This window comes from Acinetobacter sp. YH12068_T (genome assembly GCF_024606005.1).
GTDB lineage: Bacteria > Pseudomonadota > Gammaproteobacteria > Pseudomonadales > Moraxellaceae > Acinetobacter > Acinetobacter amyesii.
Genome location: NZ_CP094555.1, coordinates 1,092,809 through 1,150,479 on the forward strand (window position 1 = coordinate 1,092,809; position 57,671 = coordinate 1,150,479).

Annotated in this window: 53 protein-coding genes, 2 tRNA genes and 2 pseudogenes (2 of these 57 running past the window's edge); 33 read left to right on the forward strand and 24 right to left on the reverse strand. The window is 40.4% G+C overall.

From position 1 onward, the window contains the following. Both MST18_RS05375 and MST18_RS05380 read left to right on the forward strand, forming a co-directional pair. A protein-coding gene (locus MST18_RS05375; RefSeq protein WP_180132879.1) for a tRNA-(ms[2]io[6]A)-hydroxylase crosses the window boundary here: on the forward strand, positions 1-208 show its end. Its footprint begins 446 nt before the window's first position; 208 of the gene's 654 nt are visible here — the last part of the coding sequence; the start codon falls outside the window, past its left edge; it ends in the stop codon at positions 206-208. A 135-nt stretch (positions 209-343) separates the two neighbouring features. Continuing rightward, positions 344-1,168, forward strand: a complete 825-nt coding sequence (locus MST18_RS05380) for a DUF4198 domain-containing protein (protein WP_180132878.1) — start codon at positions 344-346, stop codon at positions 1,166-1,168. A 55-nt stretch (positions 1,169-1,223) separates the two neighbouring features. Here the strand turns inward: MST18_RS05380 and MST18_RS05385 are convergent, their stop codons facing one another. Together MST18_RS05385 and MST18_RS05390 are read right to left on the reverse strand one after the other, a co-directional pair. Beyond that, a complete protein-coding gene (locus tag MST18_RS05385; RefSeq protein WP_180132877.1) occupies positions 1,224-2,297 on the reverse strand; it encodes a hypothetical protein in 1,074 nt (357 codons plus the stop codon). An 87-nt stretch (positions 2,298-2,384) separates the two neighbouring features. Further along, positions 2,385-2,460: transfer RNA gene (locus MST18_RS05390), tRNA-Asn, on the reverse strand. Between the two features lie 251 nt (positions 2,461-2,711). On the opposite strand from MST18_RS05390, the gene MST18_RS05395 reads away from it, so the two are divergent. Continuing rightward, positions 2,712-3,170 (forward strand): hypothetical protein, encoded by a 459-nt coding sequence (locus MST18_RS05395; RefSeq protein ID WP_180132876.1) that lies wholly within the window; start codon positions 2,712-2,714, stop codon positions 3,168-3,170. Between the two features lie 50 nt (positions 3,171-3,220). Here MST18_RS05395 and MST18_RS05400 read toward each other — a convergent pair whose 3' ends face one another. The 3 genes from MST18_RS05400 to map form a co-directional block, all read right to left on the reverse strand. Beyond that, on the reverse strand, positions 3,221-3,655 hold the full coding sequence (locus MST18_RS05400; protein WP_180132875.1) for a PaaI family thioesterase: 435 nt from the start codon (positions 3,653-3,655) through the stop codon (positions 3,221-3,223). A gap of 325 nt (positions 3,656-3,980) precedes the next feature. After that, on the reverse strand, positions 3,981-5,207 hold the full coding sequence (locus MST18_RS05405) for a pyridoxal phosphate-dependent aminotransferase (protein ID WP_111883988.1): 1,227 nt from the start codon (positions 5,205-5,207) through the stop codon (positions 3,981-3,983). Positions 5,208-5,475: 268 nt separating this feature from the next. Further along, complete coding sequence (gene map / locus MST18_RS05410; RefSeq protein ID WP_180003232.1) at positions 5,476-6,303, reverse strand: type I methionyl aminopeptidase; 828 nt, start codon at positions 6,301-6,303, stop codon at positions 5,476-5,478. Between the two features lie 207 nt (positions 6,304-6,510). On the opposite strand from map, the gene rpsB reads away from it, so the two are divergent. From rpsB to MST18_RS05425, 3 genes are all read left to right on the forward strand, one after another. Beyond that, positions 6,511-7,257: a 30S ribosomal protein S2 gene (gene rpsB, locus MST18_RS05415; RefSeq protein ID WP_078190314.1), complete on the forward strand. Its 747-nt coding sequence runs from the start codon at positions 6,511-6,513 to the stop codon at positions 7,255-7,257. A 142-nt stretch (positions 7,258-7,399) separates the two neighbouring features. After that, positions 7,400-8,275, forward strand: coding sequence for a translation elongation factor Ts (gene tsf / locus MST18_RS05420; protein ID WP_180066391.1), 876 nt, complete (start codon positions 7,400-7,402; stop codon positions 8,273-8,275). Positions 8,276-8,449: 174 nt separating this feature from the next. Continuing rightward, entirely contained in the window at positions 8,450-8,959 is a 510-nt protein-coding gene (locus tag MST18_RS05425; RefSeq protein WP_180132874.1) for a DUF3465 domain-containing protein, read from the forward strand. A 253-nt stretch (positions 8,960-9,212) separates the two neighbouring features. Here MST18_RS05425 and MST18_RS05430 read toward each other — a convergent pair whose 3' ends face one another. The 7 genes from MST18_RS05430 to MST18_RS05460 all read right to left on the reverse strand — a co-directional run bounded on the left by MST18_RS05430 (position 9,213) and on the right by MST18_RS05460 (position 15,703). Further along, positions 9,213-9,668: a DUF962 domain-containing protein gene (locus MST18_RS05430; protein ID WP_180132873.1), complete on the reverse strand. Its 456-nt coding sequence runs from the start codon at positions 9,666-9,668 to the stop codon at positions 9,213-9,215. Between the two features lie 152 nt (positions 9,669-9,820). Continuing rightward, complete coding sequence (locus tag MST18_RS05435; protein WP_180007647.1) at positions 9,821-10,435, reverse strand: septal ring lytic transglycosylase RlpA family protein; 615 nt, start codon at positions 10,433-10,435, stop codon at positions 9,821-9,823. Positions 10,436-10,721: 286 nt separating this feature from the next. Beyond that, positions 10,722-11,723, reverse strand: coding sequence for a lytic murein transglycosylase B (mltB, locus tag MST18_RS05440; protein WP_078191987.1), 1,002 nt, complete (start codon positions 11,721-11,723; stop codon positions 10,722-10,724). 788 nt (positions 11,724-12,511) lie between these two features. Continuing rightward, positions 12,512-13,162, reverse strand: a complete 651-nt coding sequence (locus MST18_RS05445) for a hypothetical protein (RefSeq protein ID WP_180129348.1) — start codon at positions 13,160-13,162, stop codon at positions 12,512-12,514. Between the two features lie 17 nt (positions 13,163-13,179). Beyond that, positions 13,180-13,998 (reverse strand): NADPH-dependent 7-cyano-7-deazaguanine reductase QueF, encoded by an 819-nt coding sequence (queF, locus tag MST18_RS05450; protein ID WP_180132872.1) that lies wholly within the window; start codon positions 13,996-13,998, stop codon positions 13,180-13,182. Then, a complete protein-coding gene (locus tag MST18_RS05455) occupies positions 13,998-14,771 on the reverse strand; it encodes an ABC transporter permease (protein WP_111883995.1) in 774 nt (257 codons plus the stop codon). The genes queF and MST18_RS05455 overlap by 1 nt, the downstream gene beginning before the upstream one ends. Beyond that, positions 14,768-15,703, reverse strand: coding sequence for an ABC transporter ATP-binding protein (locus tag MST18_RS05460; RefSeq protein ID WP_180120765.1), 936 nt, complete (start codon positions 15,701-15,703; stop codon positions 14,768-14,770). The genes MST18_RS05455 and MST18_RS05460 overlap by 4 nt, the downstream gene beginning before the upstream one ends. Positions 15,704-15,891: 188 nt before the next feature. Here MST18_RS05460 and MST18_RS05465 point away from each other — a divergent pair. The 5 genes and pseudogenes from MST18_RS05465 to MST18_RS05485 all read left to right on the forward strand — a co-directional run. Next, positions 15,892-15,967 (forward strand) — tRNA-Arg (locus MST18_RS05465). 468 nt (positions 15,968-16,435) lie between these two features. Then, positions 16,436-18,250: an allophanate hydrolase gene (atzF, locus tag MST18_RS05470; protein ID WP_180132871.1), complete on the forward strand. Its 1,815-nt coding sequence runs from the start codon at positions 16,436-16,438 to the stop codon at positions 18,248-18,250. 19 nt (positions 18,251-18,269) lie between these two features. Continuing rightward, complete coding sequence (gene uca, locus MST18_RS05475; RefSeq protein WP_180132870.1) at positions 18,270-21,869, forward strand: urea carboxylase; 3,600 nt, start codon at positions 18,270-18,272, stop codon at positions 21,867-21,869. 2 nt (positions 21,870-21,871) lie between these two features. Next, the gene (locus tag MST18_RS05480; RefSeq protein ID WP_180076839.1) at positions 21,872-22,558 is read left to right on the forward strand and encodes a GntR family transcriptional regulator; all 687 of its coding nucleotides are present in this window, start codon (positions 21,872-21,874) and stop codon (positions 22,556-22,558) included. A gap of 159 nt (positions 22,559-22,717) precedes the next feature. Next, positions 22,718-23,128 (forward strand): annotated as a pseudogene (locus tag MST18_RS05485) (guanosine-3',5'-bis(diphosphate) 3'-pyrophosphohydrolase); the annotation flags it as partial. A 516-nt stretch (positions 23,129-23,644) separates the two neighbouring features. On the opposite strand, the gene MST18_RS05490 reads toward MST18_RS05485, so the two are convergent. Further along, positions 23,645-24,463 carry an IclR family transcriptional regulator gene (locus MST18_RS05490; RefSeq protein ID WP_180120835.1) on the reverse strand — a complete coding sequence of 273 codons (819 nt, stop codon included), beginning with the start codon at positions 24,461-24,463 and terminating at the stop codon, positions 23,645-23,647. A 261-nt stretch (positions 24,464-24,724) separates the two neighbouring features. Here MST18_RS05490 and MST18_RS05495 point away from each other — a divergent pair, with 261 nt between their 5' ends. The 16 genes from MST18_RS05495 (at position 24,725) to MST18_RS05570 (ending at position 40,806) form a co-directional block, all read left to right on the forward strand. Continuing rightward, positions 24,725-25,030 (forward strand): non-heme iron oxygenase ferredoxin subunit, encoded by a 306-nt coding sequence (locus MST18_RS05495; RefSeq protein ID WP_078190446.1) that lies wholly within the window; start codon positions 24,725-24,727, stop codon positions 25,028-25,030. A gap of 28 nt (positions 25,031-25,058) precedes the next feature. After that, positions 25,059-25,358 carry a recombinase-like helix-turn-helix domain-containing protein gene (locus MST18_RS05500; RefSeq protein ID WP_180076841.1) on the forward strand — a complete coding sequence of 100 codons (300 nt, stop codon included), beginning with the start codon at positions 25,059-25,061 and terminating at the stop codon, positions 25,356-25,358. 15 nt (positions 25,359-25,373) lie between these two features. Further along, complete coding sequence (locus MST18_RS05505) at positions 25,374-26,438, forward strand: aromatic ring-hydroxylating dioxygenase subunit alpha (RefSeq protein ID WP_180120837.1); 1,065 nt, start codon at positions 25,374-25,376, stop codon at positions 26,436-26,438. Continuing rightward, entirely contained in the window at positions 26,431-27,195 is a 765-nt protein-coding gene (locus MST18_RS05510; RefSeq protein WP_180076843.1) for an SDR family oxidoreductase, read from the forward strand. The genes MST18_RS05505 and MST18_RS05510 overlap by 8 nt, the downstream gene beginning before the upstream one ends. 10 nt (positions 27,196-27,205) lie before the next feature. Beyond that, positions 27,206-28,135, forward strand: coding sequence for a VOC family protein (locus MST18_RS05515; protein WP_180076844.1), 930 nt, complete (start codon positions 27,206-27,208; stop codon positions 28,133-28,135). A gap of 25 nt (positions 28,136-28,160) precedes the next feature. Next, entirely contained in the window at positions 28,161-29,369 is a 1,209-nt protein-coding gene (locus MST18_RS05520) for an NAD(P)/FAD-dependent oxidoreductase (protein ID WP_180101932.1), read from the forward strand. Between the two features lie 41 nt (positions 29,370-29,410). Next, positions 29,411-30,634 (forward strand): MFS transporter, encoded by a 1,224-nt coding sequence (locus tag MST18_RS05525; protein WP_180101931.1) that lies wholly within the window; start codon positions 29,411-29,413, stop codon positions 30,632-30,634. A 166-nt stretch (positions 30,635-30,800) separates the two neighbouring features. Beyond that, the gene (locus MST18_RS05530; protein ID WP_180076847.1) at positions 30,801-31,322 is read left to right on the forward strand and encodes a cupin domain-containing protein; all 522 of its coding nucleotides are present in this window, start codon (positions 30,801-30,803) and stop codon (positions 31,320-31,322) included. A 17-nt stretch (positions 31,323-31,339) separates the two neighbouring features. Beyond that, complete coding sequence (locus MST18_RS05535) at positions 31,340-32,188, forward strand: alpha/beta fold hydrolase (RefSeq protein ID WP_180083991.1); 849 nt, start codon at positions 31,340-31,342, stop codon at positions 32,186-32,188. A 9-nt stretch (positions 32,189-32,197) separates the two neighbouring features. Further along, complete coding sequence (locus MST18_RS05540) at positions 32,198-32,992, forward strand: SDR family oxidoreductase (protein ID WP_180076849.1); 795 nt, start codon at positions 32,198-32,200, stop codon at positions 32,990-32,992. A 9-nt stretch (positions 32,993-33,001) separates the two neighbouring features. Continuing rightward, positions 33,002-33,793 carry an aspartate dehydrogenase gene (locus MST18_RS05545; RefSeq protein WP_180076850.1) on the forward strand — a complete coding sequence of 264 codons (792 nt, stop codon included), beginning with the start codon at positions 33,002-33,004 and terminating at the stop codon, positions 33,791-33,793. A 19-nt stretch (positions 33,794-33,812) separates the two neighbouring features. Continuing rightward, entirely contained in the window at positions 33,813-35,279 is a 1,467-nt protein-coding gene (locus MST18_RS05550) for an aldehyde dehydrogenase (protein WP_180083993.1), read from the forward strand. 50 nt (positions 35,280-35,329) lie between these two features. Continuing rightward, positions 35,330-36,970 (forward strand): thiamine pyrophosphate-binding protein, encoded by a 1,641-nt coding sequence (locus MST18_RS05555; RefSeq protein WP_180083995.1) that lies wholly within the window; start codon positions 35,330-35,332, stop codon positions 36,968-36,970. Positions 36,971-37,153: 183 nt separating this feature from the next. Beyond that, positions 37,154-38,584 carry an aspartate ammonia-lyase gene (locus tag MST18_RS05560; protein ID WP_180132869.1) on the forward strand — a complete coding sequence of 477 codons (1,431 nt, stop codon included), beginning with the start codon at positions 37,154-37,156 and terminating at the stop codon, positions 38,582-38,584. A gap of 103 nt (positions 38,585-38,687) precedes the next feature. Then, the gene (locus MST18_RS05565) at positions 38,688-39,887 is read left to right on the forward strand and encodes a hypothetical protein (protein ID WP_218952690.1); all 1,200 of its coding nucleotides are present in this window, start codon (positions 38,688-38,690) and stop codon (positions 39,885-39,887) included. Between the two features lie 715 nt (positions 39,888-40,602). After that, positions 40,603-40,806, forward strand: coding sequence for a hypothetical protein (locus MST18_RS05570; RefSeq protein WP_180132868.1), 204 nt, complete (start codon positions 40,603-40,605; stop codon positions 40,804-40,806). Positions 40,807-40,834: 28 nt separating this feature from the next. Here the strand turns inward: MST18_RS05570 and MST18_RS05575 are convergent, their stop codons facing one another. Beyond that, complete coding sequence (locus MST18_RS05575; protein WP_180132867.1) at positions 40,835-41,530, reverse strand: pirin-like bicupin family protein; 696 nt, start codon at positions 41,528-41,530, stop codon at positions 40,835-40,837. Between the two features lie 191 nt (positions 41,531-41,721). Beyond that, positions 41,722-42,942, reverse strand: coding sequence for a L,D-transpeptidase (locus MST18_RS05580; protein ID WP_078191979.1), 1,221 nt, complete (start codon positions 42,940-42,942; stop codon positions 41,722-41,724). A gap of 205 nt (positions 42,943-43,147) precedes the next feature. Here MST18_RS05580 and hemE point away from each other — a divergent pair, with 205 nt between their 5' ends. The 5 genes from hemE to MST18_RS05605 all read left to right on the forward strand — a co-directional run bounded on the left by hemE (position 43,148) and on the right by MST18_RS05605 (position 49,154). Further along, on the forward strand, positions 43,148-44,218 hold the full coding sequence (gene hemE, locus MST18_RS05585) for a uroporphyrinogen decarboxylase (RefSeq protein ID WP_180132866.1): 1,071 nt from the start codon (positions 43,148-43,150) through the stop codon (positions 44,216-44,218). 40 nt (positions 44,219-44,258) lie between these two features. After that, positions 44,259-45,050 carry a DUF817 family protein gene (locus tag MST18_RS05590; protein ID WP_180132939.1) on the forward strand — a complete coding sequence of 264 codons (792 nt, stop codon included), beginning with the start codon at positions 44,259-44,261 and terminating at the stop codon, positions 45,048-45,050. 150 nt (positions 45,051-45,200) lie between these two features. Then, positions 45,201-45,671, forward strand: coding sequence for a DUF3015 family protein (locus MST18_RS05595; RefSeq protein ID WP_078190276.1), 471 nt, complete (start codon positions 45,201-45,203; stop codon positions 45,669-45,671). Positions 45,672-45,780: 109 nt separating this feature from the next. After that, positions 45,781-47,655 carry a DUF4105 domain-containing protein gene (locus tag MST18_RS05600; RefSeq protein WP_373684440.1) on the forward strand — a complete coding sequence of 625 codons (1,875 nt, stop codon included), beginning with the start codon at positions 45,781-45,783 and terminating at the stop codon, positions 47,653-47,655. A gap of 107 nt (positions 47,656-47,762) precedes the next feature. Beyond that, the gene (locus tag MST18_RS05605) at positions 47,763-49,154 is read left to right on the forward strand and encodes a diguanylate cyclase (RefSeq protein WP_180132864.1); all 1,392 of its coding nucleotides are present in this window, start codon (positions 47,763-47,765) and stop codon (positions 49,152-49,154) included. An 8-nt stretch (positions 49,155-49,162) separates the two neighbouring features. On the opposite strand, the pseudogene MST18_RS05610 reads toward MST18_RS05605, so the two are convergent. The 9 genes and pseudogenes from MST18_RS05610 to MST18_RS05650 all read right to left on the reverse strand — a co-directional run bounded on the left by MST18_RS05610 (position 49,163) and on the right by MST18_RS05650 (position 55,965). After that, positions 49,163-49,713, reverse strand: a pseudogene (locus MST18_RS05610) (DUF4385 domain-containing protein). A gap of 70 nt (positions 49,714-49,783) precedes the next feature. After that, on the reverse strand, positions 49,784-50,233 hold the full coding sequence (locus tag MST18_RS05615; protein ID WP_180132863.1) for a hypothetical protein: 450 nt from the start codon (positions 50,231-50,233) through the stop codon (positions 49,784-49,786). Positions 50,234-50,481: 248 nt separating this feature from the next. Then, positions 50,482-50,838 carry a cupin domain-containing protein gene (locus MST18_RS05620; protein WP_180035550.1) on the reverse strand — a complete coding sequence of 119 codons (357 nt, stop codon included), beginning with the start codon at positions 50,836-50,838 and terminating at the stop codon, positions 50,482-50,484. 119 nt (positions 50,839-50,957) lie between these two features. Next, positions 50,958-51,506, reverse strand: a complete 549-nt coding sequence (gene folE, locus MST18_RS05625) for a GTP cyclohydrolase I FolE (protein WP_180035634.1) — start codon at positions 51,504-51,506, stop codon at positions 50,958-50,960. A 95-nt stretch (positions 51,507-51,601) separates the two neighbouring features. Continuing rightward, the gene (locus tag MST18_RS05630) at positions 51,602-52,291 is read right to left on the reverse strand and encodes a Smr/MutS family protein (RefSeq protein WP_078191970.1); all 690 of its coding nucleotides are present in this window, start codon (positions 52,289-52,291) and stop codon (positions 51,602-51,604) included. 102 nt (positions 52,292-52,393) lie between these two features. Continuing rightward, positions 52,394-53,386 carry a hypothetical protein gene (locus MST18_RS05635; RefSeq protein ID WP_180132862.1) on the reverse strand — a complete coding sequence of 331 codons (993 nt, stop codon included), beginning with the start codon at positions 53,384-53,386 and terminating at the stop codon, positions 52,394-52,396. 106 nt (positions 53,387-53,492) lie between these two features. After that, entirely contained in the window at positions 53,493-54,299 is an 807-nt protein-coding gene (trpC, locus tag MST18_RS05640) for an indole-3-glycerol phosphate synthase TrpC (RefSeq protein WP_180132861.1), read from the reverse strand. A gap of 16 nt (positions 54,300-54,315) precedes the next feature. Further along, positions 54,316-55,362 carry an anthranilate phosphoribosyltransferase gene (gene trpD, locus MST18_RS05645; protein WP_168379163.1) on the reverse strand — a complete coding sequence of 349 codons (1,047 nt, stop codon included), beginning with the start codon at positions 55,360-55,362 and terminating at the stop codon, positions 54,316-54,318. Between the two features lie 18 nt (positions 55,363-55,380). After that, the gene (locus tag MST18_RS05650) at positions 55,381-55,965 is read right to left on the reverse strand and encodes an aminodeoxychorismate/anthranilate synthase component II (protein WP_218952689.1); all 585 of its coding nucleotides are present in this window, start codon (positions 55,963-55,965) and stop codon (positions 55,381-55,383) included. Positions 55,966-56,853: 888 nt separating this feature from the next. On the opposite strand from MST18_RS05650, the gene glnA reads away from it, so the two are divergent. Continuing rightward, positions 56,854-57,671, forward strand: the 5' portion of a protein-coding gene (gene glnA / locus MST18_RS05655) for a type I glutamate--ammonia ligase (protein WP_171319222.1). The gene runs 598 nt beyond the window's last position; the window shows 818 of its 1,416 coding nt (coding positions 1-818); its start codon is at positions 56,854-56,856; its stop codon lies beyond the right edge, outside the window.

The window sequence follows — 57,671 nt, forward strand, 5'->3', positions numbered from 1 at the left end:
CTACCGCTATTTGCTAAAGTCTGAATCACGCCATTATGAGGACTATTTAGCATTGGCCATGGATGTGGCGACGACCAATAAGCTAAAGAATCCGAAAGAAGATATTCAGATGCGTATTGAGCATATTCGTGAAGTTGAAAAAAATCTGATTAGCAGCCCAGATGATTTATTCCGCTTTCATAGTGGTGTGCCAGTCAAAGCAGCTTGATAAAAAATCCTCCAGAATGGGGGATTTTTTATGCACTTAAAATAAATGATAATAAGAATTATTTACATTTATCTCGATTGAATCTAAAATGAAACGATCTCTATGAATCAAACAATTTAAGCTCACTTATTTAATATGAAATTACAATTCACTTTACTCTTTATCGCTTTGTGTACGGTTGGTCAGGCTGAAGCGCATTATCCTTATGTGGCGCCATTAAACTATCAAACATTTAATAATCATAGTGCCATTCTTTCTGGTTTTTATGACAATCCGTTTGTTTCTGAAATAGCCATTAAAAACTTTAATTTCCATGTACATACACCATCAGGTGATAAGCTGCATTTAACAGATGCCGATTGGGTAAAAACGCAAACGGTCAGCAGTTATAGTTTAGAAAATAAGCAGGATGGCACGTATCGTATTCGTGGTGAAAAACAGGGAAGTACAGCGCGTTTTGCTTATGATCAAAAGCAGTGGAAAGCGTTAATTAATGGTGCGCGTGATCTTCAAAAAACTGTGAATGCAAATGTTATTTACACAGCGGAGTTGTCTAAAAAGTCGCAAATCAAAAGCATTCAAACCCAAGAAATCATTGAAACTTTTGTATCACGTCGTGTAACGTCTACACAAGTGGTGAATCATTTACATGATGGTTTTGATGTGCAATTTAAAACTCATCCGAATGCCATTATGCAAAATGAGCCAGTACAACTGAAAGTGCTAGATCAGAAAAAAGCGGTTGCGGGTTTGCAGATTGAAATTTTGCAGCAAACGACGGATTACAGCCGTGAAGGAAAGGTTTATAAAACGCTTAAAACTGATCAAGATGGAAACTTAAATTTAAACCTAGCAGATCGTGGTCAGTATTTACTGAAAATTGACTATCAACAGCCTTTTGAAATGAAGGGAGACGCATTAAAACGATATAAATATACCTTGAGTTTTAATGTGATCTGAGGTGATAAAAAGAGAAAAAGCTCTGCGATTTGCGGAGCTTTTTTATGAAAATGATTTAGCTATCTTTAGGTTCAAGATAAAACATCGATAAACCTATCAATAAAATTAAACTGGTTTGAGTGAAAAAGTGTTTATTAAAACCACCATAATATTGCTGCGAATAGCCTGCAATCAGTAAATAACCCGTTAAATAGAGCAATCGATAATATCGGCTCTCAAAACAATAACAGATACTTGCAAAACATAAAATCAGGCAACCAATGACCATATAGTGGATATCCCAAATGATGGTGTTGATAGCAAATAAAAGTGCTGAAAGTGCGCCGATAGATAAATTACGAAGGCTTTCAAGCCCTTGAAAAATGTGCATCAAAGCGAATGTGAAGAGTGGCAATAGAGCAAGTGCATATTTTATTCTTATACTGTTTTGCGTCATGAGCATATAATTCTGCTGTTTCTCAACAATGGGGCTAGTACTGATGCTTAGGCGAAGCCATTGCAGGGTTAAGTGTTCAGGGATGTTGGCTTTAACTAAAAATTTGAGTGTGGCTTGCGGTGGAATAATATAATTTTGTTGGAAATCATGGCCATAAAACATCCAAGACTTATTGGTTTCCAATGTGTGATATTTCGTATTTGTTTGAGTTGAGATGTTAAAGAGTTGTCCACTTGCATTTAACCCAGCTTTCATACATGGTGTTTCTTTTTCGTGAACAATACATAACGGCAGTACCGAAATTTCAAGATCTTTTCGAGTTTGTTGCTGACCTGCAAAATCAATATGAACATACAGTTGATCGGATTGGTTTTGCAGTGTAATCGGTGTGCTCGCCCAATATTGTCCTTCTGTCATCTCGTTCAATACAGATTCAGATATTTCCGGAATAGTATTGTGATTTTGAATCTGCTGAGGTGGAATCAACCATTGTAGGCTGCTGTCAAGAAGGGTGTTGGTTTCACTATTATATAAATTGGGTGGCGTTTTGAAATGTTGCTCAATTTCACTTTCGGGTGTGCAGCTCACCAAATAAATTGCAAATGGGCTGATAATAATTAAAAGAAAAATGAATGCAGTGAGGTAGTGTCTTAAGGCAGTTTTATTTGATTCAGCATCAACTTGAATGAACATTTTTTTATTTTAATGACAATGACTTATAGATTATATGTAAATCATAGGCATTAAAAAAGCCCATTTAAATAAATGGGCTTTAGAATTTGGCTCTCCAACCTGGGCTCGAACCAGGGACCTGCGGATTAACAGTCCGTCGCTCTACCGACTGAGCTATTGGAGAATCTGAATGCGATTATAAGCAGATTTTGAGGAGGGTCAAGCTAAAAATACGAATATGAGGAGAAATGCGTGATAGATGTTTTTTATTTGAACAAAAAGAATGATTTTTTAGAAAAAATGAATCTTAGGCTTGCAAAGAAAAAATTCAATTGATAGTCTGAATGCAACAACAGAGCGTTTAAACATATGTTTAAACAGTGTGGATTTAAACCCAACTTGCCAGCACTAAAATGGCTAAACAGGAGAAAGCGAATGAATACGCTGACTATTTCTCAGATTTTTTCAAATTTTTCTTTTTACCAAGAAAACTATCTTTCCATTATCTGTAACCAAGAGCAATATCAAACACCTGTCGAAGGTGCATACGTTGACGTTTGGCCTTTGGGTCGACGTGACTTGGTATTAGGTGACTTATTACAACTGTGGTTTAGTGAAAAATGGTTGATCAACGAGCCATGTCATTTACGTTTTGAACATCAAGATGATGGTCGTCGTGTGCCTTTGCAACGCAAGCAAGACTTGTATTTATACCAATTGGCAGGTAATGCATTATCAGGCTCAAATCGTTCTAAAGTATGGTCTATTTCAGAACAACGGGAACTTCATGTTGAGTTAGATAGTGCTTTAAAATATTACTGCTTTCAAAAGGGCAGTAATCGCATTGATCTAAGCGAAGGCCAATTAATTCGCGCCTTACATTCAGCAATTTAAGTTTGAATCATCATCTGCTCGCATTGAATTGTGAGCAGAAAAATAAAATATTAAGGACGTATAATCATGCAGGTTGCAGTTTCATGCGCATAAAGCTTGCCATTGTCATCAATAATTTTCCCTTCAGAAATCCCTAAATTTTTACTGATATTAATTAAATGGCCTATTGCGGTTAAATCTTGATTTTTAGGGATAGGTCGACACATTTTTATATTGAGATCAATGGTGCCATAGCCTATACCAGCTTCTAATGCCGAGTGTACGACACACCCTGTAACTGTATCTAAGACTGTTGCTGCAAAGCCACCATGCACACCACCAAGTGGATTTAAATGGCGCTGATCGGCTTTTACAACAAACTCTACATTACCTTGCTCAATCTTTTTGGGTTGCATTGGAATAATTTCACTAATGCTTGCAGGTGGAATTTGGCCTTGCATCATTGCCTTTAAAATTTCTAGTCCAGTCATTTCTTTGATGTTCATTGGTATATCTCTGGATAGGTTAGTTTTGTGGTTGTTTTGGGTTCTAAAATGGAACTTATTTAAATAACATAGCTGAAAACGTAAAAAGAATGCAAACTAAAGATTTGAATATGAAGGTTAGTTTTAGGTTTTATCGTTTGGTTTTTTAATATTTAAGTCGATTTGAAGGAAGTCAAATGGGCTGGATGAGCTTTCTTATTTAGTTTGTACCGCGAAAAAAATTGATCAAAAGCGTGTAGAAGTGAAGCGTATTAATTTATTTTTTTGATGAGTATAAAAAAACCCGCGAATATCGCGGGTTTTTTGATTTGATCTTTGGATCAAATTATTTTTCAGCAGCAATTGAAGCAATCGCAGCGTCTACGCCTTCGATTGAGTCAGCAGCTTTCTTGATACGTGCAAGCGCATCTACAAGAACTTCGTCTGCAGTTGCATAAGAAATACGCATATAACCACCTAGACCGAACGCATCACCTGGAACTACTGCAACACCAGTTTCTTCCAATAACCATGCAGAGAATTCTGTGCAAGATTTTAAACCTTTTGCACGAATCAATGGACGGATGTTTGCGTATGCATAGAATGCACCATCAGCAGGAAGGCAAGTAATACCGTTGATGTCGTTCAAGCCTTTCACAACTAGGTCGTGACGGCGTTTGAATGCTTCAATCATTGGCTCAAGAACGTCTTGAGGGCCATTCAATGCAGCTTCAGCAGCAACTTGCGAAATAGAAGTTGGGTTTGAAGTTGATTGAGATTGGATTTTTTTCATCGCACCAATAAGTTTAGCAGGGCCCGCTGCGTAGCCAATACGCCAGCCAGTCATTGCATAAGCTTTAGATACACCGTTAAGAACGATTACGCGATCGTAAAGGTCTGGTGCAACTGTTGCGATGTTGTAGAATTCGTCGTCCCAACGGATTGGTTCGTACATGTCATCAGAAGCAACTAAAACTTCTGGGTATTTACGTAGTACGTCAGCTAAAGCAAGCAATTCTTCTTTAGTGTAGATCATACCTGTTGGGTTAGAAGGGCTGTTTAGAACCACTAAACGAGTTTTGTCAGTGATTGCAGCTTCTAATTGAGCAGGCGTAATTTTGAAACGTTGGTCTTCACCACATTTCACGATTACAGGAGTACCTTCAGCAATGATCACCATGTCTGGGTAGCTTACCCAGTAAGGAGCAGGGATAATTACTTCGTCACCTTTGTTTAACAAAGCAAGTGCCAAGTTAAAGAAAGATTGTTTACCACCACAAGAAACCAAGATTTGGTTTGCAGCGTAATCAAGGTTATTGTCGCGTTTTAATTTAGCAATAATTGCTTTTTTAAGACCTGGAGTACCGTCAACAGCTGTATATTTAGTGAAGCCATTGTTGATAGCAGCAATTGCAGCATCTTTGATGTGTTGTGGGGTATCGAAATCCGGTTCACCTGCGCCTAAACCAATTACGTTTTTACCAGCAGCTTTCAATTCAGCAGCTTTGTTAGTAACAGCAAGTGTAGGGGACGGTTTGATGCTATTTACACGATCAGACAGACGTACGTCCACGGCAGTATTCCTTCTTATAGGGATTAAAAAATAAAAAGCACACTATCTTAGCTTAAATGCACAGTAATGGGGAGTGGCAAAATCAACAATGTGCAAAAAAGTGTGATATTCCATCCTAAGCCTATAATTGAGAAAATTTACATTGAGTTACTTAAATTTTTAATCAAATTTTATGGAAAAATCTTAAAGTCAAGGATAAAAAAAGGCATAAAAAAGGCCACAATATGTGTGACCTTTTTAATTAAATTTTATACTTCAAATACTTTGCTTATTGAACAAAACGCGATAAATCTTCTTCAGGGCGAGCAGTTAGCACTTCTACACCATTTTTTGTTACAAGTAGCGTGTGTTCGTACTGTGCAGACAAGCTATGATCTTTAGTCACGACAGTCCATTTATCGCCAAGAAGTTTGGTTTTCCAGTCGCCACCATTCACCATTGGTTCAATCGTGAATGTCATGCCTTCTTCTAAGATCATGCCTGTATTTGGTTGACCGTAGTGTAAAACTTGTGGTTCGTCATGGAAAACGGTACCAATACCATGACCACAATATTCACGTACAACACCAAAACGTTCTGATTCAACATATTGTTGAATAGCATGGCCGATGTCGCCCATGGTTGCGCCTGGTTTTACCACCGCCATACCACGGTACATGGCTTCTTGGGCAACTTTGCATAAACGGTTCGCTAAAATAGTGGTTTCACCACCCACGATGTACATCATGTTGGTATCACCATGGTAACCATCTTTGATCACAGTGACATCGATGTTTAAGATGTCACCTTTTTTTAATTTTTTGCTTTCAGATGGAATACCGTGACACACCACATGGTTAACTGAAGTGCAGATAACGTGCTGAAATGCTGGACGACCCGGCGCAGCGCCATAACCTAAACATGCAGGAATAGCTTCTTGTTTATTGACAATATAGTCATGACAAATCGTATCAAGTTCTAGGGTAGTCACACCTGGAACAATATGCGGTTTGATCATATCCAAAACTTCTGCCGCCAGTCGACCCGCGACGCGCATTTTTTCAATTTCGTCAGGCGTTTTAATTAATCGACGTGGAGCTTCGTAAGTACTGTTCATGATCTCTAAAAACTTTTGGAAATTTGTATGTGACTATGGTATAAATAGCCGCCCATTTTATCAAATGCTTTTTCGTGAATATCTTTCACGAGCTTTGTGCGATGGGGCAATAAAATCCGCACATATATCGACACATTTCTCTGGGTGCCTTTTTAGGTGGAGAATGCGGGTATATGGAGGCCTAACCCAAACTTTAAGGTAAAGAAAATGGCAGATTACAACGTAAGCATGCGCGACCTTCTTCAAGCAGGCGCACACTTCGGTCACCAAACACGTTTTTGGAATCCAAAAATGCGCGAATACATCTTCGGCGCGCGCAACAAAATTCACATCATCAACCTTGAGCACACTGTTCCTGCGTTAAATGATGCTTTGAACTTTGCTAACAACTTGGCAAGCAAAAAGAACAAAGTTTTGTTCGTTGGTACAAAACGTGCAGCTTCTGCAATCATCCGTGAACAAGCTCAACGTGCAGGTCAACCATATGTTGATCACCGCTGGTTGGGTGGTATGTTGACTAACTGGAAAACTCTTCGCCAGTCAATCAACCGTCTAAAAGACCTTCAAACTCAATCTACTGACGGTACTTTCGCTAAACTTACTAAACGTGAAGCTTTAGAACGTACTCGTGAGATGGAAAAACTTGAACGCGCTCTTGGCGGCGTTAAAAACATGGGTGGTTTACCTGACGCATTATTCGTAATCGATGTTGATCACGAAGCAATTGCAATTAAAGAAGCTAAAAACCTTGGTATTCCTGTAATCGGTATCGTTGATACAAACTCTAACCCAGACAACGTAGACTACGTTATTCCTGGTAACGACGATGCGATCCGTGCAGTTACTCTTTACGCTTCTGCTATGGCTGATGCGATTCTTGCTGGTAAAGAATATGCTCAATCACAAGCAAATGCACAAGCTAAAGGCGAAGAAGCTCCTGCTTCTGAGGCTTAATGCGTTTGACGTAAGCTTGTCATTTTTGCGACACGTGATGGTGGCAAAGTAAGCGTCATGTATGCAGACGGCCCAAGAGACAGCTCTGGGCCGTTTCTGTTCTAAAAAAGAATTCATTTTCTACCGTATTTAGGAGATTAACATGACTGCAGTTACAGCAAGCATGGTTAAAGAATTGCGCGATCGTACTGGTCTTGCAATGATGGAATGTAAAAAAGCATTAACAGAAGCGGGCGGTGACATCGAATTAGCGATCGACAACCTTCGTAAATCTGGTCAAGCTAAAGCTGCTAAAAAAGCAGGTAACATTGCTGCTGACGGCGCGATCACTATCGCTCAAGAAGGTAATAAAGCAATCCTTTTAGAAGTGAACTGTCAAACTGACTTCGTTGCTAAAGACGAAAACTTTGCTGGTTTCTCTGCTAAAGTTGCTGCTGCTGCGCTTGCTGCTGGTGTAACTGACGTTGCTCAAATTGCTGAATTGAAACTTGAAGATGGTGCTACTGTTGAAGAAGCTCGTATTGCGCTTGTTCAAAAAATCGGTGAAAACATCCAAGTACGTCGTGCTCAAATCGTTGAAGGCGACAACCTTGCAGTTTACAAACACGGTTTAAAAATCGGTGTTGTAGTTGCATATGCTGGTGATGCTGAAACTGGTAAAGGTTTGGCTATGCACATCGCTGCATTTAACCCAGTTGCTGTAAACGAAGCTGGCGTTTCTGCTGAACTTATCGCTAAAGAAAAAGAAATTGCTGAAGCGAAAGCAATTGAATCTGGTAAACCAGCAAACATCGTTGAAAAAATGGTAACTGGTTCAGTTCAGAAATACTTGAACGAAGTTGTTCTTGAGAACCAAATGTACGTTATCGACAACGATAAGAAAGTTGCAGAAGTTCTTAAAGCAACTGGTACTACTGTTGCTAACTTCGTACGTTTCGAAGTTGGTGAAGGTATTGAGAAAAAAGCTGAACTTTCTTTCGCTGAAGAAGTTGCTGCTGCTCAAGCTGCTGCAAAATAATCTCTGATTATTTGTAGAAAAAAGCCCTCGTTTTAGAGGGCTTTTTTTATGGCTGTAGCTTTACTGATTTCAAAGCTATTTAAACTTTATATTGTGTGCATTCTTGTGCATAGATTCTATTTTTATCCATATTAATGACTATAATGAGTTGAAAATTTAAATTTAAACTATCTTATGGCAAACAAAACAAATTTAACCATCGGCGGAATTATTGTTGCGCTTACAGCCGCTTATTTCGGAATCGATTTACAACAACAAAAATCTGCACAAGTTCAGACGACAGCGGAACAAAACGCACAGCCACAAATAGAATCAGTACAACCTGTAAATGCTCAACAAAAAGGGCAGAGTGCTGAAGATGTTATTGCGCATGCATTTAAAAATAAACTCAGTAATGTTCAGGTTGAGGGTACAGGTCGAGTGAAAGCGGTACTTCGAGATGATAATGAAGGTAGTCGCCATCAAAAGTTCATTTTGACCTTAAATAATGGTCAAACGCTTTTAGTCGCGCATAATATCGATCTTGCTCCACGAATTGATAACTTGCAAAAAGGCGATACAGTTCAATTTTACGGTGAATATGAATATTCAGATCAGGGGGGTGTGATGCACTGGACACATCACGATCCGAATGGACGTCATCAGGATGGTTGGTTAAAGCATCAAGGTAAAACCTATCAATAAAAATCAAGTAGTCATTTTTAACTTTAGTCATTTAAATGATTATGATTCAGATGAAGCTATCAACATAAAATTGGATTAACCATATTGAGTAAAAGCCAGTGTTTAAACACTGGCTTTTTGGTCGTATAAATAGAAAAAATGATTGGAAATACCAGAGATAAATACACCTATAAACAATAGGGTTTTAAGCATCGAATATGAAGAAAACCGATGTGGAAGAAGTGAAAAAGAGATCCATGAAATTAATCGTGCTCTAAATGCTCTTTATTTGCGATTTATGGCGTGTTTTCCAATTACCAAGTACTTTGCCTGTAAATGTATCTAAACACCAAATAGGGCCAATGAGGAGGAATTGGAGATCTTTGAAAAAAGAGGGCTTTTTACCTTCAATTTTATGGCCATAAAATTGACCAATCCATGCGAATACAAAGAGTGCGATATAAAAGCCATAACCAACTGGTAGTACCCAAATTAGCCATACCATGATTAACGTTAACGCGGCCATTGCAACAGCAAGGACAATGTCTAAACGTGCGTAAAAGATAAATGCTAAAGCAAGTAAGACAGCAGTAAGTAGCGCACTAAAATACGCCAATATGCCAACGATTGAAAAATAAATCGTGGGTACGCAAATCCAGTGAATCATTTTATTGGTTTTATTTTGATGACTTTCGCTGTATTCATCAAACCATTCGTTGATTGTTTTCATGATAGTCCTTAATCATGGGGAAGGACTTCAATATAAACAAGAATGCGGGAAGGGTCAAAATCAGGATTACTGATGATTTGAAAGGCTAAGAGGCTTCAAATAAAAAACCACGCTAGGCGTGGTCTGTTAAATGCAGTCACTTCATTGGAGAATTAAGAATTTGGACCGTCTACGCGTTCAATGCTCACATTTGCAGTACCTGCACTGGTAATACCCAATTGCTTAGCAGCACCATAAGATAAATCAAGAACACGGTTACCATGGAATGGACCACGGTCATTTACTTTCACCACGACGCTTTTACCATTATTGCGATTCGTAACACGAATAAAGCAATTAAGTGGCAGGCTACGATGTGCTGCTGTAAGTGCGTTCATGTCAAACGTTTCACCGCTTGCTGTTTTACGGCCGTGGAATTGACGACCGTACCAAGAAGCAGTACCTGTTTGAGTGAACTTACGAACAGTATTCGATGCAACAGTATTTAACTTTTCAATCACTGAAGGCTCATCTTCAGGAATTTCGATTTTAGCAGCGATTGTTTGACGACGAATTTTATCGCCAGAACGCTCAGTGATTGAAAGGCTACTTAAATTCGTAAAGTTTGAATTGAAGCTTTGAGCTTCTTTATTCAATACACGAGCTGCAAGACGCGAGTTGTCATTATCATGATTGAATGATGATGACTGAACCATCTCAGCTTGTGACTGACTTAGCGCAACTGCCGTGGCAAGCGCTAAGGCATATTTAATAATTGATGACTGCATTGTTTATCTCCCAATGGCATATTTACTGGTTCAACTAAGTCGCTGATATCCATGTAAACACGTCTGATATTTCACTTTTGCAACTACATTTAACGAGATGGATAATATTCATGCCATCAATAGGCTGTCTAGTGTTTAATTAAAATACTTTGAAAATGTCTAAAAAATTAACAATAGTTGGTTAAAAAATAATCAATAATGTAACAAGGTATGTAAAATGTCGAATAAATGCTCATTTTGGTGAAAATATTTGTTGACTTTTTTGCTCTATAAGAAAAAACCAGTCTTATCGACTGGTAACTTCAGTGCCTAAAAGCCATAGTGCAGTCGCATACATACGGCTTTTGTTATAGGTTGTAATGACCTGAAAATTTGGATAAGTGATGTAATAAATTGGTCCATAACTATCTTGCAATTGGATGACATTGACTAAATCGAGATCATCGATTTTTACCAATGGATTCATAGGGGTTACACCTTGAGCCTTGAGTACACCATAGGGTGTTGGCTGGTTTAAATCCTTTGCAATAATAGCATCTGGGTTGTTTCCGCTATAGCGAGCAGCAAAAGCAATCGGTTGATTACGCTGCCAACCATAATTTGCTAAATAATTTGCAATTGAACCAATGGCATCGACAGCTGAATTACGCAGGTCAACATGACCATTGCCATCGTAGTCCACACCAAATTTTGGAATGTTACTTGGCATAAATTGAGGATAACCCACAGCACCTGCATATGAACCGACGACAGAGTTGGTTGGAACACCATCTTTATATGACCAAGCAATCAGTGCAGCAAGTTCATCTTGGAAATATTGCGCACGGCGTTCATAGCCAAAACCAAGGGTCGCCAAAGCATCACGGGTAATAAAATTACCTTTATTGCTGCCGTAGCCTGTTTCAACACCCAAAATGCCTAAAATCACGGATTGAGGCACACCAAATTGTTGTTCTGCACGATTTAAAGTGTCGGCATATTGATTTTTGAAGCGAACGCCGCGTTGAATTGTACTTTCAGCTAAAAAATTGGTTTTGTATTGGTACCAAGGCTTTGATTCACCAGGTCTATTCATAATGCTAATAATGTTGGGTAGGTTTTTACTGCCTTGCATTGCCCAATCAATTTGATTTTCACTCAGACCATAGGTTTGCATTGCATTTTGTTTAAAGCTTGCATATGCCGGATGAGATTGGAAGTCGTTAGCCTGACAAAAACTGGTCAGTGAAATTGAACCGGCCATAATGGCAATATGTGATAGTTTTTTATAAAAATTTCGATTTAGCATAAATAAAAAATTTCCAGTTGCTTTAGCGATGAGTATGAACAAAATTTCGAGGGGAAAAGATCCTGAAAATTGTGATGACCTTCTGGTTTCATAGCTCATTAAAGGTAAACGTTACCAATAGCAACTAAGATACCACTGACAGCGCATGCTTTCATAAATAGATATACAAAAAAAGACAAAGCAAAGGGTTTTTTCGCAGTTAACATATTGAAAAGTGACATATTCATTTACATAACTTGCAAATATTCACAAATCATTTGAAATAAAGATGACTCTAAAACTCATGCGTCATAAAAACGCAGAACGAGTAAACTTTATCGCGTTGCGAAATACTGTTTAGAAGCTACAAAAGTTGCAATGTTATATCTAAAAATAAAGGGACAGGATTAAAAAGGTACCGGTCTAAAACACCCATATGCAAGCAGTGGTTTATTCATTACATAGTTTTTGTTCGCCAGCGCTTCAATGCTGTTGAAAACGTCGCTATATATAGTAGAAATATAGACTGAATGATAAAAAAGAAAGAGATTGAATATTAAAATGGACGCATTGAAATTTAAGCCAAAATGACGGCTCACATTAAAATATGATCTATATTCAGGTTCTTCCTGTTCTTTGTAGATTTTTAAAAATTGTGAATATCAATGTACTGTCTTTCTTTTAATAAAAATCTGTTCAATTCTAGAACTGTGTTTGCATGACTATATAGTCATTGTATCGGGATTCGATTTTATGCGTTTAGCCATAAAAAAACCTAGCCAAAGCTAGGTTTTGACGAAAAGCGAGATTTATTTGTTAAACATCGCATCATGTGCTTCTGCAAGGGCACCTAGCTCTTCTTTAGTTAGATTTGGGAAAATCTTATCAATTGCAATATGAATAGCTTTAATTACTGCAGAAGAACCGATATCGGCTGCTTTACGTTTAATCATGCCTAAATCGAGTGTTTTATTAAAGTCATTCATAAAATGACGCACTGCAGCTTCGGCAAACTGTTTATACAGTTCACCAAAAGCAGCTTTATTGATATCTACACCCGATTTAATTTCGGCATAACTGTTCTTAAGGTTAGTGACTAGTCCAGCATCTAAGCTCAGACCTACACGATGAGCGCCGGCTGTGTCCTGAAATAAACTTCGTTCTGAAAATTCAATGGATTGTTTCACCACATCATTCGGAGATTTACCCAATAGCTGCTTTAACAATACAGCGACTGTTGATTTGACATAGCCTGCCAGTTTTTCTGCTGTGTCGCGCTTGTCGCTTGCAGGAAACAGATGAACAGGAGCTAATATAGTTGCACCAATGATTTCTTCATTAATCAGCAAAGCTGTTTTATCACGTAAAGGATAAAGGGGTTCACTCGAATTTTTTTTCGCGTGACCATTTTGGATACTGCTTAGAAGTTCCTCAGAAGGAATAAAACCAAAAAATGGCATCACTAACCTCAATTTTTTTATTGTCGCGCCAATCGAATGGGGCGAGGCATCCATGTTAAATCCGATACACGACAAGGGTTGATATCCAATCCACCACGGCGTGTATAGGCAGCATATACCATCAGCTCACTTGGTTTTAAATGTTGCCAAATATCGGCAAACATTTGCTCCACACATTGTTCGTGGAAACCATTATGCTGACGGTAAGAAATAATATAAGCCAGAATACTACGATAACAAGGCTTAGTACCTTTATACCGTATAAATACCGTTCCCCAATCAGGTTGACCCGTGACTGGACAGTTACTTCTTAATAAATGTGAATAAAGTTGAATTTCAACTTCTTCTTGCGCTGCATCTTCATCTAAAGAGAGTAAAGCTGCATTTGGATGATTTTCTAACTGGGTGGGTTCTAAGTCATCAATACAGATGCCTTGCGGTTTTGAAATTTCAACTTCATCAACATGAAATAGATCAATAGTCACAGCGGCATTGGCTGCAGCAGATAAGTCTTTTTCAACGGTTGCTTTAAACGCTGCCTGAGAATCAAATTTGGTAAAGTTCATACTATTAAAGTAGAGCTTTAAAGATTTGGATTCGATGAGGTTGTCTGAACTTGCAGGCAAAGTTAAACGGCCAATAGCGACTTGAGGCACACCAGAAGCATTTAACCAAGAAATTTCAAAAACATGCCACCAGTCTGTACCTTGGCGGATGCCTTCCACATGGGCATATTGTTCACGTGCAGTGGCACGTGCAATCGGAAACAGAATATCGGGTTGATATTCTGTTGGGTAGTTGGTGTCTTTACCTAAAAGGGATTGTTCTACACTCATTATTCACGCATTCCTGAACCACGAGAAAGTAAATGATACGCCACGCCATAAAGTACAACGCAACATGCAGTAATTACTGTCAGTGAAATGCCGACATTCACATCGCTATGGCCCAAAATACCGTAGCGGAATGCATTTACCATATACACGACAGGGTTGATTAAAGAGAGATTTTGCCAAAAAGGACTCAATGATGAGATGGCATAGAAAACACCGCCTAAATAAGTCAGCGGAGTCAGGACGAAAGTCGGGATAATCGAAATGTCGTCAAAAGATTTTGCATAAACAGCATTAATAAATCCGCCAAGAGAAAACAGCAGCGAAGTAATGAGAACTGTATATATAGTTATAAATATATTAGTCAGGTGTAATTCAGTAAAAAATAGGCTCATGGCAGTAACAATAAAGCCTACTAAAACACCACGGCAAACGCCACCGATCACATAACCCCAAAGCACCATGTGTAACGGCACTGGGCTCATGATTAATTCTTCGATGCTTTTTTGAAATTTTGCACTAAAGAAACTGGATGACACATTGGCATAGCTATTGGTGATGACCGCCATCATAATTAAACCGGGCACGATGAACTGCATATAGCTAAAACCACCCATTTGCCCAATGCGTGAACCGACTAAATTACCGAAAATCACAAAGTACAAACTCATGGTGATTGCCGGTGGGAGAAGGGTTTGCGGCCAAATACGCATGAAACGGCGAATTTCTTTATACACTAAGGTGTAGAGGGCAATACACAGTTGGTTAAAATTCATTGTGCTGCACCTTCAAGATTTTTTTCGACCATACGGACAAATAGTTCTTCTAGTCGGTTAGATTTATTACGCATACTTCGAACCTGAATACCTTGAGATTCCATGAGTTGGAATAAATCATTCAAGGTATGGGCTTTATCCATAGTGACTTCTAAGGTGACAGGATCTACTAAGTTGAAACGGACACCAATAATTTCTATATGGATCGGTTCAATGGGTTCGGCTAGATCGAAAATAAATGTTTCTTCATTCAACTGACTGAGGAAACCTTTCATGCTGGTGTCTTCTTTAATCACACCACGATCAATAATTGCGATTCGACGGCACAACATTTCAGCTTCTTCTAAATAGTGTGTCGTTAAAATAATAGACGTACCTTTTTCGTTCATTTCTGTGAGGAAATCCCACATCGAACGGCGTAGTTCAATATCAACACCAGCAGTCGGCTCATCTAAAATCAGCAGTTTAGGTTCATGCATCATGGCACGAGCGATCATTAAACGGCGTTTCATACCGCCCGATAGCATGCGTGCTTGGGTGCTGCGTTTTTCCCAAAGGCCAAGCTTTTCTAAATATTCCTCTGCACGTTTCTCTGCTATCTTTTTAGAAATACCGTAATAACCAGCTTGAGTCACCAAAATATCAAATGTTTTTTCAAATTGACCAAAGTTAAATTCTTGAGGTACAACGCCCAAACACTGCTTTGCATGCGAGGGATGGGTATCTAAATTGTGCCCAAAGATTTCAACAGAACCTGAAGTTTTACGGGTAAGTGAACTGATAATACTAATCGTGGTAGATTTTCCTGCACCATTGGGACCTAAAAGTGCATAAAATTCACCTTCGGGTACTGTTAAATCAATACCTTTAAGCGCCTGAAACCCATTTTTATAGGTTTTTGACAGCTGCTTTAACGTTAGTGCATCAGTCATAAATAATTCACTCTATAAATAGTGTGAGTATTGTGCGATATCGGGGCAAATAAACCAAGTAAATCGTATGGAATTCTGCATTTTAAAAATAGAACGTTGTATAAAGCTTAAGCAGAAAAATACCTAACATCTATATAGTTGCTTTACCTTAGAGTTTTTTTTGTTATGATGTGCGCAATCCAAAATAAGCGCTCATAGCTCAACTGGATAGAGTACAGGTCTCCGAAGCCTGTGGCGTGGGTTCGAGTCCCGCTGAGCGCACCATTTTTTAGTTTTGACTGTTTAACTAAATTTTGCGAATCAATAGCTTTTTTTTATTACTACTTTTCTATTCAACCCGATCAATCTCAAAGCCCAATATTGCTTTAGCCATCATTGATGTATCTTTTTCTATATATAAAATTCAAAATATTTCTCAGTTGTTTTTATTCTAAGTTCAAAGTCATAAAAACATTTAAATTGAAAGTTTATAAAGAGTGAAAATAGAAAGTTCACTGTATTTATATCCGCATCTAAATGAAAAGAATCTATTGAAAACACGATATTAAAAGTTATGCACCAAAATAGTGGAGATGAGAAACTTAATAGAACACTTAGCGTATTGTTCTGCCTATACAGAATAGGTAAATGATTGTTTTTTAATATTAAGATATTGAAAAATAATAAAAAATTAATTTTGGCATGATGTGTGCAATACAGTATTCAAACTTGGATACAAGAATGAGCACATCAATGAACTCAATAAAAACTTTAGGCTGGACTTTAGCGGAATGGAAAGCGGGCTACACGAATAACACAATTCAACTGGAAGACTTATATGCCTTGGTCGAGCAATTTGATCATGCAGATCCAGCATGGATTTCCATTGCCTCTATAGAGCAATTAACTGCGCAGATTGAAGCTTTAAAACAAATTGAGAATGCTACTGCTTTGCCTTTATTTGGTGTGCCTATCGCAGTTAAAGACAATATTGATGTGGTGGGCTTTGCGTCAACGGCTGCATTCAAATTATTTACCGAAATCAAAATTGAAAATGCCTTTGTGGTGCAACGCTTAAAACAAGCGGGTGCGATTATTGTAGGCAAAACTAATCTAGATCAATTTGCCACAGGATTGGTCGGTACACGTTCGCCATTTGGTGCAGTGCCGAATACTTTTAATTCTGACTTTGTAAGCGGTGGTTCAAGTTCAGGTTCAGGTAGTGTGGTGGCGCGCGGTTTAGTCCCGATTGCGCTCGGTACAGATACAGCAGGCTCAGGGCGTATACCCGCAGCATTTAATAATATTGTTGGCTTAAAGCCGACCAAAGGTCGCTTTTCAAATACTGGCTTACTGCCTGCGTGTAAAAGCTTAGATTGCATTTCAATTTTTGCTTTAACTGTCGTTGATGCAACTGCAGTGGCAGAAGTTATGGAAGGTTTTGATGTAAGCGACAGCTATTCACGTGTGAACCCAGCAACAGCACCTGCAAAATTCAGCGCTCAATTAAAATTAGCCATTCCAAAACAATTAGATTTTTTTGGCGATGCTCAATCGGCGGATGCATTTCAGCAAGCATTAATTGAATTAAAAAACTTAGGTGCAGAACTGACTGAAATTGATTTCAGTGCTTTTAGTCAATTGGCGAGCCAACTTTACCAAGGGTCATGGGTTGCAGAGCGTACTGCTGCAGTTGCAGACTTATTAGAAACATCGGTACACGACTTTGATCCAACAGTTTTAGAAATTATTCAAAAAGGCCAGCAGTACACTGCGGTTGATGCTTATAACGCCGAATATTTAAAGCAAGAATTGGCTCGAGACATTCAGCAAACCTTAGCGCAATTTGATGCCTTAGTGGTGCCAAGCTCGCCAACCATACACACGCTTGCAGAAATGGCTGAATCGCCAATTGAAAATAATAGCCACTTTGGCACCTATACCAACTTTACCAATTTAGCAGACCTTAGTGCCATCGCTGTACCTGCAGGCTTTCGTGCCGACGGGCTGCCTTTTGGAATCACATTCATTGCACCGGCTTGGCACGATACGGCTTTAGCAGATTTTGCCGAAAAATGGCAAAAGCATTTGAAATTACCACTCGGTGCAGTAGCGAAAACATTGCCTGAAGCAAATTCAGTCATGTCTGCACCATCCGCACAACATTTTCGAGTTGCAGTCGTAGGCGCACATCTCACAGGCATGCCACTCAATTTCCAACTGACAACACGCCAAGCCGTGCATGTTGAAACCACAACGACTTCTGCCGATTACGCCCTCTATGCACTGCCGGGCACAGTACCGCCAAAACCAGGTTTAGCGCGTCAGGAAGCGGGTCAAAAAATTATTGTCGAGCTTTGGGATATTCCAAAAGCACGCTTTGGTGAATTTGTTGCTGAAATTCCAACACCACTGGGTATGGGCAATATCGAGCTTGCCGATGGACGTTGGGTGAAAGGCTTTATTTGTGAACCTTATGGCCTAAACGGTGCAAAAAATATCAGTGAATTTGGCGGCTGGCGCGCCTATATCCAATCACTGCAAGCAACAACAGCAAAATCAAATTAAAAAATTCGGGGAAATAATCATGTTTAAAACAGTTTTAATTGCAAACCGTGGTGAAATTGCTGTTCGTGCGATTCGTACATTAAAGAAACTCGGTGTTCAGTCGGTTGCCGTATATTCAGAGACAGACCGTTATGCACAACATGTCTTAGATGCAGATGTGGCGGTTTCACTTGAGGGCATCAAACCTGCAGAGACTTATTTAAGTATTGAAAAATTGATTCAAGCAGCCAAACAAACTGGCGCTGAAGCAATATTTCCAGGTTATGGTTTTTTGTCTGAGAGTGCTGATTTTGCCCGTGCATGTGAGGAAAATGGTATCGCCTTTATGGGGCCAACGGCTGAACAAATTTTAGAGTTTGGTTTGAAGCATCGTGCACGTGAATTGGCTGCGGCAGCCAATGTGCCCATGACACCGGGCACAGGTTTATTGGCAAGTTTAGATGAAGCACTCGCATCTGCGGCAGAGATTGGCTATCCCGTCATGCTGAAAAGTACCGCAGGCGGTGGCGGGATTGGTTTAACCCGCTGTGATGATGAGCAATCATTAAAAGATGCGTATGAAAGTGTAAAGCGTCTAGGCGAGCAGTTCTTTAAAGATGCAGGCGTGTTTCTCGAACGTTTTGTCGATAAAGCCCGTCATGTAGAAGTACAAATTTTTGGTGATGGTTTAGGTCAAGTCGTTGCCTTTGGTGAGCGTGATTGTTCATTGCAGCGCCGTAACCAAAAAGTGGTGGAGGAAACACCGGCACCACATTTACCTGAAGCGACCCGTCAAAAATTGCACCGTGCTGCTGTAGAGCTCGGTCAATTGGTGAAATACCGCAGTGCAGGTACAGTTGAGTTTATCTATGATGCTGCCCGTGATGAAGTGTATTTCCTTGAAGTGAATACCCGTTTGCAGGTTGAACATCCAGTCACTGAAATGGTGACTGGCTTAGATTTGATTGAATACATGCTCAAAGTGGCGGCAGGTGATGCTTTAGATTGGGAAAAACTCAGCAATATTCAGCCCAATGGCGCTGCCATTGAAGTGCGAATCTATGCGGAAGATCCAGTGAAAAACTTCCAGCCAAGTCCGGGTGTACTCACGGATGTATATTTCCCTGAAGACGTTCGTGTAGATACCTGGGTATCTACAGGCACTGAAATTTCACAATATTTTGACCCGATGATTGCCAAAATTATTGTGCATGCGGCAGACCGAGACAGTGCGATTGCTAAGCTAAAAACAGCCTTGGCTGAAACCCGCCTGAATGGCATCAGTACCAACTTAGACTATGCACATACCGTAGTATCAGATGCACGCTTTGAAAATATGCAAATCTGGACACGTCTACTGGATGATTTTAAATACGTGCCAAATGTAATTGAAGTGCTGCAACCGGGCACGCAAAGTTCGATTCAAGACTATCCGGGGCGTGTAGGCTATTGGGATATCGGCGTACCGCCATCAGGCCCGATGGATGATTATGCATTTCAGTTGGCCAATCAAATTGTCGGTAATCCAAAATCGGCAGCAGGTTTTGAGTTTACCTTACAAGGACCAAGCCTGAAATTTCATGCCGATAGCATTGTAGCCATTGCAGGTGCGCCATGTAGCGCGACTCTAGATGGTGTGAATGTCGATTTTTGGCAACCGATCAGCATCAAAGCAGGGCAAACATTAGTACTTGGACAAGTTGAGTCGGGTTGCCGTACTTATCTTGCAATCCGCAACGGACTAAATGTGCCTGAATATCTAGGCAGCCGCTCAACCTTTGCATTGGGTAATTTTGGTGGTCATGCAGGGCGAGTCCTGCGTGCAGGTGACATGATTAAAATGGTCAATCCAAGCTTGCCTTTAGATGGATTGGAAATTGCAACAGCAGCACCGCAAGCTTTAGCTGCAGAGCGTATTCCAAGCTATGGCAAAGAATGGAAAATTGGTGTGCTCTATGGCCCGCATGGTGCACCAGATTTCTTTAAACCTAAATATATTGAAGAATTTTTTGCTTCAACATGGAATGTACACTTTAACTCAAACCGTTTAGGCATTCGCTTAACAGGCCCGACACCAAGCTGGGCACGTGAAAATGGTGGTGAAGCAGGTTTGCATCCATCCAATGTGCATGACTGTGAATATGCTATTGGGGCGATTAACTTCACTGGTGATTTTCCCGTGATTTTGGCTAAAGATGGCCCAAGCCTCGGTGGCTTTGTTTGCCCAGTGACAATTGCCAAAGCTGAACTTTGGAAAATTGGTCAACTTAAGGCAGATGACAGCATTAGTTTCTATCCGATGAGTGTTGAACAAGCCAATGCATTGGAAGTTCAGCAAATTGCCGATATCCAAAACTTTGCTCAAGCACCTGAAAAGTCAGCGTTGGTCAATTTTGAATGCAAGCCTGAAGGGATATTGGCTGTGCGTGAAGCGGATGCACATGCGCCAAAAGCGGTCTATCGTCAGGCAGGTGACAGTTATATCTTGCTGGAATATGGCGAAAACGTTCTCGACTTAGCATTACGCTTACGTGTTTATCGACTGATGCAGCTCATTCGTAAAGCGAACATTGATGGCATTTTAGAGCTTTCTCCGGGTGTGCGTTCACTGCAAATTAAATATGATGGATTGCGTTTCAGCCAAGCGAATTTGATTCAATTCTTATTGGGGCTGGAAAATAAGATGGGGGATTTGAGCCAAATCAAAATTCCATCCCGTATTATTCACTTGCCGATGGCATTTGAGGACTCGGCCACTTTAGGTGCTGTGGAACGTTATCAAGAAAGTGTCTGTGCCAAAGCGCCTTGGTTGCCAAATAACGTCGATTTCATTCAGCGCATTAATGGCTTAGACAGTCGTGAGCAAGTCAAAGACATTCTTTTTGATGCCAATTACCTAATTTTAGGTTTGGGCGATGTGTATTTAACTGCACCTTGTGCAGTGCCAATTGATCCGCGTCATCGTTTACTCAGCTCGAAATACAACCCTGCACGTACTTTTACCGCGGAAGGCACAGTGGGTATTGGCGGTATGTACATGTGTATCTATGGCATGGACTCACCAGGCGGTTATCAATTGATTGGCCGTACACTGCCTATTTGGAATAAGTTTAAAAAGAACAAACAGTTTGGCGATCAGCAATGGTTCTTACGCTTCTTTGATCAAATTAAATATTATGAAGTAACCGAAGCTGAACTGGATCAATTCCGTGCTGACTTTGCCAATGGTGTGGCGGAAATCAAAATTGAAGAAACTGAATTTGATTTTGCAGCCTATCAAGCCTTTTTGGAAACAGAGAAGGACAGTATTGCCGAATTTAAAGCACAGCAGCAGCAGGCATTTACAACTGAAGTTGAACGCTGGAAAGATGAGTTTGATGCACCTGCGGAAATGGAAATCCTGCAAGATGATACCGACTATAGCCAGTATGCAGCTTTAAATGCATCGATGACCGGCAACATTTGGAAAATTTTTGTCGAAGCTGGACAGTCTGTGAAGAAAGGTGAGACTGTAGCCATTATTGAAGCGATGAAAATGGAGCTTCCAGTCTATGCCGATGATGATGGTATCGTGAAAGCGATTATTTGCCGTGCAGGACAAACGGTACATAGCGGTGAACCGCTAGTTTATATGGAATAAACATGAGCTCAGCTATTGTTGGGAAAAGCTCAGACAACTTGTCTGAGCTGGTTTTCCAAAAAATAAAAAACGATATCTTTGATTTTCAGCTCAAACCTGGTGCACGTTTTACCGAATCTGAAATTGCAGAATTGTATGAAGTCAGCCGTACACCCGTACGGCAGGCTTTATACCGTTTACAGCAAGATGGTTATGTAAGGGTGCATTTTCGCAGCGGTTGGGAAGTGAAGCCACTCAATTTTAAAGCCTACGAAGAACTGTACGATTTACGGATTTTGCTGGAATGCTATGCCATTGAGCAGCTTTGTAAAATGGAATCAGAGCAGCTCAAACAGGCTTTACAGGACTTAGTAAATGTGTGGTGTATTCCGCCTGAGCAGTTTTTGCATGATTTAAAAACTTTATCGATGCAAGATGAAGCATTTCACTGCCAATTGCTTGAAGCAATCGGTAATAGTGAAATGGCAAAGGTGCATCGAGACGTCAGTGAAAAAATCCGTATTATTCGCCGTTTAGATTTTTCTAAAGATTATCGAATTGAAGCCACTTATGCAGAGCATCAACAGATTTTACAATTGATCCTTGGGCATAATGTGACAGCGGCATTAGAGAAAATGCGCAGCCATATTCAGCAAAGTAAAGAAGAGGTGAAAAAAATTACTTTGGAAATGTTGGCGCGAATGGCATAGAACTATTTGCAAAAGATCTAGCTCACGATAATTCACGGTAGATATGTATTTTACGAGTCAATCTGTGTCGTTAGGGGCGTACTTAGAGCTATAAATAGATGTATTCATTGGTTAATATGATGGAGAAAAATAAAAAAGACCACGAAGGGGAGATTCTTTATTTCAACTTTAGAAAACGCGATTTCATTGGCGACTGAACGCCATTTCGGACAAGTCGATAAAGCGGGTCAAGCTTATATTCAGCATCCACTTCGTGTGATGCAAAATGTGCAACATCCCGATGCTAAAATCGTCGCTGTATTACATGACATTTTAGAAGATACTGCGACAACGACGGATGAGCTTCGTGCTATGGGTTTTCAAGCCCATATTATCGACGCGATACTAGCACTGACTAAAACAGCCGGTGAGAACCGATTTCAAGCTGCGCAGCGTACTGCTAAAAATGCAATTGCGTGTGAAGTAAAACTCAGTGATTTACACGACAATATGGATTTGTCTCGTTTAACTTTGGTCACAGCAAAAGATCGACGTCGTTATCAACAATATGTAAAAGTTAAAAGTAGATTAGAGCGTGCTCGGAGCGTCCATTTACATTTGATCGATTTAAATCTAACAACAGATTATCCGAGATTTCAATTTCAAAGTTCAAAGCAAAATTTTCAATATCTGCTTAATGCGATGTTTGATCTAGAGCATTCATTAGGTGGCGTTCAGATTGGAAGTCCACAGGAGTGGTGGATTTTATTTGAAGATGTCAGTGCATATTTTGCATATTGCCAAAGAAAGGGTGCCGTTCCCAAGCAGGCAACATTCTTAGATTTAATTTTAACCACAGATCGGGACTATTTCGGGGGCATCTTTCAAGCTGAACAAGATCGGCAATTATTTGCTTCTATGTTTGGCGTCTTTATGCAAAATCATTTTTATCGCGTGGAAACTGAAGGCTGATTAGATAGATTGCATCAGCAATAGAATAAAATCACCTTTGATTGATGAATCTTATCTAGATAATTAGATGCTGAGTGTCATTTAAGAATATCTCGAAATGCTTGATTTCGAGATGTTTAAAGTGATTCCATCTATTTAGACGTAAATGAATTTTGAAATTTTATCGGCACATTCTATGACGGTATTGGCAACTTCTCCACGGAATTGAGCTTCTGTATAGGTGCTCAAAGGGCAACTGACCGACAAAATAGCGCTCATTTTCCCACTTGCCTGACTATATATAGGCGCAGCACAAGCGGCCATATCTGTATTGAAATGTCCCCAGCTCACCATAAATGGCTGATTGCGTACTTCACGTAGTCGTTCTAATAAAGCCTCAATATTACGCGGTGTACGTTCCGAAAATATTTTCCAATCTTGAATATTTTCATAACGCTTGATGACTTCAGCTTCCGAAAGTTGCGACAAAATCAATTGACCAATCACCGTTGCATGTGCAGGCCAGCGTGTGCCGATATGCACGGTACTGGTAAATGGACCATTGGACTGAACATTGCTGACGAAAACAATATCTGTGCCTTCTAAGACCGATAAATGCACCGCAATTTTAATTCGGTCACGCAGTTCGCGCATGATCGGCGCAGCCAAATCGGTCAGTGATGATTTAGATAAGCTGTTAAAGCCCAGTTCCATCACATTGCTGTTGAGCGCATAGGTTTTTTGCGACATTTTTCGCAGGTAGCCGCAGTGCTCTAAGGTGTGAATTAAACGAAAAGCGCTGGAACGGTTTACATCTATTTTTTCCGCGATTTCAGAAATGGTCATTTCCTGATGATGTTGATCGAATAATTTTAAAATGGCCAAGCCACGAATTAAGCCTGGGACTAAATAGCGCTCCTCATTGGAAGATTCAGTTTCTTTCTCTAAAGAGGCATCGTTATTAATTGAATTCATTTGCCAAGCTCATCTTTGATTAAGTTTATATAAAAATAAATAACCTATTGGGGCTATTTTAGCGGCCTAAAAATGAGATCGCAATGTTTATATATAAAACATTTATTTGTAAATAAAACATTGCAAAATGTGTTTTTTAACTATCTTTATGAAATATATAAATTTATAAAAATTGACAATTAAATTGCTCACGCATTATTCTATTCATAATGTTTCAAATATTAAATATTGTTTTGCATATAAAACATGGAAGATGAGCATATGAACTGGATATCTGTTTGCAAAGTGAATGAAGTCGCTGATGAAGAGCCAAAAGCGGTTGAAGTCGAAGACAAAAAGATCGGTGTCTTTCTTATCGAAGAAAATTATTTCGCGGTTGAAAACGTCTGCCCGCATGCATTTGCGTTACTGACAGAAGGCTTCATTGAAGGACTGACAGTTGAATGCCCGCTGCATGAAGCGATTTTCAACTTGGAAACAGGGGCTTTGGAAAGTGGCCCTGGTTGCAGAGATTTATGTACTTACCCAGTACGCGTTGAAAACGGTGAAGTTCAAATTCAACTCTAAGGCTGAAGGAAGAAAAGGAAATATTCACATGAAAGCATTTAACGAAAAGCTAGCTAAATGGATTAACGCAACGCCTTCGAATGACGCAGGCATTAACAATATTCAAATTCCGGGTCAGGTTGAACATTTGGTTTGGCAAAACCGCAGCCGCGCGCCGAGCCAATATGAATTGGATTTTGTGCAGCATTTAATTCAAGCCTTCAATAACGATGTGACAGAACTGGATGCATTAACCGATGCACTGAATCAGCAAGGGTTTAGAACAGTAGCAGGAGAGGTTTGGACCACTGAGAGCTTCTCGAAAGAAATGCAGCGTCTAGGCTATTAAGAAAAGGATTTCATCATGACTGCAGAAATTAATTTAGAACAATATTTGGATCTTGGTCTGCGTGATCAATGGTATCCAGTCTTGGCAAGCTGGGAAGTAGGTTCAAATCCTGTTGGGATTACCCGTTTAGGCGAAAATATTGTGGTATGGCGCGATGAGCTAGGCGCTGTACATGCACTGGAAGACCGCTGTCCGCACCGTGGTGCACGTTTATCGCTAGGTTGGAATCTGGGTAACCGCGTCGCTTGCTGGTATCACGGTGTAGAAGTGCGTCATGACGGCGTGGTGGAAGATGTGCCAGCAGTCCATGATTGCCCGCTCAAAGGCAGCGACTGCGTAAAATCATATCAAGTCAAAGAAATGAATGATGCAATCTTTATTTGGTTTGGTCTTGATGCTGCAGAAGCGCCTGCGGAACTTAATTTGCCCGATCAGCTATCAAGTGATGAGTGGAGCTCATTCTTATGTATGGCGGATTGGAAAGTGAATCATCAATATGCCATTGATAACGTGATGGACCCGATGCACGGCACATACCTTCATTGCACATCGCACTCGATGGCGGAAGGTGAACGTACAGCAGAAATGAAGCACCGCGCAACCCAAGATGGTTTTGTCTTTGAAAAAGAAGGCCAAACTGGTGTGAACTTTGACTGGGTTGAATATGGTCAAACGGGTGCAGCATGGTTGCGTTTATCAATTCCTTACCGTAAGTCTTTTGGTCCGGGTGGTGAGTTTTGGATTGTCGGTTTTGCAACTCCAATTGATGCCGACAACACGCGCGTATTTTTCTGGCGCTGCCGTAAAGTCTCTGGCTGGCAGCGTAATGTATGGCGCTTCTTGTACCGTAACCATCTTGAGCAATTGCACTGGGATGTACTGGAACAAGACCGCATTATCTTAGAAAACATGGCGCCCAATGCACGTCAACACGAATTCCTTTATCAGCACGATGTAGGCTTATCTCGCTTACGCCGCCTGATGAAAAAAGAGGCGGAAAAGCAAATCAAAAAAATCTTAGCGCTGCGTGAAGTGAAAGATGAAAATCGCATTGAAATGAAGGAAGCGTCAAATGGCTAATGTGCAGATTTTAGCCGGCAAGCGCATCTTGGTTACCGGAGCTGCGCGCGGCCTAGGACTTGATTTCGCCCAAGCGGCTGCTGAAGCAGGCGCTGCGGTGGTGATGGCTGATATCTTGGCAGATCAAGTGCATGATGAAGCGCAAAGCTTGGCGAAAAATGGCTTAAAAGTCTCATCTGTCATGATTGATTTGAGCGATAAAAATTCGATTCAAAATGCCGTACAAATTGCCGTAGGTGTTTTAGGTGGATTGGATGGCTTGATCAACTGTGCTGCTTTGGCGACAGGGGTGGGCGGTGTAGATATGATGAGCTATGACGAAGCGCTTTGGGACCGTGTGATGACTGTCAATGTTAAAGGCACTTGGTTGGTTTCTCAAGCTTGCGTACCACATTTAAAAGCGTCAGGACAGGGCAAAATTATCAATATTGCTTCCGATACAGCGCTGTGGGGCGCACCAAAGCTGATGGCTTATGTTGCAAGTAAAGGCGCCATTATTTCGATGACCCGTTCAATGGCAAGTGAGTTAGGCGCAGATAATATCTGTGTGAATACCATCAGCCCAGGTTTAACACTGGTCGAAGCCACAGAATATGTCCCGCAATCACGCCATGATTTGTATGTGAATGGAAGAGCAATACAGCGTCAACAACTTCCGCAGGATGTGAACGGCACAGCGATTTATCTGCTTTCAGATTTATCATCTTTTGTGACCGGACAGAATATTCCTGTGAATGGCGGTTTCGTATTTAATTAAGGAGCAAGACATGATTACAGGAATTGAAGTCCTTAAATTTGGTGTCGAAAACCGCCAAGAGGCAAAGACATTTTTAGCTGATTTTGGCTTAAAGTCGGTGGCAACAGATATTGATGGTACAGATTTATATCAAACGCAAAATGGCAGCAAACTGTATCTTTTTGATACCTCTGATGCACGTTTACCGCCAGCCATTGAAGCCGGTTCAACACTACGTGAAGTAACATGGGGTGTTGAAAATGATCAAGATTTTGACAGTTTAAAAGCAAATTTAGCCAATGAGCCGGGTTTTGCAAGTTCAGCATCGCATGTGCAGTGCCGCGATCCTAACGGCATGACCATTGTGTTTGAAAAAAGCATAACGCATGCATTGCCAGAAGCAAAAACAGAAGGCATTAACCAATTTGGCAATATACAGCGTGTGAATGCAGCTAGTCCTGTGTATGAAAAAGCAGAACCGGTAGCCATTGGTCATGTGGTGTTTTTCACACCAGATTTGGAAACGACACAAGCATTTTATATTGAGAAAGTTGGCTTCCATTTATCCGATGCTTACCGTAAGCGCGGTGCATTCTTACGCTGCCGCGGCGAAGGTTTCCATCATGATTTGTTCTTATTGTCCGTGCCGAATAAACCAGCGGGCTTGAACCATGTCGCATTTGTGGTCCGTGATATTCATGAAGTCATTGGCGGCGGTTTAAGTATGAATCGTCAAGACTGGTCAACCTTTATTGGTCCGGGTCGTCACCCAATATCATCGGCTTACTTTTGGTATGTGAACTCACCATTGGGCGGTGCTTTTGAGTACTACACCAATGATGATTACCTAACTGAAGCATGGCAGCCGCGTGTAGAAGAGCACAGCTTGGAATTATTTACCGAATGGGCAATTGAAGGTGGTTTGGACCATGAAACCCGCCGTCAAGTAAAGCCTGCCTAAGGTAAATGGTGATAAGGAGATCAGCATGAACAGAATAGTGATTGTCGGTGCAGGCCAAGCTGCAGGATGGGCAGTACATACTTTACGTGGTCAAGGCTTTGACGGTGAAATTCACGTAGTTTCAAATGAAGAGCAGGTGTTCTATGAACGTCCACCATTGTCAAAGCAAGTGCTGTCACAAGAAGCAGAAGTAGAAAGCTTGAATCTGTTTTCTCAGGAGCAGGTGAATGATTTTTCAGTGACTTGGCACAAGCCAGATCATGCGGTCAAACTAGATAAAGCGGATAAAACCGTGCATTTGGAAAGCGGCAAAGTTTTGCCTTATGACAAATTGCTGATTGCGACAGGAAGCCGAGCGCGTATTCCTGTTTCAGCTTGGTCGAGCATGCAGAATGTATACACCATGCGTGATATTCAAGACTGCCAAAAGCTGACAGAAAAATTTAAAGCTGCAGAACATATTGCCGTGATTGGCGGTGGCTGGATTGGTCTAGAAATTGCTGCGACTGCGCGTAAGCAGGGCAAGCAGGTCGAAATTTTTGAATACGGTTCACGCCTTTGCGCACGCAGTGTCAGCCCAGAAGTCTCTGATTTTCTCAAGCACTTGCATGAAAGCAATGGTACAGCGATTCATTTAAATGCGACCAAATTGCATTTGATTGAAACTGCAGATCATCATGTTGAAGTATTTGATGCAGACATTAAATTAAAACAGTTTGATTGTGTGGTGGTCGGCGCAGGTGCAGAAATTGCAAAAGAATTAGCTACTTTAGCTGAACTCGAAGTTAAAGATGGCATTGTGGTAAATGAATATGGACAAACCTCAGATGTAGATATCTATGCTGCAGGTGATGTGGCTATTCATCCATCACTCGGTTACTGCATTCAGTCTTGGGCGAATGCGCAAAATCAGGCTATTTCTGCAGCAAAATCAATGTTGGGTGAGATGACAGCCTATCAGGATATACCTTGGTTATGGTCAGATCAGTATCAATGCAACATTCAGATTTTAGGGACTTATCAGCCTGAAAAAACTCATCAGGTGGTGATTCGTAAAACTACAGAAACGCAAATCAGTTTTTTCTATTTAGATGCAAATCAACAGCTGCTGAATATGATCGCAGTGAATGATTCAAAATTAATCAAACTGGCAAAACGATGGATGGCCAGCCAGCGCGAATTGGATCCAGCTCAATTGCAAGATCCAGACTTTAATTTAATGAAATTGAAATAAGCGTTTAAAAAATATTAGCCCATGAATGAAAGGATTTACCCATGGATAATGATGCAAAAACAGGATTAAAGCATTGGACCCCAGCGATCATTTTAATGATCTGCGTGGTACTGGCTTTCTTTGACAAAATTAGTATTGCTGTCTTGTTTTCAGATGCAACGTTTCAAGATGCGATGGGCATTGCACAGGACAAGGCAAAACTAGGCTGGCTGATGACAAGCTTTTTGCTAGCTTACGGTTTTTCGTCAATGTTTCTGAGCTTTTTAGGCGATATTTTTTGTCCTAAAAAAATGCTGTTTTGGAGTGTGACGTCTTGGGGCCTATTGATGTTTTTGATGGGTTTCACCACAGATTATTCTACGATGATGACGCTGCGCGTTCTGCTCGGTTTAGCTGAAGGCCCATTGTTTGCTTTGGCTTATACCATTGTGAAACAAACCTATACCGACCGTCAGCAAGCGCGTGCTTCGACAATGTTCCTCCTCGGAACTCCAATTGGCGCATTCCTAGGCTTTCCGATTACTGCATTTGTTTTGGCGCACTATGACTGGCACACCACGTTCTTTGTCATGGGGGCATTGACCTTCATTGTATTGATACTGATTGTGTATGGCCTAGGTAACTTACAGTTGAAACGCACAGTGGATTTGGAAGGTGTTGGTAAACGCGTAAATTTCCGTACCCATGTGGCGCATACCAAAACTTTGCTAAGCAACGGTTCATTCTGGTTACTGTGCATCTTTAACATTGCATTGATGACTTACCTCTGGGGTTTAAACAGCTGGGTGCCTTCTTACTTAATTCAAGACAAAGGCTTTAACTTAAAAGAATTCGGTGCCTACTCAAGTCTTCCATTCATTGCGATGTTAGTGGGTGAAGTCGCTGGTGCATTCCTTTCGGACAAAATGGGCAAACGTGCGATTCAAGTGAGCGGTGGCTTACTGATTGCAGGGATATTCATGTATGCCATGGTGATTGCAACTGATCCTGTGATGGTGATTCTAGCGATGTCTCTAAGTGCTATGGCATGGGGCTTCGGTGTAGCAGCAGTATTTGCATTGTTAGCACGTATTACTACAGCAGACGTAGGCGCAACAGCAGGCGGTATTTTCAATGGTCTTGGTAACTTTGCCAGTGCAGCGGCACCGGTATTAATTGGTGCGATCGTAATGCAAACCGGTAGTTTCAATATTGGCATTACCTTCTTGGCAGCAGTCGCCGTGATCGGTTCCTTCTTCCTCGCGCCATTGCTGAAACGTTATTAAGGCTTGAGCCAAAGTTAAAGCCAAGAAATCAGCCCTTACTTTTATTTAACCGATATACATGACCGTCATGACGCTTAAAGCAACTGGTGCTGACGGTAAGAACAATTTAGATCAGATCCAGCTCCACTTTTATGAAATCGCAGTGAGCTGAAATAAGGAGAGAATCATGTCTGTACAGCAATTTGAATCTTGGAAACAGCCTGAAGGTCAAACATTAGAAGAATGGATTGGCGGACGCATCGCTCGCTTTGAAACGCGTCAATACGATTATGATGCACTCAAATTTCAAGCAGATTACGACCCGAAATACCGTCGTGCGCAAATGCGTTATATGGGGACAGGTGCAACAGGTGTAGCAAATGATGGAAATACGGTGCCTGCAGAAAACTTTACCTTTTCAACTATGGTCTTGCCACCGCAGTGCGAAGGTCCGTTGCATATTCATCACGATGTAGAAGAAGTGTTCTTTATGCTGCGTGGTGAAATTGATCTTTTTATCGAACATGAAGGCGAGAAGTTTTCAACCCGCTTAAAAGAACGTGACTTGATTTCAATTCCACCGGGGATTTACCGCGGCTTATTTAACCCAGGAAGTGAAGATGCCCTAATGTGCGTAATGCTAGGTACTGGCAAGCCGACGATTCCGAACTATCCGCCTGAACACCCTCTGTCTCAAATCAAGCGTTAATTTTAGGAAGAAAAGAGATGACTTTAGTTGAGCAATTGGCACAGTTTGAATTAAAAACCGTTCAGTTTGACGGTGTACAGCAATCTTACCGTGAGGCAGGCGCAGGCAAAGTTCTGGTCTTGCTGCATGGCATCAGTTCGGGTTCAGGTTCATGGGTCAAGCAGTTGCAAGATTTGAGTCATCATTTTCATGTGATTGCATGGGATGCACCGGGTTATGGCCAGTCAGATCCTTTAGCTGCAGAACAGCCGAATGCAGAAGATTATGCACAGCGTTTAAAAGGCATGTTGACTGCATTAGGCCTGAACTTAGGATCAGCTCCGGATCAAAACAAAATGATTTTGGTCGGTCATTCTTTAGGTGCAATGCAGGCAGCAGCCTTTAATGCACGCTATCCAGACATGGTAGATGCAGTGGTCCTTGCCAATGCAGCGCAGGGTTATAAAGGTAGTGATGCACAAAAGCAGCAGGATGTCTTTGAAAAGCGTCCAAAAATGCTGCAGACCTTAGGCGCATCAGGCATGGCGCAATCACGTGGGCCGCATTTGGTTGCTAATGCTTCAGCAGAGGCATTAGCGCTGATTGAAACAGTGATGCAAAACATTCAATTAGAAGGCTTTACTGATGCATCGTATCTTTTGGCCTATGACGCGATTCAAAGTTATTTAAACCCAGAACAGTACAATATTCATGTGATTAAAGGCATGGCGGATGGCATAACGCCTCCACAGGATATTCAAGCATTGGCGGATCAGTTTCAGTTGAATCCATGCTACGAAATTGCCGCTGCAGGCCACTTGAGTTATTTGGATCAAGCAGCGCAATTTAACCAAATTTTATTGTCGCTACATGACGCACGGATGTGAGATAGGAAAATGAGCTTCCAATTAGAAGGCAAAAAAGCAGTAGTCACCGGTGGCTCGTCTGGTATTGGCTTGGCAACGGTTGAGCTTTTGGTAGCCGAAGGCGCACAAGTTGCTTGGTGTGGTCGTGACGAACAGCGTTTGAATGAGTCAAAAGCACAGGTTTTATCACGGTACCCAAATGCCAAAGTCTTTACCTCAACTTGCAACGTTTTAGATAAAGTTGATGTGAAAAAATTTGCAGATCAAGTTCAAAAAGAATTTGGTGGCGTGGATATTTTAATTAATAACGCAGGCCAAGGTCGTGTTTCAAACTTCGAAAATACTGCGGATGAAGATTGGCTGAAAGAAGTTGAATTGAAATATTTCAGTGTGCTGCATCCTATCCGCGCATTTTTGCCGGCATTGCAGCAGTCAGAGTGTGCATCGATTACCAATGTCAATTCATTACTAGCGTTGCAGCCTGAACCGCACATGATAGCGACCTCATCTGCACGTGCAGCATTGTTGAATTTAACCCATTCATTGGCGCATGAATTTTCTCAATACGGTATTCGTGTCAACTCAATCCTATTGGGCATGGTGGAATCTGCACAGTGGAAACGCCGTTTTGCAGCCCGTTCTGATCAAAATCAAACGTGGGAAGAATGGATTGGCAATATCGCTAAAAAACGAGGTATTCCAATGGAGAGATTAGGCAAACCTGAAGAGCCCGCGCGCGCTTTGGTTTTCTTGGCATCGCCAATGGCGTCATATACCACAGGTTCCGCAATCGATGTTTCTGGCGGCTTTAACAAGCATTTATAAGGTGGGCATATGAAACAGCTGATGATGATTGGTTTTGGCGCAATGGCCAATGAGGTTCGCAGCCATTTGCCCAAAGACCTTAAATTGAAATGGGTGGTGGTACCAGAGCGCAGTATTGCCAGTGTACAGGACGCGCTTGCCGCAGATGTGCAGGTCATTTCCGATATCGACGATTGTGATGGCACGCCCGACTATGTGATTGAAGTGGCAGGCCAAGCTGCGGTGAAAGAACATGCCACGAAAGTTTTAGCAAAAGGCTGGAACATTGGCCTGATCTCTGTGGGCACTTTGGCTGACAGCGCTTTCTTTGAAGAGTTGCAAAATACCGCTGAACATTCGGGTGCACACATTCATTTACTGGCAGGTGCGATTGCAGGAATTGACGGCATTTCAGCGGCCAAAGAAGGTGGATTGGAAAAGGTCACTTATAAAGGCTGCAAAAGTCCAAACAGTTGGCGTGGCAGTTATGCAGAAAAGCTCATTGATTTAGATCAAGTGACTGAAGCCACCGTTTTTTATACCGGTACTGCGCGTGAAGCGGCATTGCATTTTCCAGCCAATGCCAACGTGGCTGCCACCATTGCATTGGCGGGTATCGGCATGGATGAAACCATGGTTGAGCTAACGGTCGATCCACATATTAACCAAAACAAACATACCATTATTGCCCAAGGGCGGTTTGGTCAAATGAGTATTGAAATGATTGGTGTGCCTTTGGAGAGCAATCCCAAAACATCAACATTGGCAGCATTGAGCGTGATCCGTGCATGCCGCAACAGCGTAGATGCGATTCAGATTTAAAAGGAATTTGGTGAGTGCCATGGTTAAAGAAATTTATATTGCAGGTGAATGGCGTTTAGGCCGCGGCAACGTGATTCAAAGTGTTTTTCCAGCAGACAATTCAGTCAATGCGGAAATTTCTACCGCAACGTTGGACGATGTTGAAGAAGCGATTACAAAGGCTGATCAAGCTTGGCGTAAGCCAGCGTGGCGCAATTCTTTGCCGCATGAGCGCGCAAAAATTTTGTACCGTGTCGCCGATATTATTGAAGCCCGCGCAGATGAATTATCTAAATTGCAAACTCGTGACAACGGGAAGCCTTTAGCCGAAACACGTGCTTTGGTGATGAGTGCAGCAGCAACGGCGCGCTTTAATGCCGCAGCTTGTGAAACTTTTAATGAAGAATTGACCACGCAGCGTGCATCTGACTTTTTGACCATGAGTGTGTATGAACCTGTAGGTGTGGTGGCAGCGATTACCCCTTGGAACTCTCCAATTGCCAGTGAAGTGCAAAAATTGGCACCCGCTATTGCAGCAGGTAACGCGGTGATTTTAAAACCAGCTGAAGCGACATCATTAATTGCTTTGGAGTTGGCAAAAATCTTTGAAGAAGCAGGCTTACCAAAAGGCATTTTGAGTGTGTTGGTTGGACGCGGCTCAGTGATTGGTGATGCTATTGCCCAACATCCTTTAGTACGCAAAATTTCTTTTACGGGCGGTACATCTACTGGCCGTCACTTGGCGCATATTGCTGCTGAAAAGCTGATTACCACGTCTTTAGAGTTAGGCGGAAAATCGCCAACAATTGTACTGCCAGATGCAGATATTGAAATTGCAGCCAAAGGTATTGCTTACGGTATTTTCAGTTCAGCAGGTCAGGCGTGTATTGCGGGTTCGCGTTTGTTTATTCACGCTTCCATTTATGACGAATTTTTAAAGCGATTAGTGGAAATCACTGAAGGTTTACGCGTGGGCCATCCTGAACAGCCAAATGTACATATGGGTTCACTTATTAACCAAAAGCATTTGGAATCTGTGCATCGGTATGTGGAATTAGCCAAAGCTGAAGGCGGTACGGTTGTTACGGGTGGTGAAGCGATCACTGAAGGTGAATTTGCCAAAGGCAGTTTCTACAAACCGACGATCATCACGGGTTTGAGCAACAGCGCGCAAACCTGCCAAGAAGAAATTTTTGGCCCTGTGTTGGTCGTTATGCCATACGACAATGAAAAAGATTTATTCGAGCAAGCCAACGATAGCTGTTTTGGTTTAGCGGCAGGGATTTGGACAGAAAGCTACCGTAAAGCATGGAAAATTGCCCGTTTGCTGGAAGTCGGTACGGTGTGGATTAACACCTATAAAAAATTCTCCATCAGCGCACCTTTTGGTGGTTTTAAAGACAGTGGAATTGGCCGTGAAAAAGGCCGTCTCGGTATCCTGTCTTATATGCAGCAAAAAAGTATTTATCTAGGTTTAAACGAGCAAGCCAATCCATGGTCGGACTAGCAGACTCAAAAAATTAGTAATCAAAAATTCAAGAATTTAAGGAAAGAACAATGACTGAACGTGTAAATGTAGGCGAAGCAATCGCTCGAGTTTTAGAACAGCATAATGTAGACAGCATGTATGGCGTGATTTCTATTCACAACTTGCCTATTGCAGATGCCGTAGGCCGCCGTGAAAAAATGCGCTTTGTCGCAGCGCGTGGTGAAGCAGGTTCTGTCACTATGGCAGACGCACATGCACGCTTTAAAGGTTTAGGTGTAGCTTTGACCAGTACTGGTGCTGGTGCAGGTAATGCTGTGGGTTCACTGATTGAAGCAATGAATGCAGGCAGTCCAGTGTTGCATTTAACAGGTCAAGTGGAACGTGAATATTTAGATCGCGATGCAAGCTTTATTCATGAAACTAAAGATCAACTGACTTTCTTAAAAGCATCAAGCAAAGCGGCTTTTCGTATTACCAGCCCAGACAATGCTGTTGGTGTTATTCGTGAAGCGATTCGCGTTGCGACGACTGTGCCTATGGGGCCAGTCAGTGTAGAAATTCCAATTGATGTGCAAGCGGCTGAAATTGATTTGCCAGCCAATCTTGGCCCAGTAAAAGCCATGCAACTGCCGCAAGCGGAAAATGCTGAAATTAACATGATTGCAGATGCATTGAAAAAGGCGAAACGTCCATTACTGTGGATTGGTGGCGGTACGTTAAATGCAGTTGCAGAAGTGAAAGCGCTGGCTGACTTAGGTATTCCAGTTGTTTCATCTACGCATGCACGCGGTGTATTGGCAGATGATCATCCACGTAGCTTACGTGCATTCCATAACTCTGCAGCCGTTGAAAAACTGATGAAAGAGGCGGACTTATTGATTGTTGCAGGCTCACGTTTACGCAGTAATGAAACCAAGACTTACTCAGTTGAATTCCCTGAAAACATCATCCAAATTGATGCAAATCCAGTTGCACAGCAACGTAACTACAAGATTTCACAATTTGTATGTGCAGATACCAAAGATACTTTTGCACGTGTCATTAGCGCATTGAATGGCCTAAGCAAAATTGATGCTGCATATGATGCAGATGTTAAGGCTGCGCGTGAACATGCGGTAGATGCACTACGTACGCAAATGGATCAATACGCATTAATTTGTGATCACTTACGTGCAGCATTACCAGAAGACGGTATTTTTGTTCGTGACATCACCATGTCAGGCAGTACTTGGGGCAGCCGTTTGTTCCCAGTACAAACACCGAACAAAAACATCCACTCATTGGCTGGTGCAATCGGCTTGGGTCTTGCACATGCCATTGGTTCATCGATTGCTAACCCAGACAAAAAAGTTGTGGGCTTAGTGGGTGATGGTGGCTTGATGCTGGGTATTGGTGAAATTGCGACGATGGCGCAAGAAAACACCGATATGGTGCTGATGATTATGAATGATGGTGGTTATGGCGTCATGCGTGGCATTCAAAATAACTACTTTGGCGGTCGTCAATACTATAACGAACTGCATACGCCAGACTACAAATTGCTTGGTGATTCAATGGGTGTGAAGAGCTGGAAAGTAGCGAGCGCGGAAGAGTTTAAAACTGCAATCAAAGAAGCCATTGATTTGAATGGTCCAGCGGTTATTGAGCTTGATATGAACGCAATTGGTCCATTGAAATTTGCGGGTCCACCACAGAAGAAATTGTACTAATCCATCCGAATTGGATCAGTAAAGTCTAAAACCCTTTTGATCAAACAAAAGTGAATGAAATTGAACGGTGTAATTTCCCCGAAGGGGAATTGCACCTGAGTTACAGTCAGACGACATGTAAAGTCAAAGGACATAAAACCTGAGTTCAGCAGACTAAGGTAGAGCAAAACAAGGTGAGTGGATATGCAAACAAGGATTGAGCATGATTTACTGGGTGCTAAAGAAGTGCCATTTAGTGCGTATTACGGCATTCATACCCAACGTGCATTAGAAAATTTTAAAATTTCCCATTTAACGGTTGGACAGTCACTGCATTTTATTCGTGCTTTAGGCTTTGTCAAAAAAGCAGCTGCACAAAGTAATTTTAATTATAAAAAAATCAGTGAGCAACAGCTTAAAGCCATTGAATATGCAGCTGATCAATTGATTGAACAGCCACAGCAATGGGCAGCGTCATTTCCAATTGACTGTTACCAAGGTGGGGCAGGTACATCGGTCAATATGAACTGTAATGAAGTCATTGCCAATATTGGTTTGGAATACTTGGGGGAGCAAAAGGGGAGTTACTCGATTCTGCATCCGAATGACCACGTCAACAAATCCCAATCGACCAACGATGTTTATCCAACAGCACTACGGATCAGTTTATATCACCGTATAGAAGACCTGCTTTTAGCACTGGATAAATTGATTCAAACCATTCGTGCGAAGGTAGCTGATTTTAAACATGTGTTGAAAATGGGCCGTACACAGTTGCAAGATGCGGTTCCGATGACCATGGGACAAGAGTTTCAAGCCTTTGCCACTTTACTGAATGAAGATATGCGTTTGATTAAGAAAATGCGTGAATTTTTATTGGAAATCAACTTAGGTGCAACGGCAATTGGTACAGGGGTGAATACACCTAAAGGTTATGCGCAGCATATTACGGCACGTTTAGCTGAACTCACTGGATTACCAGTCAAAGGCGCCGAAGACTATGTTGAAGCCACCAGTGACTGCGGCGTATTCATTCTGATTTCAAGTACCCTAAAACGTCTGGCATGCAAACTATCAAAAATCTGTAACGACTTGCGTTTACTCAGCTCAGGTCCACGTACTGGGCTGGCCGAAATTCGCTTACCAGAATTGCAAGCAGGTTCATCCATTATGCCCGCCAAAGTGAACCCAGTGATTCCTGAAGTGGTTAATCAAATTGCCTTTAAAGTCATGGGTAATGATTTAACCATCAGCATGGCAGCTGAAGCAGGACAATTACAGTTGAACGTGATGGAACCTGTGATTGCGTTGTCACTGAATGAATCGATTGAATTGCTTCAACATGGCATCAGCAGTTTGGATGAAAAATGTTTTGCAGGCATTCAAGTCAATGAACAACAAGCCTATGACATGGTCATGCGTAGTGTTGGCATTGTGACTTTGCTTGATCCAATTCTTGGACATGACCGCTGTGATGCCATTGGTAAACAATGTATTGCTGAAAACAAAACCATTCAAGAAGTGGTGCTGTCTCAGGGATTGATGACGGAAGAGCAATTGAAAGAAGTCTTTTCTTTTGAAAATTTAATCTCGGAAGTTCGAAACTTCGAAGCACCGCTGCAAGACATTGCTTAATTGCAAATGAAGTTCGCAGTGACTGCTAAATAAATTTTTTTTAGTTAAATATGGAAATAAACAAAGTTTTGCATGCAAAACAAAATAAGGACAGGTGCTTGAGATGAATAAAACCATATTGATAACAGCGATGATGCTGTCTTTGAGCGCAGCTGCCGCTAGCGTTCAAGCCAAAGAGGATCCATTAGAGTGGAAAAGCGACGATGGCACACAATCGTTTAAATTGGGTGGAGCTTTACGTTTTAATCATCGTTATGAACAGTGGGAGCCAAGTGATAAACGCGGCATAGGCAAACTGGATTTTGATATTTTCCGTATCGACTTAAAAGGCAAATCAGGTGATGCCTATTTGAATGCGAGCTATTTAATTCAAGATCAGGAAAAAACCTCAATTGAAAAAGCCTATGTGGGTTATAACCTAGACAAAAACAACAGCATCGAAGCAGGTTTTGTCTATAAGCCATTTGCGCTTTATCCATATCCGCAAAATGGTTGGACCTATCATATCCCGTTCTTCTTGGGCTATGGCAACAACATCGCGCCGGGGATTAACTGGAATTACAACAATCCTGAATGGGATGTGAAAGTTGGTTACTACCCACGTATGTTGGAAACCAATTTACGCTATTCACCTGAATCTGCAACTTATGATGATCTTTCAGAGAATCATTTACCCTTTCAAGCTGCTTATCAAAACGAAAAGCACAATCAGCTGAATACTCGTATTGTACGTAAATTCGGTAATGATCAAATCGGGAAACACGAGGTCGGTATATCTGGATCTGCCGCACTATTGCATAACAAAACGACCCGCGATGAAGGTAGTTATTATGCCGCTGGGATTCATACCAACAGCAACTACCAACGTTGGAATTTACAGTCTTCGGTGATTCATTATCAATATGATGCTGAAAACCCTGAAGGTGTAAGTAATGACATGACCTTGATGGGCGCAAATGGTTTAACACCAGCCTATTTCATTGCCTCTGAAGGTACAGTTTCAAGCGTCAATTTGGCATATACATTACCTGTTCAAAATATGGGTAAACTCAAAGCCATTCGTTTTTACAATGACTACAGTTATTTAGACAAAGAACGCAGTGACTGGTCAGCTTCGCAAATGAATACCACAGGTGCAATGTTTATCGCTACACCATTTATGGTGTGGGCAGATTATACTTGGGGCAAAAATGCCAATATTATTGGTGGGGCAACCAATGGCACAGGCTTTACTTCAGCAACATCTGAAAATAGCGATAAATGGCTGTATCGCGTCAATTTAAATATTGGCTTTAACTTCTGATCGATATCCAACAAGCTAAAACCTCTGTTAAAGCAAAATGGCTTTGATCGAGGTTTTTTTATTGGAACACTTAAGATGCATTTAGATGTATTTAATCTTCATATTTTATGTCTTTGTTTTAAATTAAATCAGGGCTATGGCGTATTAAATTTAAGATTTACTAAAAATAAAAAAAAATCGTTTATGAATTAACTGAGCATCTGTTCATTTAACTCTCAGTTTATCTTAGTTAAACCATGTCCTAAGCAGATCAAAATTTAGAAAATTGTCAAAATCTCCTCGATAATGGCTTGCTGCTATTGCAGAGCATGGCTATAGCAAAAACTTTATTCAGGCTTTGGTACGCAAGGTCAGATGATTTAATGGCATTTTGTGTTACTAATTTTTATAAGGTAAACGGGTAATTTCGCCTTTTACAAGTAAATTCAAATCTTCAAACATTTCCATACTTATATTTTAATTTAACTTTTATAGATTTGGATCACTCTCTCGTGAGGGAGGTAATTTGCTTTATTCTTTAAAATACATATTTGGGGCTAAAGATAAGCATATTGCGACAATTAGAGTCTTGTCATGTTTTCTGCATTTTTCGACGATATCCTTCAGTATTATGCAGATATGAACTTATATTTTTGCAAAATTGTCTTTGGTTTAGACTTATGGGGGAATGGGGTACTTGATCTTAGGTCTTTGACATTGGATTTGCTGCCATATATTGGCTTATGAATATAAAAAGCATGCTCAAAAAGGTGAAAACATAACTTGGCAGCTCAGTTTCTTCGCTTTACTGGCACTACAAATGTCACCATGCACATTTCCAATAAAACATATAGCCATGCTTGCTGCTGGATTTATTATTCCGTCTTTAGTGTTGATGTGGTTATATAAACGCAGTGAACGCCTTAGCCAAGCTGGATAAAAAAGCCCTCACATTTGAGGGCTTTTAATTATTTTACTTCGGGTAAATCAAACCAAATCACTTGAGCATCTTCAAGTGCTTCAATTTGGCTATCTTCTAAGAACGCAATTGCACCACCAGCTTCAACTTTATGTTCAGCAATTTGCACTGAACCTGAAATAACATGGATATAGTTGATATGCTGCGTTGCATGGATATCTAAAGATTGACCTTTCGTCAAAAATGCAGATTTAACTTCCGCTTGCTGGCGAATATGCATCGGTGCATTGTCATTTGGACCGACAATTAAATGCCATTGATTGGGTTGATCACGTGGATCACATTTAATTTGTTGATAGGTCGGTTCAGCATTACGTTCATTTGGAACGATCCAAATTTGTAGTAAATGCACATCTTCGTCACCTTGGTTCATTTCGCTATGACGAACACCTGTACCGGCACTCATCAGCTGCCATTCACCCGCAGAAATGCCACCATGGTTGCCCATGCTGTCTTTATGCGTAATGGTGCCTTTTAACACACAGGTCAAAATTTCCATGTTGTCATGTGGGTGTTGACCAAAACCTTCATGTGCTGCAATTAAGTCATCATTAATTACACGAAGCGCACTAACGCCCATGTATTTCGGGTCATACCAGTTACCAAAAGAAAAGCTGTGTTTAGACTCAAGCCAGCCCATTTTTACGTGACCACGGTTTTCACTTGGATGTAAAAAAGCATTCATGGCATTCATCCTTATCTTAATTATTGAACATATGCCTATTTTAGGATTGAACTAAATAGGGATATATAGTTTTTTAGCGACAATTCATCCTATTTTTGCAACGCTCAGCCAAGATTGAGTCTTTTGTTATGCATAAAGGCGCAACTATAAAAAAGCCTGCAAGAAGCAGGCTTTTTTAAATATGACTAAAATTATTCTAAGAATTTAACAGTCACACCAGATTTCACTTTCTTACCTAAGTCATTTGCATCCCAGTTGGTCAAACGAATACAACCGTGTGACGCAGTTTTAGAGATTGCAGATGGGTTCGGAGTACCATGTATACCAAATGATTTTTTGCTCAAACCAATCCAGATATTACCAACAGGACCATTTGGACCAGGTGGTAAAGACAATGGTTTTCTGTTGTTGCCTTGAACAAAGTTAGAAGGTGAGTAGCTGTACCAAGGGTTTGGTGCAACACCTGTTACTTTATATGTACCTGTAGGTGATGGTGTATCTGAACTACCAATCGTTGCCGGGAATGAACCGATCATTTGGTTGCGGCTATTAAACAAGTAAAGTTGTTTCGCGCCTTTATGTGCAACGATCAGGTGAATATCTTCAGGAACTTCGTTACGAATATTCGCTACTAAGATTTTTTCACCAGCTTTTTTAAATGTCGCTTTTGGATTCAACTTTTTCAAAAAGTCTTCGTCCATGTGGAATTTTTCACCTAACATTTCAGTCACACGTGTGTAGTACAAGCCTTTCATTTTTGCTTGTAATGCATAGTCGTGTGGAATTGATGCTGCATAAGGACCTTTCAAGTCTGCATCAGTCAACGTGTATTCAATGAATGCAGGTTTAGAACCTTGTTTCGCAATCAGCGCATCCCAAGTTTCTTTAGTTAAAGTCCCTGTAGGTTTCAACCCATTCATTTGTTGGAATGAAGCGATCGCCTTTAGGGTATTTTTACCACTGGTACCATCAATTGCACCCGGTGAAGCATGTGCATTATTGAGCATGACATGCGCACGTGCATAAACAGGGAATTGACCTTTACCAATGTTGTCATACCACTGAGCATTATTTAGGTCATTTAAACCCCAAGCAACTTTGGCAGCAGGCGAAGTTGATGTTGGAGTTGTAGCAGTCGCTGTAGCAGGTGCAGCACCAATGTCGGCTTTGACATCTTCTGATTGTTGCAGGCTGTCTAAAGTTTGCGATGCTTGGTTCAGATCTTCTTGTTCTTGAGCGCTAATCTGGCTAGTTGCAGATGAAGCTTCAGTCGCTAACGGATCAATGGGATCCTGAACTGCAACATTAGTCACTTTTTTTGGCGTTAATGGTTGTTCAGCAGTAGATGCGGCAATAGCTGTACCAGCAAATATGCAACTTAGGCTCAGTGCGAGCATGGTGCGAACGAACATGTAATTCAACCTTAAGAATTATTCATTTACTGTGTATTAAAAACTGGCTAAGTATTACAGAAAAAAAGTGGAGATGCAGTAGTTGTTTTGTGTAAATATCATTTTTGGCACTCAACATGATCGGTTTTTAAATGCTTGAGAAGTTATTATATTTACAACCTTTTTGATATGATGATGCGAATATCGAATTAAGTTGGGAAAGTGAATGACGACCTTAAAAAATGATCGTTTCTTGCGTGCCTTATTACGTGAACCGGTAGATGCAACTCCGGTTTGGATGATGCGTCAGGCTGGCCGTTATTTACCAGAGTATCGTGAAACACGTGCCAAAGCAGGTGATTTCCTATCCCTTTGTAAAAATACAGAATTTGCTTGTGAAGTTACTTTACAACCTTTGCGTCGTTATGACTTAGACGCTGCCATTTTATTTTCAGACATTTTGACTGTACCTGATGCGTTGGGTTTGGGACTGTATTTTGAAGCAGGTGAAGGTCCGAAGTTTCATAAAACTGTACGTACCGAACAAGATGTACTGAATTTACCTAAGTTTAATGCCAAATCTGACTTAGATTATGTCATGAATGCAGTGACTACGATTCGTTCAGCGTTGGGCGGACAAGTTCCTTTGATTGGTTTCTCAGGCAGTCCTTGGACACTGGCAACCTATATGGTGGAAGGAGGTTCAAGCAAAGATTTTCGTTTTACGAAACAAATGATGTATGCACAACCTGAAGTGCTGCATGCCTTATTAGACCGTTTGGCTGTGGCGGTGACTGAATATCTCAATGCGCAGATTGATGCAGGTGCGCAAGCCGTACAAATCTTTGATAGTTGGGGTGGGGCATTAGCACACCGTGAATACATTGAATTTTCACTAAACTACATGCAAAAAATCGTGGCAGGTTTACAGCGTGAAAAAGATGGACGCAAAGTTCCTGTGATTTTGTTTACCAAAGGTGGTGGTCAATGGTTAGAGCCAATGATTGCAACGGGTGCAGATGCTTTTGGTTTAGATTGGACTACGCCATTAAATGTAGCACGTCAAACAATCGCAGGCCGTGCAGCTTTGCAAGGTAACTTAGACCCAGCAACATTGTATGGTTCGCCTGAAGCAATCGCGAAAGCGACGCGTGCTATGTTAGATGACGCATATGCCAACGGTGAAAAAACCGGTTATGTGGCGAACTTAGGTCATGGTATTACCCAGTGGGTAGATCCAGCCAATCCAAAAGCCTTTATTGATACGGTACACGAATATAGTGCCAAGTATTTATAAGGCTTTAGGGAAATAGGTTTAGGATTCAACCGTGGTCAAGATGATAAAATCATGTTTTGAGTTCTCTTATAAGGCAGCTTCGGCTGCCTTATTTGGGATATTACTGCTGATCGCTTTTGCATTAACTGCAGCAATGGGAAGTCAGGAATATTTTGGCTTTTTCCGTTATGATTATTTATTGTTTTATGCACTGATCATTCAAGTGTGTTTACTCTACCTGAAACTCGAGTCTTGGGCGGAAGCCAAAGTCATAGCACTGTTTCATATCCTTGCAATGGGGATGGAAATATTTCTGACCCATCCACACATTGCCTCATGGCAATATCCGCAGCCTGCGATTTTCAAATTGCTGACTGTGCCATTGTTTGCAGGTTTCATGTATTCGGCGGTGGGGAGTTTCTTTGCACGTTCGTTACGTCTATATCAAGTGTCGTTCAGTAACTTACCGCGTTTTTGCAATATGCTGTGCTTAGCCGTTTTGTCATATCTTAATTTTATGACCAAATTTTTTGTGCCAGATATTCGTATGTTTTTGTTTGCTTGGAGTGTGGTGATCTTTTGGAAAACTAAGCTCAGTTTTCAATTACAAAATTATGTGATTCAGTTGCCGATGTTACCAGTACTGTTGATTTTGGCATTTTTGATTTGGATCGCAGAAAATATCAGTACTTTCTATCAAATTTGGTTATATCCAAGTCAGGTCGATGCATGGCATATGGTCGGTTGGGGGAAACTCGGTTCTTGGTATTTGTTGCTATTACTCAGTTTGGTTTTAGTGCTCAAAATTCTTGGAAAACGTGATGAAAATGGTACTTGGTTGCTCAAAAAATAGTGAAAAAGAACGTATTATTTTTAGCCAAAAGTTTTAGATGAAAATGTTTTGCCTTATCTGAAAGATCAAGTTAATCTACAGGTGTGTAATCAAAACTACACATGTTTTAATAATTAAAAACAATGGAATAAAATTCCCTGGAGAAGTGCTATGTTAAAAAAATTAGCTTTAGTTGCAGTCGTTGCACTAGGTTCTACAGCTGCTTTTGCTGACCGTGACGTAGGTTGTGGTGTTGGTTCTCAAGTTTGGGCTGGTCAATCAGGTAAAATTCCTAAAATTTTAGCTGCGACTACCAACGGTATTTTTACTAACCAGTTACTTGGTATTACCTTTGGTACTTTAGGTTGTAGCGGTACAGGTACAGTGACTGCTCAAGCGGTAACATTTACCAATGAAAATGCTGAATCACTTGCACGTGATATGGCGGTTGGTCAAGGAGAGAGCCTGAATGTTTTGGCTGAGCTTTTAAACATCCAATCAACAGATAAAGCACGTTTCTTTGCTGTGTCTAAAGCAAATTTTGCTGAAATCTATTCAGCTGAAAACCAGTCTTCTTTACAAGTACTTGCTTCATTACAAAGCGTAATGGCGAAAGATGAAGTACTTAAAGCATACGTTTAATCGATGCTTTTAAAACCCTGTCTCTCGGCAGGGTTTTTTATTATCTAAAATATATAAAAATGGATTTGAATATAACTGAATGAAATCAATTGCTTTATTTTGTACTTTTATGATTCCGAGCATCTTATATGCTCAGCAAGTTGTAGATCCAAACCTCTCTAAAACCGTAGAGCTACAGCGATATATTGAACTTGCACAATCAAAAAAACTGTCTGAACACATCAGTTGGCAACGACTTTTATATACAGATCATAAAGGACAAAGTGAAGTTGCTTTTTCAGGTTACTTTGTAGCTGAAAATGGCCGTCACAATGCCCAAGCCGAATTAGAGGCAGATGTCGCTGCACTATTTCAAACCGCTGAACCTAATCAAGCCTTTCGTTGTCGTTTCCCTGCGCGTAGTCAGTGGCTGATGCAAGAGTTATCCATCCGTTCAGAGCAGTTACCTGTGGTGAGCTGCCCTGAGTTTGATGAATGGTTTGGAAAAATTAAGCCGTATAAAGCAACATTAATCTACGCCACAGACTTTATGGGTAATCCAAGTTCTATGTTTGGACATACCTTATTGCGTCTCGATCCGAAAGAACAAAAAGAACTAAATTTGGTGTCCTATGCCATTAACTATGCAGCGACAGTTGCAGGTGAAGATAACTGGTCTTATGCATGGAAAGGCTTAACAGGGCAGTATCCTGGTGAATATTCATTGATGCCGTACTACCGTAAAGTGAAAGAATATGGTGATTTTGAAAGTCGTGATTTGTGGGAATATGAGCTAGCACTAACCGAGCAAGAAACCAGTTATTTGGTTAAACATATTTGGGAAATGCAAAATGTAAGTTTTCCCTATTATTTCGCCAGCGATAACTGTGCATATCGATTATTGGGCTTAATGGATTTGGTTCGCCCGACACTGAATTTAACCGAAAAATTTAAAGTTGCTTCCATTCCCGTTGAGACGATCAAAGCGATCAATGATGAACAACTGATTCAAGCAGCGGTTTATCGTCCTGCATTAGAAACGCAGCTTTTGTCACAAGCGCAGCAACATGGATATCGTTTAGCACGCGAAGCGCATAAGCTCGCTGAAATTGAACCTGAGAACATGCCGACAGCACTCGCTCAGTTTAATGAAGTAGAGCAAGCGAAAATATTAGAAATGGCGTATGACCATCTGTATTTATTACTGATTGGGAGAAAGGTGAGTGCGGAAGAAACGCAGCCTAAATTACGTAAAATCTTGGCCTTACGTAGTCAATCTTCGCAACCAAAACAACGGACTGAACCTAAGCAGCCAAGTCTAGACCCAGTCAATGGACATCATGCGCGAAATTTTTCAGCTACAGTAGGCGAAGTTCAAGGTGAAAAATACATCGAACTCGGTCATCGTCAGGCTTATCATGATTTGATCGATCCGCAAGGTGGCTTTCGGATTGGTACGCAGTTGATGTTTTGGGATGGCTCGATCCAATATCGTGACGACCAACTCAAACTCAATCATTTTGATTTTTTATCGGTCAATTCTTACAACCCCATTACGCCATTTAAAACACCGCTAAGCTGGGGTTTTAATTTTGGCTGGCAGCAAGTGTCTGTAGATGTAGGTCAATTTAGCGAAACGAAGCAACATGGCGTTGCTGAATTCAAAGCACAATCTGGTTATAGCTGGGCCAATCAGGAACGTACACATTTGTGTTATGTGCAGTCTCAAATGCAGGTGCAGGGCGGTAAGTCTCTAGATGATGGATGGCGAGTGGGCCTTGGGCCGACACTGGGTTGCCAAAATATTTGGTCAGAAAGATTCAATAGTTTGATTCAGGTAGAGCTTCCGTATTGGGAAGATGTGCATCAGTGGAATCTAAAACTTGATGCTGAATTACAATATATCGTCAACCAACAAAATGCTTTAAGACTAGGCTACGAATATCAGCAACAAGATGATCAAGATTGGAATAAATTGAAATTGAGTTATGTATTTTTCTATTAATTTTTAAAAATAGATAAAATGTGAAATATTAAATAAATTTGTTTTTTTATGTAAGTAAAGCAAGGTATGATTGCTAGCTTTGTAATAGCTGTGGTTTGTGTCACCGAATGAATCAAGAATGTATTACAGGTCTAAGTCAGACTTGGAAAGATATTTGTGATCAATATACTGAAAATGAACATCTTGCAGCTTTGCAATTTATCCAGAAGCATGTTGAGCATTTAGTTACTGTTTTTTATGAACAAATGTCGAGAGAACCAGCGTCAGCTGAATTTTTTAAAGACGATATTATTCAAAAAAGGCTCATCGACACCTTAAGAAAATGGTTATTAGAAACATTTAATGTTGCACTAAATAATGATTTTGAAATTTCGGTTAAAAGGCAGCAAAAAGTTGGAATGGTGCATGCGCGTGTCGGCATTCCGTCATGGTTGATTATGCGTGGTGTACGTGAAATAGAACGTAAAATATTTGAAATTTTAGAGCTAAACCATACGCAAAATATTCTCCATATGTGCAGTTATATTGTACAAATTATCGGATTTAGCACAGAAATTATGTGCAGATCTTATGAGATCAATACGGAAAAAAAACAAGAAACCAAGCATAATTATCGCTTATTTTCAGCGATGCAAGATGTGGCAGTGCATAAAGATAAACAACGTGGTTCATTGCTCAATTGGGAAAATGAATTGATGTTTAAAATCTTTTCGGGAAATGTCAGTTTTTATCATTCCTTACTTTCAAAATCAGAATTTGGATTGTGGTTTATTCATAAAGCGGCATATGCTTTTTCGGGTTCAGATCAGGTTCAATTAATTATTGATCGAATTTATCAAGTGGATGAGCTAACGCAGCAAACCACACAAATAATGGATAAAGATCAACTGCAACATTTGATTCAACAGATTCGAGACTTAAATCGTGAAATTCAGCATTTAGTCGATCAATTATTTCAGGTGGCTGAATATATTGAGTCAGGCAATGATTCTTTGACGCAACTCCTAAACCGTCGTTATCTTAGTACTATTATTTCACGTGAAATTACTTTTGCACGTCAAAATCAAACGCCCTTGTCTTTGCTAGCCTTTGACGCGGATTACTTTAAAATGATCAATGATAAGTTTGGTCATGCGGCAGGTGATCTTGCACTGAAATTTATTGCCGAAGCTTTGCAGCGTTACAGCCAAGGTAGCGATTATGCATTCCGTATTGGTGGCGAAGAGTTCTTGTTACTCTTGGTGGACACCAATGTAAACCGTGCGATGAAAGTTGCAGAAAATATTCGCCAATATATTGAAAATGGAGTGATCCGAACAGTACAAGGTCAGCAATTTAGTTTAACTGTTAGCGTTGGTTGTGTGCAGTATAACGGTCATCCTGACTATCAACGTTTACTAGATGCTGCCGATATAGCACTCTATGCTGCCAAGAATACTGGTCGTAACCGTATTTACGTTGCTAAAACTGATCAGCAAACAAGATCATCTTCATCCTAAATGGATATTCACTTAATTTTGCTTTGTAGAAAATCTAAAAATTTTGCTTTTTGCTCTACATACTTGGGATGAACTTTAGCTTCATCCCATTTTTGTTTAAATACTCGTGCAGCAGCAGCTTTGACGGGATCCTCTTTTTGTCTTGGAAGCTCTTCGCGTCCATGTGCACCACTTAATCCTTTTTTATCATTAGGGACGGACCCTCATATTTTTTACCACCTTTATGGTTGGCATAGCGACGTGCACGTGTGAAACCCATCTGCAAAAATTTACGTGCCATATCTGCACCGACAAAATCTTCAGCGTCTAAATACTCTTCAAAAAGTTGCCAAATTTTGGTGCTGCTTTCGATGGCTTTTTCTTCATTAGCAAATCGCCAATAAGGCAAAATTTCAGATTTATAAGGCTCTACGAGTAATACACCTTGTTCACCACGTCCAATTCTATAAAGTTCAGGGTGTTCGCGAAAATTTATCTTTTTAAAATCTAAACTGTAATCAAAACTATTGGAATGAACGCGTGATACACGCTTAGGTGTGGGGATGGATTTATTATTCATATTCACTCCATTACAACCTTACTCTTTTTCAAGCTTAAGCTAAAAAAGTAGCCCCAGTTGGGGCTACTTTTTATTTTGTCTTTTTGCTGGTGGATTTGGCTTTGGTCGTCTTGGTTTTTTCTCCCTTAGACTTGCTTGCCTTAGCATCCGTTTTCTTTGCTGTTGAAGATTTTTTTGTTGCTTTCTTCTCAGCTTTTGGCTTTTCCTCTTTAACTTTAGTGCTTGTTTTTGATGTGCTGGCTTTTTTAGGGGCCTCTTTTTTGTCAGCTTTAGATTTCGGCGAACTTTTAGTTGACGCAGATTTTTTAGCTTTTACTTTTTCATCTTTAGTTGCAGCTTCTTTTTTAGAAGTGCTGTCCTTAGATTTTTTTTCAGCAGTTTTCTTTGTTTCTTTCTTTGAATCTTGACTCGATGCTTTAGCTGATTTTTTTACTTTATCCTCATTCTTTTTTGCAGTTTTTGCCGTAGTTTTCGCTGTCTTTTTCTCATCTTTTTCAGTTGTCTTTTTTGCGGCTACCATAGTGATCACCCTTAGTTAGTAAAAAAAAGAAAATAGCAATGAATCTAAAGGATTCATCTTGTTTTCAATGTACGGACTAATCTTGAATATGGGGGGGAAATCATGTTATGAAATGTTTAATTTATGAACAGAAATACATTAAGTAATTGATATCAATTTTATGCTGTAGTTTTGAGTTACAAGTCTTACAGCACGGTTACAAACAATATTTTTAAAAGATATTTTTTCAAAATAAATATTTTGGGCGATTAAACTTCTACAACCACATAGTATTTTTTGACGGCTTCGACAACTTCAAACTTGCCCTGAAACGATGGGGGAATAATGCCCGCATGGCCAGCAGAAACTTCGATATATCCGCCTTGTTGATCATGAATACGTACTAAACCTTCAAGGATTGTAAAAAACTCTTGTTTGTTCGGTGCAAAGACAATATTCCATGCACCAACTTCACATTGCCAGATCCCGCAGTCCATATTGGGGTGTACATACAGGCTTGCGGTTTCACGTTTAGGATTGCCTTGAACCAAACGGTCTGGGCGAGGGAAGTCTATGCTGTGTTCGGCTTGTGCTAAACCCTGACCGGCAATATATACATCTGACATGATTCATCCTGAAAATAGTGCTTTGCTATCAAAGCAAACGATTTTCGACATTAAAGCACAAATAAAAAAAGCCTCAAGAGTTTGAGGCATTTTTTGAAGAGCTTACGCTGAATGTTCTATTAATAGCTTTCAGGCACAGCACTTAAAAATTCACGACGTTCTTCTTTATTGGTTTTAAAGTCACCGATAAAAGAAACGGTACGTGTTGTAGACTCTTGTTTACCTACACCACGCATCATCATGCACATGTGAGCTGAATCAATCACCACAGCTACACCACGTGCACCAGTCACTTCAGCCACAGCTTCAGCGATCTGCTGAGTGAGGTTTTCCTGAATTTGTAAGCGACGGGCAAACATTTCTGTAATACGTGCGAATTTTGATAAACCTAAAACATTGCCTTCTGGGAGATAAGCAATATGTACGCGACCATAAAAAGGTAATAAATGGTGCTCACACAAAGAATAGAATTCGATATTCTTAACTAAGACCATTTCACGGTTATCGGATGGGAAAACCGCATTGTTGGTCACTTCTTCAAGTGTCTGGCTATAACCAGAAGTAAGATATGAAAAAGCTTTAGCAGCACGCATAGGCGTATCTTTAAGACCCGGGCGATTCAGATCTTCACCAACGGCAGTTAGGATATTTGCGTAGGATTGCTGCATAGACATAAGACGTGTTCACTTACACTGAGAGATTGAACAAGGACGGCATTGTAGCAGAAAACTATTACAATGCCTTCTTTTGGAGTTAAATCCGATTATTGTTTAAACTGTGGGTTTTTTTCTGCACGTTTAAGCAGAACCAGTACAGCACCTGTGCCGCCTTGTTTTTCTGGGGCGCTCACAAATGCCAATACATCACGATGTTGACGTAACCAACTATTTACATAAGTTTTTAAAATTGCTTCTGGACCTTTGCCATGCACAATTTTAATGACGTTTTGATTGTCATCTTTCGCCATTTGAATAATTTGCAGCACGGCAGAACGGGCTTCTTCAACAGTGCAACCGTGTAAGTCGACAGCTTCAAACCAACGTAGATTACCAGCTTTCAAATCTTCAAAAACTTTATGTTGTAAGGTTGCAATGCGATAGCTTAAAGCAGCTTGACTGGCAACAGGGTTGAGCATCGCTTGCGTATCAGAAAGTAATGCATCATCTGTTTCCATAGGACCAATTGCAGCAGCACGTTTAGCCAACGTTTGCGCATCAGGTTTTTTACGACCCACTTTTTCCATTTTTGCAATATTTCCTGCATTCATTTTTTGAACACCTTGCATTTGCTTTTGGAAAAGCGCGAAGTCTTCTTCCTGCTCTTGTTCAACAGTCTTTGGCGTTGGCTCAGGCTGTTTAGCAATCGTTGAGGAATGTGGATTCGTAATTTGCTTTTTAAAAGATTTCAGTAGGTTGTACTGATCTTTTGAAAGCGAAGAATCGTGTTTGCTCATAATGAAAAAACGGGAAATATACAAAAATTTAGTGCAATTATAGCCTTAAATGGCACTGATTTGAACTGGAAAGACTTTATATAAAGAAGATCTCCTAATTCATTACAAGTCCAATTTGGGCTTCAAAGTTGAATTAATTAATTTAATAACTTTTTTATTTTTATATTGTTCTGCAAGAGCTAATGCTGATTGTTCTTCATTAAATTTAGAAATACACACGATTTCGGTTGAAGCGCCTTTTTCAAGTAAATAAGAAATTATCTGATATTGATTTAGGCGGATAGCTTTACCTAATGGGGAGCATCTAGTGAAATAATATGTTTGTGGTTCAACTTCATCTACTACAAGTTCATTTATTTTTCTCAGCTTCATTTTTTTGATGAAAGAAATATCTGTGTGCTCGATAGCCGCCATAATTAAGGTGGTATCATAAAATTCATTGTTTTCACCAAAATTTAAATATTCAAGATACAAATTTTTGGCTTTTTCATAATTATCAATATCATTTTTCTGTGTCAGGTTCTTTATCGCATTTTGGAAAAAATCATTCATATCATCAAAATCATTTATTGCTGCATGGAACATGAATATATTTATTAAATATGGCTCATAAGCTAAATTCTTTTTCAATAAATGAGGGGTATCTTTATAAAAAATCTGTTCAAAATGATTTAATTTTTCCATGGAAATAGGGTGAGATTTAATATTGATTGGTTTTGATAAAGAATTTTTATGTCCTTTAGAAATAGAAAAATAGGTTGAATTTTCAATATTCTTGTTTTTAGTATTGATTGAGTAATTAATGACTATTGGTAAGCCTTGATAACTAATGATTTCAATTTGATTCTTATTGAAATCATAATTTTTGCCCTTTAGCACGTTAGTATTTATATTTGGAAAAATTTGATTTAGGTCAATCTGCGCAGCAATGATGCCTTCGGGCATAGTGGAAATATTGAAGTAGAGGATATGATTTTGGTCAATATGATACGGTGAGCCAGTATACAGAGTTATATTTTTTGCCCAACTTATCTGGTGTAGTGAAACCAAGATTAATGAAATGAATAGAAGAGTAGAAGAAATAATCGACTTCATTATTTTTAATTCTCAATTGAATAAAAATTATAAAAAGGATGTGTAATTTTTTTAATATGGAGGCAAAGGAGAAAAAGGGTGAGCGAACTCACCCTACATATTTCATTTATAATTTATCAGGCACACCAAAAAGCTCCTTAAACGCCTGATCAGGGCGTGGCTGCTTCATAAAACTTTCACCGACCAAGAATGCATGAATGTCATGTTCTTGCATCATGGCAACATCCGCAGGTGTTGCAATACCGCTTTCTGTCACCAGCAGGCGAGAAGGCTCAAGTAACTTTTTCAAACGTAATGATGTATTGAGGTCAACATCAAAAGTTTTTAAATTACGGTTATTGACGCCTAGTAGACAGTTGTCAGAAAGACGCATTGCACGCTCAAGTTCTTCTTCGTCATGTACTTCAACCAACACGTCGAGATTGTGCTCAAAAGCAGTTTTCGACATTTCTTCGAGTTGTTGATCAGACAAACAAGCCACGATTAATAAAATACAGTCCGCATGTAAAGCGCGTGCTTCAATTACACCATAAGGGTCAATTAAAAAATCTTTACGTAGCGCAGGTAAGTCACAGTTCGTACGTGCAATCTGAATGTTTTCATCGGCACCTTGGAAAAAATCCACATCGGTGAGAACAGACAAACATGCCGCACCAGCATCTTGATACTGCTGCGCAATTTCAGCAGGGTTAAAGTTTTCACGAATGATGCCTTTCGATGGTGATGCCTTTTTAATTTCAGCAATCACCCCCGGACGTTTAGAGCCGAGGTTTTGTGCAAAACCTCGAACAGGTGTAGCTGCTTGAGCTAGCTCTTCGACATCTTTATAGCTACGTTGTTTAAGACGGGCTGCAAATTCTTCTTTTTTACGTTCAACAATTTTACCCAAAATTGTATTGGCGATATCTACCATGATCTGTGTCCTAATCTTAAGCTTCGTATTCTTTTAAAGTTTTAGTAAATTCAGACAAAATGCCCATTTTTTCTAAGGCTTGACCGCCATAGATAATGTCATGTGCTAATGCAACACCTTGTTTATAGCTTTTGGTTAAGCCTGAAACATAAATGCCTGCGCCTGCATTTAGGGCAATCATATTCGCGGCTTTATCACCGAGTGCAGATTTGTTTTTACCTAAAGCATCTTTGATCAATTTTAGACTTTCCGCAGCACTATCTACAGATAGACCCGTTAAGGTTTGCGACTCGATATCTACAGCTTCCGGCTGAATTTCCCATTCAGTGACTTCGCCATCTTTGAGTTCAGCAACATAAGTACTTGATGCAAGGCTAATTTCATCTAAACCGTCTTTTGAATGCACCACCAAGACATGTTCTGCACCGAGTTGTTTTAAAACTTCAGCCATAGGACGACATAATTCTGTAGAGAAAACACCAATCACAAAACGTTTTACGCCGGCCGGATTCGTAAGCGGGCCAAGTAGGTTGAAAATACTACGGAAGCCCAATTCTTTACGTGGACCAGCAGCATATTTCATGGCTTTATGATGATTAGGTGCAAAGAGGAAACCCACGCCCATTTCACGAATACAGCGTTCAGTTTGCTGCATGTTCAGGTCAAGGTTGATTCCTGCTTGTTCTAAAAGATCAGAAGAGCCTGATTTTGATGAAACACCACGACCACCATGTTTAGCAATAGTTGCACCTGCTGCTGCAATAACAAAACTAGACGCAGTAGAGACGTTAAATAAGTTTTGACCATCACCACCCGTGCCAACGATATCTACCAAATGTGGCAGATCACTGACATCAATTTTGATCGCAAATTCACGCATTACACGTGCTGCGGCAGTGATTTCATCAATACTTTCACCTTTTTGGCGTAAGCCCATCATGAGTGCGCCAATTTGAGCATCGGTCGCTTCACCTTGCATGATGGTACGCATCACTTCTTCCATTTGAGGTTGAGTGAGTTCAATATTTTTCGTGATGTTATTTAAAGCTTGTTGAATATTCATAATATTTTTTGCACTCGATTATGCGTAAATTTCTAAGAAGTTTTTAAAGATTTGATGGCCATGTTCACTAAGAATTGATTCAGGGTGAAACTGCACGCCTTCGACAGGCAATGTCTTATGTTTGACTCCCATGATTTCTTCCATCGTGCCATCTCCTTCATTGGTCCAGCAGGTCACTTCTAAACATTCTGGCAAAGTCGCTTGATCAATCACCAAAGAGTGATAGCGAGTAGCGGCAAAAGGAGAAGGGAGGTTGCTGAAAATGCCTTGATCACTGTGATACATGTCAGATAAACGTCCGTGCATCACTTTTTTAGCGCGAATAATATCGCCGCCAAAAGCTTGTCCTATGGCTTGGTGGCCTAAACACACACCCAGTAAGGGAATTTTTCCCGCAAAGTGTTGAATCGCAGGAATTGAAATACCTGCTTCACTTGGCGAACAAGGGCCAGGACCAATGACTAAATACTTCGGTTGCCATCGCTCGATATCTTCTAAAGTCACGGCATCGTTACGTACAACTTTTACTTCCTGATTTAACTCGCCAAAATATTGGACGATGTTGTAGGTAAAAGAGTCATAATTGTCGATCATCAAAAGCATGAGCGTATTAACCTTTGAAATTTATGCACTTAACTGTGCTTTGAATAGTCCGAAATGATTCTAAATAGTTGTATATTGACCCAAATATCGTGTGGATATTTTTAATAGAAAAATAGTGAAATATTTAGAATGCAGCCAATCATAGCAAATATTATTCAATTTCTGCTGAACAATTTCGCCAAAGTTCATTGCAACTGAAATCATTTCAATAAATTTTCGACTTATAAATTTAGGATTTAAGTTGAACAAAGCAATCGGCTGAATTTAAGTGTTTAAAATGTGTTCAATTGATATTTTAAAAAGATCTGCTTGATGTCGTTAAAAATAGCAATTCAGGCTCTAGATGGAAAAATATGAACCGTTTTGAAGCAAAATCACCAAAATGGAGCACAATTAATGTAAAGGTAAATTGATTAAAATTAAAACAAAATGGTTAAATTAACGTCAAAAAATGGGTGCTTTACGGGCTCAAAAAATCTAAATATCGATCATGAATATAGTGATTACGCTGATTTTTTTCCATCTATAACTAGCTAAACCATTAGTTTCTCTCGTATTTAAATTCGATCTTAAAGCTTTGATAAAATCTCAATGATTTTATCGTTGAAAGCGATTAATCATTTTGGTGCATACTAGTGCAAAACCAAGTTGCACTATTTTGATACACCTGCGAGAAGTTTTTAAACAAAAGTGATGAAGAGTGGCTGAATATGGTGCATTTACTGTTACACACAGTATAATAGTCGAAAAGCAAGGAGCTAAAATCTTCTATTCTGATAAGGAATTCAATATTTTAGCTTGGCTTTTAAAAGTTGGTACGGTAATTGCTTAATAACTACCAACTACTAACACGCACTTCAGTGTGCACAAAAAAATCATCGGAGCAAAATGAGCATGGCGAACAAGGTCCTTCAACTCATCCAAGAAAGTGGCGCAAAATGGGTCGATTTTCGCTTTACTGATACTAAGGGTAAAGAACAACACGTAACTTACCCAGCAGATTCAATCGACGAAGATACGTTTGAAGATGGCAAAATGTTTGATGGTTCTTCAATTGCTGGTTGGAAAGGCATTGAAGCATCTGACATGATCTTACGTCCAGATGCAGAAACTTGTTTTATCGACCCGTTCTTTGCAGAAGCTACAGTTGTTGTGACTTGTGATGTTATCGAACCTTCAACTGGTCAAGGTTATGAACGTGACCCACGCTCTATTGCTCGCCGTGCGGAAGAATACCTAAAATCAACTGGTATCGGTGATACAGCTTTCTTTGGTCCAGAACCAGAATTCTTCGTTTTTGACGAAGTAAAATGGGACATCGATATGTCTGGCGCGCGCCACACATTAATCGCTGAAGAAGCTGCTTGGTCTACTGGTAAAGATTACGAAGCGGGTAACTCTGGTCACCGTCCACGTGTGAAAGGTGGTTACTTCCCAGTTCCTCCTGTTGATTCTTCACAAGATATGCGTGCAGATATGTGTGCAAAAATCGAAGACATCATGGGCCCAGGTCGTGTAGAAGTACATCACCATGAAGTTGCATCTTGCCAGCTTGAAATCGGTGTAAGCTTCAACACTATGGTTCGCAAAGCGGACGAAGTTCAACAGTTCAAATATGCGGTTTGGAACGTTGCTCACCAATATGCTAAAACTGCTACGTTTATGCCTAAACCAATGGTTGGTGATAACGGTTCAGGTATGCACGT

Excerpts from the sequence above, each read along its gene's own strand:
- MST18_RS05380 (WP_180132878.1), top strand. The coding sequence starts at position 344 with ATGAAATTACAATTCACTTTACTCTTTATCGCTTTGTGTACGGTTGGT.
- MST18_RS05385 (WP_180132877.1), bottom strand. The coding sequence starts at position 2,297 with ATGTTCATTCAAGTTGATGCTGAATCAAATAAAACTGCCTTAAGACAC.
- MST18_RS05395 (WP_180132876.1), top strand. The coding sequence starts at position 2,712 with ATGAATACGCTGACTATTTCTCAGATTTTTTCAAATTTTTCTTTTTAC.
- MST18_RS05400 (WP_180132875.1), bottom strand. The coding sequence starts at position 3,655 with ATGAACATCAAAGAAATGACTGGACTAGAAATTTTAAAGGCAATGATG.
- map (WP_180003232.1), bottom strand. The coding sequence starts at position 6,303 with ATGAACAGTACTTACGAAGCTCCACGTCGATTAATTAAAACGCCTGAC.
- rpsB (WP_078190314.1), top strand. The coding sequence starts at position 6,511 with ATGGCAGATTACAACGTAAGCATGCGCGACCTTCTTCAAGCAGGCGCA.
- tsf (WP_180066391.1), top strand. The coding sequence starts at position 7,400 with ATGACTGCAGTTACAGCAAGCATGGTTAAAGAATTGCGCGATCGTACT.
- MST18_RS05425 (WP_180132874.1), top strand. The coding sequence starts at position 8,450 with ATGGCAAACAAAACAAATTTAACCATCGGCGGAATTATTGTTGCGCTT.
- MST18_RS05430 (WP_180132873.1), bottom strand. The coding sequence starts at position 9,668 with ATGAAAACAATCAACGAATGGTTTGATGAATACAGCGAAAGTCATCAA.
- MST18_RS05435 (WP_180007647.1), bottom strand. The coding sequence starts at position 10,435 with ATGCAGTCATCAATTATTAAATATGCCTTAGCGCTTGCCACGGCAGTT.
- mltB (WP_078191987.1), bottom strand. The coding sequence starts at position 11,723 with ATGCTAAATCGAAATTTTTATAAAAAACTATCACATATTGCCATTATG.
- MST18_RS05445 (WP_180129348.1), bottom strand. The coding sequence starts at position 13,162 with ATGCCATTTTTTGGTTTTATTCCTTCTGAGGAACTTCTAAGCAGTATC.
- queF (WP_180132872.1), bottom strand. The coding sequence starts at position 13,998 with ATGAGTGTAGAACAATCCCTTTTAGGTAAAGACACCAACTACCCAACA.
- MST18_RS05455 (WP_111883995.1), bottom strand. The coding sequence starts at position 14,771 with ATGAATTTTAACCAACTGTGTATTGCCCTCTACACCTTAGTGTATAAA.
- MST18_RS05460 (WP_180120765.1), bottom strand. The coding sequence starts at position 15,703 with ATGACTGATGCACTAACGTTAAAGCAGCTGTCAAAAACCTATAAAAAT.
- atzF (WP_180132871.1), top strand. The coding sequence starts at position 16,436 with ATGAACTCAATAAAAACTTTAGGCTGGACTTTAGCGGAATGGAAAGCG.
- uca (WP_180132870.1), top strand. The coding sequence starts at position 18,270 with ATGTTTAAAACAGTTTTAATTGCAAACCGTGGTGAAATTGCTGTTCGT.
- MST18_RS05480 (WP_180076839.1), top strand. The coding sequence starts at position 21,872 with ATGAGCTCAGCTATTGTTGGGAAAAGCTCAGACAACTTGTCTGAGCTG.
- MST18_RS05490 (WP_180120835.1), bottom strand. The coding sequence starts at position 24,463 with ATGAATTCAATTAATAACGATGCCTCTTTAGAGAAAGAAACTGAATCT.
- MST18_RS05495 (WP_078190446.1), top strand. The coding sequence starts at position 24,725 with ATGAACTGGATATCTGTTTGCAAAGTGAATGAAGTCGCTGATGAAGAG.
- MST18_RS05500 (WP_180076841.1), top strand. The coding sequence starts at position 25,059 with ATGAAAGCATTTAACGAAAAGCTAGCTAAATGGATTAACGCAACGCCT.
- MST18_RS05505 (WP_180120837.1), top strand. The coding sequence starts at position 25,374 with ATGACTGCAGAAATTAATTTAGAACAATATTTGGATCTTGGTCTGCGT.
- MST18_RS05510 (WP_180076843.1), top strand. The coding sequence starts at position 26,431 with ATGGCTAATGTGCAGATTTTAGCCGGCAAGCGCATCTTGGTTACCGGA.
- MST18_RS05515 (WP_180076844.1), top strand. The coding sequence starts at position 27,206 with ATGATTACAGGAATTGAAGTCCTTAAATTTGGTGTCGAAAACCGCCAA.
- MST18_RS05520 (WP_180101932.1), top strand. The coding sequence starts at position 28,161 with ATGAACAGAATAGTGATTGTCGGTGCAGGCCAAGCTGCAGGATGGGCA.
- MST18_RS05525 (WP_180101931.1), top strand. The coding sequence starts at position 29,411 with ATGGATAATGATGCAAAAACAGGATTAAAGCATTGGACCCCAGCGATC.
- MST18_RS05530 (WP_180076847.1), top strand. The coding sequence starts at position 30,801 with ATGTCTGTACAGCAATTTGAATCTTGGAAACAGCCTGAAGGTCAAACA.
- MST18_RS05535 (WP_180083991.1), top strand. The coding sequence starts at position 31,340 with ATGACTTTAGTTGAGCAATTGGCACAGTTTGAATTAAAAACCGTTCAG.
- MST18_RS05540 (WP_180076849.1), top strand. The coding sequence starts at position 32,198 with ATGAGCTTCCAATTAGAAGGCAAAAAAGCAGTAGTCACCGGTGGCTCG.
- MST18_RS05545 (WP_180076850.1), top strand. The coding sequence starts at position 33,002 with ATGAAACAGCTGATGATGATTGGTTTTGGCGCAATGGCCAATGAGGTT.
- MST18_RS05550 (WP_180083993.1), top strand. The coding sequence starts at position 33,813 with ATGGTTAAAGAAATTTATATTGCAGGTGAATGGCGTTTAGGCCGCGGC.
- MST18_RS05555 (WP_180083995.1), top strand. The coding sequence starts at position 35,330 with ATGACTGAACGTGTAAATGTAGGCGAAGCAATCGCTCGAGTTTTAGAA.
- MST18_RS05560 (WP_180132869.1), top strand. The coding sequence starts at position 37,154 with ATGCAAACAAGGATTGAGCATGATTTACTGGGTGCTAAAGAAGTGCCA.
- MST18_RS05565 (WP_218952690.1), top strand. The coding sequence starts at position 38,688 with ATGAATAAAACCATATTGATAACAGCGATGATGCTGTCTTTGAGCGCA.
- MST18_RS05575 (WP_180132867.1), bottom strand. The coding sequence starts at position 41,530 with ATGAATGCTTTTTTACATCCAAGTGAAAACCGTGGTCACGTAAAAATG.
- MST18_RS05580 (WP_078191979.1), bottom strand. The coding sequence starts at position 42,942 with ATGTTCGTTCGCACCATGCTCGCACTGAGCCTAAGTTGCATATTTGCT.
- hemE (WP_180132866.1), top strand. The coding sequence starts at position 43,148 with ATGACGACCTTAAAAAATGATCGTTTCTTGCGTGCCTTATTACGTGAA.
- MST18_RS05590 (WP_180132939.1), top strand. The coding sequence starts at position 44,259 with ATGATAAAATCATGTTTTGAGTTCTCTTATAAGGCAGCTTCGGCTGCC.
- MST18_RS05595 (WP_078190276.1), top strand. The coding sequence starts at position 45,201 with ATGTTAAAAAAATTAGCTTTAGTTGCAGTCGTTGCACTAGGTTCTACA.
- MST18_RS05600 (WP_373684440.1), top strand. The coding sequence starts at position 45,781 with ATGATTCCGAGCATCTTATATGCTCAGCAAGTTGTAGATCCAAACCTC.
- MST18_RS05605 (WP_180132864.1), top strand. The coding sequence starts at position 47,763 with ATGAATCAAGAATGTATTACAGGTCTAAGTCAGACTTGGAAAGATATT.
- MST18_RS05615 (WP_180132863.1), bottom strand. The coding sequence starts at position 50,233 with ATGGTAGCCGCAAAAAAGACAACTGAAAAAGATGAGAAAAAGACAGCG.
- MST18_RS05620 (WP_180035550.1), bottom strand. The coding sequence starts at position 50,838 with ATGTCAGATGTATATATTGCCGGTCAGGGTTTAGCACAAGCCGAACAC.
- folE (WP_180035634.1), bottom strand. The coding sequence starts at position 51,506 with ATGCAGCAATCCTACGCAAATATCCTAACTGCCGTTGGTGAAGATCTG.
- MST18_RS05630 (WP_078191970.1), bottom strand. The coding sequence starts at position 52,291 with ATGAGCAAACACGATTCTTCGCTTTCAAAAGATCAGTACAACCTACTG.
- MST18_RS05635 (WP_180132862.1), bottom strand. The coding sequence starts at position 53,386 with ATGAAGTCGATTATTTCTTCTACTCTTCTATTCATTTCATTAATCTTG.
- trpC (WP_180132861.1), bottom strand. The coding sequence starts at position 54,299 with ATGGTAGATATCGCCAATACAATTTTGGGTAAAATTGTTGAACGTAAA.
- trpD (WP_168379163.1), bottom strand. The coding sequence starts at position 55,362 with ATGAATATTCAACAAGCTTTAAATAACATCACGAAAAATATTGAACTC.
- MST18_RS05650 (WP_218952689.1), bottom strand. The coding sequence starts at position 55,965 with ATGCTTTTGATGATCGACAATTATGACTCTTTTACCTACAACATCGTC.